This window comes from Actinophytocola xanthii, from assembly GCF_001921205.1.
Lineage (GTDB): Bacteria > Actinomycetota > Actinomycetes > Mycobacteriales > Pseudonocardiaceae > Actinophytocola > Actinophytocola xanthii.
Genome location: NZ_MSIE01000080.1, coordinates 1 through 43,493 on the forward strand (window position 1 = coordinate 1; position 43,493 = coordinate 43,493).

Sequence of the window (43,493 nt, forward strand, 5' to 3'; positions counted from 1 at the left end):
GGGCGCGAAGACCGCGATCGAGGGCTTTGAGGACGTGCCCTAGCTTGAGTTTTAACCCGTTCGGCGTGGTCGCGGGGTGGTGGACTTGGTTGTTTTGCGTTTGCGGGGTTGATGGGTGTCTGGGCTGGTGACGGTGTGGACGTCGTGGCGTGGGGCTGGTCGTTGGTTGGGGCGGCCGGCCGGGCGTCCGGGGCCTGGCCGGGTGGGTTTCGGTGCAGTGGTTGGGGAGCCGATTGTTGTGCGGATGTGCCGAAAGCCGCGACGGACCCGAGCGGGTGTCAGCCGGTCGGGGCGGGTGGTCTTCTCCCACGGACGACGTAGATCAGCGGCCAGACCGCGAGCGAGGCGGAGTTGGGTGTAGGCGGCCAGGATCAGCCAGGTCCAGCGGTCGCCCTGTTCGGGAGTGCGCAGCTTGGGGCTTGTCCAGCCGAGGGTTTGTTTGAGCATGCGGAAGGTGTGCTCGATGTCGAACCGACGCAGGAACGCCTGCCAGAGTAGGTCGACCATGACGGGGTTGAGGTCGATGCCGGAGTGCCAGAGCCAGACTGGTTTCGGGACCGCTCCGGAGGGCAGCCGACCTACCTCGAGGCGGATGACGGTTCCTTCGATGATCGGCAGTTTCTCGATGTGAGTTGCCCAGGTGGTGCGGCGAGTCAGACGGGGGTGTAGCCGGTTCCAGGCCCGAGCCAGGGCTGGGCCGTAGAGACGGGTGTCGGTGCGGGTGGTGACATCGGGTTGTCCCCAGGTGGCGGGGTCACCGAAGACGAACTCGTCGCCGTGGCGGCGGGGTCGTCCTCTGGTGCCGGGTAGGTGTGCTGGTGCGGGACGGCGGAGCACTCGGTCTGACCGCATCCGAACCAGCACGATCACCGGCAGATCGTGGAGGAGAAACGCCAGTCTGGGACCGTCGTAGCCCGCGTCGGCCACGAGCAGGATCTCGGGGTCGCCGGGCCGCCAGTGGTTGGCCTCGAGCAGGCGGGACACGACCTGGCGCACCTGCTGGGCGGTCACGGTCGCGGCGTCGTCGCCCGGCGCGAGCCGCACCGCGTCCAAGGGGGCGGTCCACGAACTACGTCCGGTCTCCAACGCCACCACGACCGAGTATGGCCAGCCGGGCACCATGATGTGGGTGTCCTTGCCGCGTCCGTAGGTGTGGCACAGGATCCGCTGCGGCGAGGTGTGCGCTTCCGGACGCAGCCAACAGGTGATGTCCACCGCCAGCACCAGACGGCCATCCGCCGCCCGAGGCAACGGCCCCGCAACCAGAGCACCTCGCAGCCGGTCAGCGTCCAACCGACCACGTGCCAGACCGGCATACAGGCCGCCATGGCCACGGCGATGCTCACCCACCAGGGATAACTCCGGCAGCGACCGCACCGGCCCATCCGCGCATAACACCGCGTCGACCAGCTCGAACAACGCGTCTGGTCGCTTCGACAAGGACCGGTGGAACTCCTGGCGGAAGTGGGTGAGGTCCCCGGACACACCGGCAGCGCCGGCGTCGTGCACACTGATCAACTGAAGCCCTTGGTCGTGGTCATCTTTCTGTCGCAAGAAGAATGATCAACCAAGGGCTTCGTTCATGATCAACGGGGGCTGGCCACCAACCCCAAGACGTTAAAACTCAAGCTAGCGCTGCGGCGGCCGCACGGAGTGGTTGTCGAAGGCCGCGGCGGTGTTGAAGACGCGGAGGCCGTTGGCGCCGGTGGGGAAGGTGGCGTCGGTGACGCTGATCTTCGGGGTAGTCAGGTCGTCGACGAACACCCTGATCGACGGGCCGACCGCGGTGACCCGCAGGTGGTAGGACCGCCCCTGGACGACCGGCAGCGCGGCGGAGCGCAGCGGGGTCCACCCGTTGTCCGCCCGCCCGAGGATCACCTGGCCGCGCGGGGTGATGCCGGCGTAGTAGCCGCGGTAGCCGTCGGTGCCCACCGTCGGTGCGGTCACCCGGAACACCAGACCGGCGTCGCCGCCACCCGCGGTGACCGTGACGTCGACGTCCTGGGTGAGGTCACCGAAGTTGGTGTCCAGCAGCGCCTTTCCACCGGGCGAGCTGGCCGCGCGATACTGTCCTGATTGGACTGTCCAGCTCCCGCCGTAGGTCCTCCAGCCCAACGCGTTGCCGTCGGCGAAGTTGTCCCGCACCCGCATCGTGACCGGGGCGATCGTGCCGTCGGCGTTGAACACCATCCGGTCGTAGGCGAGCTGGCGGTGGTTGCCGTCGGTCTCGCTCAGCGGGCGGCGGTGGTAGAGGATGTACCAGATGTCGGTACCCGGAACGTTGATCACCGAGTTGTGCCCCGAGCCCCGCGCGACGGCGGGGTCCTGGGCGAGCACCTTGGCCAGCCTGGTGAACGGCCCGGTCGGCGAGTCGGCCATTCCGTAGGACACCGAGTAGTTCGGCCCGGTCCACCCGCCCTCGGACCACATCAGGTAGTACTTGCCGTTGCGCTTGAACATCTGCGAGCCCTCGACATACTCCGGCGACGGCGTGATCTCCCGGAACGTGCTGCCGTCGGGGAAGGTGCCCAGGCTGGTCATGTCCGGATTGAGCTTGACGACGTTGGCATGGCCCCAGCCGCCGTAGTACATGTACGCCTGACCGTCGTCGTCGATGAAGACGTCCTGGTCGATCGGCTGGGCGCCGTTGTGGAACCGGTCGATCAGCGGGTGGCCGAGCGCGTCGACGTAGGGGCCCTCCGGACGGTCGGCCACCGCGACGCCGATGCCACCGAGCTGCGAGTCGCTCTGGATGTCGTTGGCGGCGAAGTAGAGGTAGTACTTGCCGTTGCGGGCGATCGGGGCCGGCGCCCAGACCGCGTAGTCCGCCCACGACACGCTCGCGGTGGTGAGCACCTTCTCGTGTTTGGTCCAGTTCACCAGGTCCTTGGAGGAGAAGGCGTCGAGGTGGGTTTGCTGGGCGTAGGCCGCGGAGGTCGTCGGGTAGACCCAGTAGGTGTCGCCGTAGATCGCGACGTCGGGGTCGGCGTACCAGCCGTCGACGATCGGGTTGCCCGCCTCCGCCGTGCTGTAGTCGGGAACCGCGGGTGCGGCGGCGACCGGCGTCGCGCACAGGACCAGCGCGGTGCCGACGATCGCGGCGAGCCGGGTGAGGACAGGAGACATGCAGGGCTCCCTCACACAGTCGAACAACTGCGAACACCTGCCGACACCGTCGCACGGCATCTGACATTCCGTCAAGGCCGGGTCACAGTGGGTCAACAGCGTAGGGTCACCGCGTGGATCCGAGGGTGCTGCGCGTGATCGAGGACCTCACCGAGGCCGCCGCCCGGCACGACGCGACCAGGCAGGACCGCCTCGAGCGGTGGCGGGTGCTCGAGCCCGACGCCGGTCGGTTCGTCTGGTTCCTCGCCCAGGCCGTCGCGGCCCGCCGGGTCGTGGAGATTGGCACCTCGCGCGGCGTCTCCACCCTCTGGCTCGCAGACGCGGTCCGCGCCGTCGGCGGACGACTGCTGAGCGTCGACACCGACGCCGACGCGCAGGAGCACGCCGCACGCACGGTCGCCGAGGCCGGGTTGACCGAGCAGGTGTCGTTCCGGACCCAGGACGGCGGAGCGGCCCTCGCGGCGATGGCCGACGGCGAGGTGGACCTGCTGTTCCTCGACGCGGAGCGGACGGAGTACCTGTCCTGGTGGCCGCACCCGCTGCGCGTGCTGCGCCGGGGCGGGGTCCTGGTGGCCGACAACGCACTGTCCCATCCGGACGAGATCGCACCGCTGCGCGACCTGCTCGACGTCGAGGAGGGCCTGGCGGTCACCACCGTGCCGGTGGGCAAGGGGGAACTGGTGGCCGTGCGCCTGGGGGAAATTCCGGGCTCCTGACCGTCCGGAGTTTCTAGATCAATATCGGCCGTCGCGGAATAACGTGTAGTCGGCTTTTAATCACTCTCGAGCGTCCCACCATACGCTCGTGCTCACAAACATCCGATGCGCGAGGGGACGGGAATTTATCATGGCCGAGGAAAAAGCGATCTGGCTCGACGGGGAGCTTGTTCCCTGGGCCGAGGCGAACATTCACGTCACCAGCTACGGCCTCTACTTCGGAATCGGCTTCTTCGAGGCCATCCGGACGTTCGACACTCCGGACGGGCCCGCCTTCTTCCGGCTGGACGACCACCTCCGGCGGCTGGCCGACTCGGCGCACACCTACCTCGCGAAGCTCCCGTACTCCCGGAGCGACATCACCGCCGCGTGCAAGAAGACCGTCAAGGCCAACGGCCTCACCGAATGTCTGGTGCGTCCCATCGTCTTTCTCGGGGACGGCGACCACCCGCTCGCCGCGAAATGGCGGACGACGGTCATCGCGATGTCCCGGGGGCCGTATGTGTCGCTGCCGGACGAGGGCGGCGTGCACACCAAGATCAGCAGTTTCCACCGCATGTCGGCCAACTCGTTCCCGCCGGCGGCCAAGGCGACCGGGCAGTACCTCAACGCCTACCTGGCCCAGTCCGACGCGCTCGGCTCCGGGTACGACGACGCCCTGCTGCTCAACGAGCACGGCCACGTCGTGGACGGCTGGGTGCACAACGTCTTCGTCGTCCGGGACGGGGTCGTGCGGACCCCACCGGTCAGCTCCGGAGCCCTGCCCGGGATCACCCGCGACACGGTTCTCACCCTCGCCCGCGAGCAGGGGCTCACCTGCGCCGAGGAGAACCTCGTGCGGACCGACCTCTACAACGCCGACGAGGTCTTCCTCACCGGCACCTCCGCCGGGCTGGTGCCGGTGATCTCCGTCGACCGCCGAACGATCGGCGACGGCAAGCCGGGCGAGGTCACCCGCACGCTCGCGGACATGTTCGGCGACATCGTCCACGGTCGGGTCGACCTGCACCCCGAGTGGCGGGAGCCGGTCGGATGAGACCCGAACCCGCCACCTCGGGGCAGGCCGCTCCCTGGTGGACGTTGACCGCGGTCTCGGCCGCGGTGTTCATGGTGATGCTCGACCTGACAGTGGTGAACGTCGCGCTCCCCGAGATCCGCAACTCGCTCGGCACCGACTTCTCCGCGATGCAGTGGGTGATCGACGCCTACGCGCTGACGCTGGCCGCGTTCCTCCTGACGGCCGGCTCACTCGCCGACAGCTGGGGTCGGCGTCGGGTGTTCGCCGCCGGCTTCGCCGTGTTCACGCTCGCGTCCTTGGCCTGCGGGATGGCCGACGACATCCTCACGCTCAACCTCGCCCGGGCCGCGCAGGGCGCCGGCGCCGCCGTGCTGTACGCGGTGGGTCCCGCGTTGATCGGCCACGAGTTCCGCGGCCGCGCCCGGGGCATGGCCTTCGGCGTCTTCGGCGGTGTGTCCGGGGTCGCGATCGCGCTCGGGCCGGTGATCGGCGGTGCGCTCACCTCCGGTCCCGGCTGGCGGTGGATCTTCCTGGTCAACATCCCGGTCGGCCTCGCCGGGATCCTGGTGGCGGCGCTGCGGATGCGCGAGTCACGCGCCGTGCGGGCGCACGGCGCGGACTGGCCGGGCCTGGTCTCGTTCTCCGGCGCGCTGGGGCTGCTCGTGCTGGCGCTGCTGCGGGGCAACGAGGAGGGCTGGACCAGCGCCACGATCCTCCTCCTGCTCACCGCGTCGGTGGCGCTGCTCGCGGTGTTCGTGGCCGTGGAGCGGGCACGCGGGCCGCGGGCGATGCTCGACCTGCGCCTGTTCGCCAACCGGACCTTCCTCGGCATCGGCCTGGTCGCCCTGGTCGCCAACGTGGCGGCCATCCCGGCGGTGTTCTTCGAGATCTCGGCCGTGCAGAACCTGCTGCACTTCTCGCCGTGGGAGACCGGGGTCCGGTTCCTGCCGCTGACGCTCACCCTGTTCGTCTTCTCCGCCCTGGCCGGAGCACTCACCGGACGGCTCCCGATGCGGGTGCTGGTGTTCGTCGCGGCGGCGTTCATCAGCGGCGGCCTCGCCCTGGTCGTCCTGGCCGACGAGCACACGGCGTGGACGGTGCTCATCCCGAGCATGGTCGTCGGCGGTATCGGGCTGGGGATGTTCCAGCCGCTGCGGGCCGCCACGTCGATCGGTGTGGTCGCCCCCGAGCGGTCCGGCATGGCCTCAGGGGTCAACGAGACCTTCCAGCAGGTCGGCGTCGTCATCGGGATCGCGGCTCTGGGCGCGCTCTTCGAGAGCCGGATCACCTCCGCGCTCGCCACCGACCCCCGTGCCGCCGGCCTGGACCCGGCGACGGGCGGCGACCTCGTGGCGGCCGGCCGGATCGACACGGTCGGCTCGGCCGGGCCGGAGGCTCTCGCCGCGGCGCGGGCGGCGTTCGTGTCCGGGTTCCACCAGACGATGCTGGTGTGCGCGGCGCTCGCCGCGGTGGCCGCCGTGCTGGGGCTGCTGCTCATCCGGACCCGCGACTTCCACTCCAGCGCACTGTCGATGATCCCGCCCGAGGTCGGCACCGCGACCGACGAGGACCCGGCCGCGCGGCCGGGCGAGCTGGTGAGGAGGGGCTCCCGATGACCGTTCCGGTCGTGGTGGCGGCCGACCTGTCCTTCGAGAGCACGGTGCCGCGGGCGATGGTGCACCGGCACGCGGTCAGCGAGGTGTTCCTGACCGACTCGGCGCGGCTGTCGGAGAGCGAGTACCTGGTCGCCGCGCACCTGCCGACCACGCACGCCTTCTTCGGCGACCTCGTCCACAACGGACACGCCGACCCGCAGTTCTTCGTCGAGGTGTCCCGGCAGGCGTGCGTGCTGCTCGCCCACCGCTACTACGGGGTGCCGCGCGGGTACGGCTTTGTGTTCCGCCGGTCGACGACCGAGGTGGTCGACCGGGCGGCGCTGCGCCTGTCCCCGTCACCGGCCCGGGTCGTGCTGCGGGTCGAGGTGCGCGACGTCGAGTACCGGCAGGGCACCGCGCACCTGATGGACCTGGCGCTGGTGGCCGAGGTGGACGACCGCCCGGCCATCCGGTTCACCGGGACCCAGCTGATGCTGCCGCGGGAGACCTTCGCCGTCCTGCGCGCCGCCCACACCGCCCGGCTGGTCCCCGGCCGCCAGGACGGCCCGCCGCTGCACCCCGGGCGGGTGGGCCGGACCGACCCGCGCAACGTGGTGCTCTCCCCCGGTCCGGCCGAGGGCGTGTTCGAGCTGGTCGTGGACCAGACCCATCCGGTGTTCTTCGACCACCCCCAGGACCACGTGCCGGGGCTGCTGCTGGTCGAGGCGTTCCAGCAGGCGGCGTTCGCGGCCCTGGGACCGGAGCCCGCGCCCGAGCTGGTGTCGCTGGACCTGGCGTTCGACCGGTTCGTCGAGCTGGGCGTGACCGTGCGAGTCCATACCGAGGTCGCGCCGGGAGCAGGTCCACGGGCCGTCGCGGTCCGGCTGGTCCAGGCCGGCGACACCGCGGCCACGGCGACGGTGCGGGTCCGCTGATGCGCACCGCGACCCGGGTCGCCGCCGTGCTCGTCGACTACGGCGGCGTGCTCACCAACCCCATCGCGGAGTCGCTGGCGACCTTCGCCGCCCGCAACGGCCTGACCGCCCGGCAGATCACCCAGGCAGTCGCCGCGGTGTCGTGGCGGGAGGGCTACCCGCTGATGGGGGCGCTGGAGACCGGGCTGGTGACCGAGGTCGAGGTGGCCCGCAAGGTCAGTGTGGAGCTGACCAGGGCCACCGGCCGCCCGGTCGAGATCGTCGAGTACCGGGAGCAGTGGTTCGGCTGCCGGGTGCCCAACCGGGCCCTGCTCGACTACCTCCCGTCGCTGCGGGCGCGGGGCTACGTCCTGGGCCTGCTCACCAACAACGTGCGCGAGTGGCGCACCTCCTGGCGGGCCGGCGTGCCGGTGTCGCTGTTCGACTGCGTGGTCGACTCCTCGGCCGAGGGGACCCGCAAGCCCGACGCGGGGTTCTACCGCGTCGCGCTCGAGCGGCTGGCCGGGCTCGGCCTGCCCCCGCAGGCCTGCCTCATGGTCGACGACGTCGCCGACAACTGCGCCGCCGCGACCGAGGCGGGCATGCGGGCCGTCCGGTTCACCACCACCGAAGAAGCCATCACCGCCATCGAACGAGAGCTGCGCTCATGACACACCAGATCACCCCCTTACCCGTGCTCGTGGTCGGCGCCGGACCGACCGGCCTGGCCACCGCCGGCCTGCTGCGGCGCTTCGGTGTCGAGGTCCGGATCATCGACCGGGCGGCCGGCACCAGCGACCAGTCCAAGGCCAACCTGCTCTGGTGCCGGACGTTGGAGGTCCTCGACGAGCTCGGGCTCGCCACGGCCGTCCAGGAGAAGGGCGACGCGCTGCGGGAGGGCCGGTACTCGGCCGGCGCGACCCGCCTGGCGACGGTCACCACCAACGCGATCCCGGGGACCAGGTTCCAGCCGACGATCATCCAGCAGAACGTCACCGAGCGGATGCTGGCCGACGGGATCGACGTGCCGGTGGAGTGGCGGACCGAGGCGGTGGAGTACCACCTGGACGGTGACCGCCCGGAGGTCGTGCTGCGGCGCCCGGACGGCGAGCTCGAACGGGTGCGCGCGGAGTACCTGGTGGCCTGTGACGGCATGCGCAGCCCGCTGCGGGCCGCGGCCGGCGTCGAGTTCGAGGGCGAGGCGATCGACGAGGACTTCGTGCTCGGTGACGCCGAGGTGACCACCTCGCTCGAGCGTGGGGTGGCCTACCAGTTCTTCGGCAGCGACGGGTTCCTCATCGCCGCGCAGCTGCCCGGCGGGCTCTGGCGGCTGGCCGGTCCGGTCGGCAAGCCGGTCGAGTCGCCCGGAGCGGCCGACCTGCAGGCGCTGGTCGACCGGTACGCCCCGTCGGGCACGATCAGGGTCACCGGCACCGACTGGGTGGACAGCTTCCGCATCTCCCAGCGGGTGACCCCGCGCTTCCGCGCCGGTCGCGTGCTGCTCGCCGGGGACGCCGCCCACGTGCACAGCCCGGCGGCGGGGCAGGGCCTGAACTCCAGCATCCAGGACGCGCACAACCTCGCCTGGAAGCTCGCCTACGTCGTGCGCGGCCTGAGCGGGGAGGACCTGCTCGACTCCTACGACCACGAGCGGCGCGAGGTCGCCGAGGCGATCCGTCGCGTCACCCGCATGCAGGCGCGGATGTGGTTCATGGCGCGCACACCGCTGGCGCGGCTGCGCCGCAGGCTGATGCTGCGGCTGCTGGACCGCACCGGCGCGTTCGAACGCAAGCTGCTGCCCCGCCTCGCCCAGCTGACCATCGACTACGCCAGCTCCCCGCTGACCGCCGCGGCCGGGGCGAAGAAGGGCGACCCGCTCCGGCCGGGGCTGCGCCTGCCGGACGTCCGGGTGCGGCCGGCCGGGGCCGGCGAGGACGCGTGGACGCTGCGCCTGTGCGCGGACACCCGGCTCACGGTGCTGACCGCGGCCCCGGCGGCGGTCGACGGGCTGGCCGCGCTCGCCGCCCGCCACCCCGCCGCGCTCGCCGTGCACCAGCTCGAGGCGGCCGCCGGACCGCTCGAGGCGCTGACGACCGACCTGGTCGTGGTGCGTCCGGACGGGCACGTCGGCTACCGGGGCCCGGCCACCGACCTCGACGCGCTCGAGCGCTGGCTCGTCGGGCCGCTCGCCCTGACCACCACGACCCCGGTTGGAGCCCACGATGCGACTGCCCACTGACCTCTACCTCGCCGGTGCCGCGGCCTGGCTGCCGCCGGCGGTCTCGGCCAAGCAGGTCGCCGCGAACGGCGGCTACAGCGAGGAGGAGCTGACCGCCAACGGGATCGTGTGCGCCCCCGAGGGCACCGACAGCCCGCCGGAGATGGCCGCCCGCGCCGCCGCGACCGCGCTGTCCCGCTCCCCCGGGGTGACCAGTGAGGACATCGCGCTGGTGCTGCACGCCCACTCCCACCACCAGGGGCAGGCGTTCTGGTCCCCCGCGTCCTATGTGGCGCGTGAAATCGGGGTAACCGGCGCCGTCGCCGTCAACATCGGGCAGATGTCCAACAGCGGCATGGCCGCGCTGGAGCTGGCACTGCCCTACCTCGCCGCGCGGCCGGGGGCGGCGGCGCTGGTCACCGCCGCCGACCGGTTCCGCGCGCCGAGCTTCGACCGGTGGAGCGCGGACCTCGGAATCGTCTACGGCGACGGCGCGGCCGCGCTGGTGGTGTCGGGCGGCGGCGGTTTCGCGAAGGTGCTGTCGATGCGGACCCGGACCGACCCGTCGCTGGAGCGGCTGCACCGGGGGAACGTGCCGTTCACCGACCACGCGGGTGCCGAGCCGGTGAACGTGCGGCGCACCAAGGTGGAGTACGTGACCGAGGTCGGCCTGCCGTCGATCATCGAGCGGTCCACGGCCGGCGTCATGTCGGTGGTGTCCGGCGCGCTGGCCGACGCCGGGCTCGGGATGGACCAGATGGCCGTGGTCGTGCTGCCGAACCTCGGCCGGCACGTGCTCGCCGCGCAGTACCTGCAGCACCTCGAGCTCACCCCGGAGCGGACGCTGATGGACTGGACCGCCCACACCGGACACCTGGGCGGCGGGGACCAGCTGGCGGCGGTGGCGCGGCTGGTCGAGACGAAGCGGGTCTCGGCCGGGCAGCACGTGCTGCTGGTCGGCGCCGGCGGCGGGTTCTCCTGGTCCGCGGCCGTCGTCGAGGTGCTCGAGGTGCCGGACTGGCCGGAGCAGACCGCCATGCCCGAGCTGCCCGCGGACGTCTGAGGAGCCGGCATGAACCCCGTCAGCCTCGTCGGTCTCGGCTCGTACCTGCCCGCCGCCGAGATCGGCCTGGACTTCTTCTTCGGCGATGCCGTGCCCGACGACCCGATGTCGAACAGCCCGCTGTTCCGGCAGCCGACGACACGTCGACACGTCGCGCCCGGGGAACGGGCCGCCGAGATGATCCGGGCGGCGGCGGCGCCGGTGTTCGAGCGCCGCGGCATCTCCCCGGCCGGGAACGTCGAGGTGTTGATCACCAACGTGCTGCTGCCGGACGCGCTGTTCACCGGCTGCGGGGCGGAGGCGGCCGACCTGCTCGGCTGCACCCCGGAGTGGGTCATCGACCTGCACAACGGCGGCTGCGCGTCGTTCCCGTACATGCTCAAGCTGGCCAGGACGCTGATCGGCTCGGGCGAGGCCCGCACGGCGCTGGTGTGCAACGTGCAGAACACCGCCGGGCAGGTGTTCGCCCAGCCGGGAGTGCGCCGGCAGCCGCACGCGGCGGTACCCGGCGACGGCTGCGGGGTGGCCTACCTGACCGCGGGTGGCCACTCCCCCGTGCTCGGCGTGGAGACCCGCAACCTTCCGGAGTTCGCGATGGACCTCGGCCCGGCGACGACCGACGGCCGCAGGTTCTGGGAGCCGGGCGCCGGCGAGCTCGACGTCCGGTTCGCCGAGGACCGGACGGCGGAGATCATCGCCCGGGGCAACGCGCTCGTGCCGGAGGTCGTCGGGGACCTGTGCAAGCGGATCAACGTGAGCCCTGCCGACATCGACGTGCTGATCACCAACCAGCCCAACCGGATCTTCCTGCGGACCTGGCGGGCGGCGCTGGGGCTCGAGCCCCACCGCCACCTCGACACGTTCGACCGGTACGGCAACCTCTACGGCGCCGGAGCACCGGTGACGTTTGCCGACGCGGTGGAGACCGGGGCGGTCAAGGACGGGGACCTGGTCGTGCTGGCCGGCTTCGCCCACGCCGGGGACTTCGCGGCGGCCGCCGCGGTGCGGTGGCACTCCTGACGGATCGCGCCTATCCGGTCGGCACCAGCTCGTTGGGACCGGTCGGAGGCCTGGCGGCGGCATAGACCCAGGTGTCGAACACGGCGTCCAGGGAGCGGCCGGCGACGTGTTCGGCGTAGGCGTGGAAGTCCTCGGTGCTGGCGTTGGCGTTCTTCATCGTGGCGGGCCAGCCGCGCAGGATCGCGAAGAAGACCTCGTCGCCAACCGTGACGCGCAGGTTCTGCAGGGCCATGGCGCCGCGGTGGTAGACGACGGACCCGGCCGGCGGCACGCCAAGCGGCGGCGGCTGGGCGACCGGGAAGGCCCAGGTGGGGTGGTTGGCCGGGTACAGGTCGTAGGACGCCTGGGCCAGCTCGGCCGCGGTGGGCTCGCCGTTGTCCTCCGACCACAGGTACTCCGCGTAGGCGGCGAAGCCCTCGTTCAGCCAGACGTCGCGCCACTGTCGCACTGAGACGGAGTTGCCGAACCACTGGTGGGCCAGCTCGTGCACGACGACGGAGGTGTTGGCGCCGTTGGCGAAGTGCCCGCTGGGCAGGAACGGTCGGGCCGGGACCTCGAGGCCGCCGACGCGGCCGGGATAGGCGAGACCGCCCTGGGCCTCGCCCGGGTAGGGGCCGAGCCGCGTGCTCAGGTAGTCGACCAGCTCGGGGGTCCGTTCGAAGCTCGCCTCGGCGGCGGGTCGGTTGGGCAGATCCCGGTGGTAGGCGGTGACGAGCTGCTGTCCGTTCGGGGCCGGGCGGTGGTTCACGTCGTAGTCACCGATCGCGCCCGCGGCGGCGTAGGTCGGGTGGGGAACCGTGCTGCGCCAGTTCCACCTGTTCCAGCCGTTGGCGAGCGGCTGGGTCGAGAGGTACTGGCCGCCGGAGATGAACTCCAGGTCGGGCGGGAGCGCCAGGGAGATGTCGAAGGTGGCCTTGTCGGAGGGGTGGTCGTTGCTGGGGAACCACCAGGTGGCCATGTGGGGTTCGCCGATGATGACCAGCCCGGTGGGGTTGGGCCGCCACATGTCCTTGCCGTGGCGGGTGTAGTTGTCGGGCCGGTCGCGGTAGGTCACGACGATCAACAGCCGGGTCTCGGCGTCGAGTGGTGAGCGCGGGCGGACGACGAGCTCCCCGTCGGGTTCCGCGGTGAAGTCAGCGGCGGTGTTGTTGACCAGTACCGACGACGGGTGCAGCAGGAAGTCCAGGTTGAACTGGCTGAGGGGCTGGGTGGTGCGGGCGAGGATCGTGGTGGTGCCGCGCAGCTCGTCCGTCGCCGGGGTGTAGGTCAGCCGGAGGTCGTAGTGGTCGACCTGGTAGCCACCGTTGCCGTCCAGGGGGTAGGCCGGGTCGTACAGCCCTGGCGCCCCGATCGTCGTTTCCGCTGTTGTGTCCGCTGTTGTCTCCGCTGGTGCGGTGAGCAGCCCCGCCACCGCCGCGACCACCACACCGACTCCGCGCCCCCACGCCATCGGTTCAGGCTAGTTCGCCCGTGTCGCTTTTCTCCATGCTCACTTGTGTCAGATCTGGTTGTCGATCCAGGTGTCCAGGGCGGCGGCGGTGGTGGCGGCGTCCTGCTCGAGGATGGAGAAGTGGTCGCCGGGAACGTCGGTGGCGTGGTCGGGTGCCTGCCAGGTCGGCCATGGGGTCGGGTCGGCGGGGGTGGCGCGCAGGAGAAGGGTGGGGGCGGCGGCGGGCACCGGGGTCCACTCCTCGAACGCGCGGAGGTAGGCGCCCATGGCGAGCAGGTTGGCGTCGTTGAGCACGACGTAGTCGTGGTCGCGGTCGATGATGGCGCCCATGGCCCAGCCGAAGGTGGCGGCACGCGTCTCGGCGGCGGGCTGGAAGGTGTCGATCATGGCTGTGCCTGCCGGTGGGTGGCCGGCCCTCACCAGGTCGTGGGCGACGGCATGGGCCAGCACTCCGCCGATGGAGTAGCCGACCAGCACGAGGGGGTTGCCGTCGGCCGCCGCCCGGGCCGCGGCGCTCAGCGCGGAGACCGCGGCCGGCCAGCTCGCTGGCAGGGGCTCGTTCGGGCCGAAGCCGGGGAGGGTGAGCGCGCACACCTGGCGGCGACCGGGCATGGCCGCGGCGAGCCGGGCGAACTGGTGCGGACCGGAGCCGGCGAGGAAGGAGGGTAGGCAGACGAGCGTGGGCTCCTGTCGGCCGGTGGAGACGAGGACGCTGGTCGCCACGGCCGCGCCGGGGGTGAACACGGGGCGGAAGCGGGACATCTCGGCCAGCAGCGGGACGACCTCGGACACGGCGCCCCGTTCGTGGGCGGCTCGGACCAGCTGGGTGACGGTGCCGGGGGTCGGCTCGGAAGGCGCGGGGTCGGGTGTGAGCCGGGCGAGTGCCTCGGCCACCGCGGCGGGCGTCGGCTCGTCCAGCAGCAGCGTCGGCGGGAGGTCCAGCCCGGTGACGTCGGCCAGGCGCCGGTGCAGCTCGGCACCACCGATCGAGTCCACCCCGAGGTCGAACAGGGAACGGTCGGGGTCGACGGCGGTGGCGTCGGTGTGCCCGAGTACGACCGCGACCTGGGCGCGGACGGTGTCCAGTAGGGAGGGGGACGACCCGGCTGCCTGGTGGGACCTGGCCGGCACGACGCTGTCGGCCGCGGCGGACGAGGACGCCACGGCACCACGCTCGGAAGCCGCCGACGCCACCAGCTCCGACGACGAGGCGTCGCTACCGGAACCGGCCGGGGTCACGCGTGTGCGAGCGGCAGGCGAGACAGCCCAGTAGCGGTCGCGCTGGAACGGGTAGGTGGGCAGCGACACGGTCGCCCGCCCCGCCGGTACGTCCAGTGCCGCCGCCCAGTCCACGTCGAACCCCCGGGTGTGCAGCACGCCCACCGCCGCCAGCAGGGTCTCCGTCTCGGGCCGCGGGGTGCGCAGCGCCGGTACGACGGCGGCCGAGGAGGGCAGGCCGGCGCGGGCCACCGGGGTCAGCGCGGCCGTCGGTCCCAGCTCCAGGCACGCGCCCACGCCGGCCCGTTCCAGGGAGCGCACGCCCTCGGCGAAGCGGACGGCGCCGCGCACGTGTCGGACCCAGTAGTCCGGCGAGCACAGCTCAGCGCCGGCGGGCTGGCCGGTCACGTTCGACACCACGGGGATCGTCGGTCGTCCATACGTGAGCCCGGCCGCCACCTCGGCGAACTCCGCCAGCATGGGCTCGACGAGCGGCGAGTGGAACGCATGCGACACCGTGAGCCGCTTGGTTCGGCGGCCGGCCTCGCGCCACCGCCGCTCCTCGGCCAGCACCGCGGCCTCCACACCGGACAGGACCAGCGCCCGCGGACCGTTGACGGCCGCCACCGACACCGCCGAGTCGTCCAGCACCAGCTCGGACTCCTCGGCCTCGACAGCGACCATCGCGCCGCCGGGCGGCAGCGCGCCCATCAGCCGCCCGCGCGCCGCCACCAGCGTGCACGCGTCGGCCAGCGAGAACACACCGGACACGTGCGCGGCGGCCAGCTCGCCGACCGAGTGGCCGAGCAGCAGGTCCGGCACCAGCCCCCACGACTCCACCAGCCGGAACAGCGCCACCTCCAGCGCGAACAGCCCGGCCTGGGTGAAGCGGGTCTGGTGCAGCAGCTCGGGGTCGTCGAACAGCACCTCGCGCAGTGGTCGCGGCAGCCGCGGGTCGAGCAGGTCGGCGACCTCGGCCAGCGCCTCGGCGAACACCGGGTACCGCGCGGCCAGCTCCCGCCCGGCACCGACGCGCTGGCTGCCCTGTCCGGTGAACAGCAGCGCCAGCCGGCCAGGGCGCCCCGCCTCGCCTAGGGCACCAGCCGGCGGCACCTCGCCCCCGGCCAGCGCGGCGGCGCCGGAGCGCAGCGCCTCGCCGGAGGACCCGACCACGACCGCCCGGTGCGGCAGGCGCAGCGCACGTCCGGCCGCCAGCGCCCGGGCCACCGCCCCCGGCGGGTCCGCGACCTCGGCCAGGGCCGCCGCCTGTGCTCGCAGCGCGGCGGCCGAGCGGGCCGAGAACACCCAGGCGGTCGCCTGCTCGGCCGGGTCCGGTGGACTCTGCTCGGTGGCCGGCGGGGACTCCACGATCACGTGCGCGTTGGTGCCGCCGATGCCGAACGCCGAGACCGCGGCCCGCCGCGGCCGCTCCCCCGCCGGCCAGGGCACCGACGCGGTCACCAGCTCGACGGCACCGGCCGACCAGTCGACCTTGGGCGTGGGCTCGTCGACGTGCAGGGTCGCCGGCACAAGGCCGTGCCGCATCGCCTGCACCACCTTGATCACGCCGCCGACCCCGGCCGCGGCCTGGGCGTGCCCGATGTTCGACTTCAGCGACCCCAACCACACCGGCGTTGACCGGTCCTGTCCGTAGGTGGCCAGTACGGCCTGCGCCTCGATCGGGTCGCCGAGCACCGTCCCCGTGCCGTGGGCCTCCACGACGTCCACATCGGACGCCTCCAGGCCGGCGTCGGCCAGCGCGGCCCGGATCACCCGCTGCTGGGCCGGCCCGTTCGGCGCGGTCAGACCGTTGGACGCCCCGTCGGAGGCCACCGCGGAGCCGCGCACGAGTGCCAGTACCGGGTAGCCGCGGTCACGCGCCTCGGCCAGCGTGGTGACGGCGAGCATGCCGACCCCCTCCGCCCAGCCCGTCCCGTCCGCGCCGGCAGCGAAGGACTTGCAGCGCCCGTCGGTGGCCAGCCCGCCCTGCCGGGAGAACTCGACGAACATCGTCGGCGTGGCCAGCACCGCGGCCCCGCCGACCAGGGCCAACGAGCACTCCCCGCGCCGCAGTGCCTGGCCGGCGAGGTGCAGCGCCACCAGTGAGGACGAGCACGCCGTGTCCACGGTCAGCGTCGGGCCCTCCAGTCCGAGCTTGTAGGCGATCCGTCCGGACGCGACACTGCCCGCGGTGCCCAGGCCCCAGTAGCCCTCCAGCTCGGGCACGCGCCGGGCGACCCATGCGTAGTCCTGGGTGGACACGCCGACGAAGACGCCGGTCGGCGTGCCGTGCAGCGAGGTGGGGTCGATCCCGGCGTGCTCGAGCGCCTCCCAGGCGGTCTCCAGCAGCAGTCGCTGCTGGGGGTCGGTGGCCACCGCCTCGCGCGGCGAGACACCGAAGAACTCGGCGTCGAAGCCGGCCACGTCGGCCAGGAACCCGGCCGCACGGGCGTGGCTGGTACCCGGCGCGTCCGGGTCCTCGGCGAACAGGCCGCCGAGGTCCCAGCCGCGGTCGGCCGGAAAGGCGGTCACCGCGTCCCGCCCGGCGGCGACCAGCTCCCACAGCTCGTCCGGTGTGGACACCCCGCCCGGGTAGCGGCAGGCCATGCCGACGATGGCGAGCGGCTCGTCCGGCGCCCGGGGCGCCGGCGACGCCGTCGCGGCGGCCGGTGCCGCCACCGCCGGGAGGTCCAGTAGGGACAGGAGGTGGTCGGCTACCGCGGCCGGGGTGGGGTGGTCGAACAGCAGCGTCAGCGGCAGCTCCAGCCCACTCTCGACCGACAGCAGCCGGGTGAGCTCGACGGCGGCCATCGAGTTGTAGCCGTACTCCTGGTACGGCCGGTCGGGGTCCACCGCCGCCGGTTCCCAGCCGAGCAGCTCGGCGGTGGTGGCGCGGACCAGCTCGCGCACCGTCCGGCGCCGGTCACGGTCGGACTGCGCGGCCAGGGTCTCGGTCAGGCGGTTCATCTCAGACCAGCTGCCTCTTGATCAGGTTCGGGTGGCGGTCCTGGAAGGCCAGCAGTGCGGTCAGGCCCTTCGCGCCGACCCAGGACAGCGGCTCGACCGGGAACCGGCGCTCCTTGCGGTTGACGAACAGCAGGTTGCTGTAGGTCGAGTCGCGCTCGAGGATCAGGTCGCGCAGGATCTTGCCGGCGGTGTGGGTGAGGGCGATGCCGTTGCCGCAGTAGCCGTAGGCGTAGTGCACACCGTCCTCGGTGGACCCCACGTGCGGGACGAAGTCCCGGGTCATGCCGACACAGCCGCCGTAGGAGTAGGCGATGCGCAGGTCGCGCCAGGCGGGGAAGTACCGGGCGAGCGCGCCGCGCAGGAACTCGGTCGCCTCGTCGCGGCGCATGTGCCGGCTCTCGGCCATGTCCCGGCCGTAGAAGTAGGGCGCCGGTCCGCCGCCGAACAGCAGCCGGTTGTCCGCCGTGAAGCGGCCGAAGATGATGAAGTTGCGGGCCTCGACGAAGCCCTCCCGGTCCGGCCAGTGCACCTGCGCGAGCTGCTCGTCGGTCAGCGGCTCGGTCACCACCGCGTAGCTCCACACCGGCTTCACCCGGTGCCGGAAGGGGCGGAAGCCGTGCTGGTAGGCATCGGTGCCCAGGACCAGCCGGTCGGCGACGACCCGCCCCCCGGACGTGGTGATCACGTGCTTGCCGTTCTCCTTGGTCACGCTCGTGGCCAGGGTCTGCTCGTGGAGGTGCACGCCCATCCCCCGCACCACCCTGGCCAGACCGCGGGCGAGCCGGTGCGGGTTGAGCAGCGCGCCGCCGACCTTGAACGCCCCGTGGATGGCCGGCGAGCCGATCCGCTCCCTGGCCTGCTCCCGGTCGAGCAGCTGTAGCGAGTTACGGGCGCCGATCCGCTCGGCGAGGTCCACGTCCCGGCGCAGCAACCGCAGCTGCGCCTCGCTGGTGGCGACGGAGAAGTAGCCGTTGGGCTCGAGCTCGGCGTCGACGTCGTGCTTGCGGCAGAACCGGTCCAGCTCCAGCATCGAGCGCCCGACCACCGCGTAGGCGGTCTTGGCGCGCTCGGTGCCGAACCCGTGCACCAGCCCGGCGAGGCTGTGCCCGATCGTCGGGGTGACGAACCCGTCCGCGTGGCCGGACGCGCCGGCGCCCGCGTAGTCCATCTCGACGATGTGGATCGACAGCGACGGGTCGGCCTGCTTGAGGAAGTACGCCGTCCACATGCCGGTGTACCCGCCGCCGACGATGCCGACGTCACAGTGGACGTCCTCGGACAGCGGCGGTCCGGGCTCGACGGCCTCGGTGTCCCGCCAGTAGATCGAGTGCTTGATCCCCGCCTGGACGCTCGGTCCGGTCTGGCTGAGGTTGGCCATGTCAGTCCCTTTCACACACGCTCGAAGACGATCCGGACCAGGCCGAGGTGGCGGTTGCGGAAACCGGCCACCGACGCCCGCAGGTAGCGCTCGTAGTCGGCGACCCGCTCCTCGCCGACCATCTCCACGGCCGCCGCCCGGTTGGCGACGAGCCGGTCGAGCCACTCCTGGCAGGTGCGCGCGTAGTGGTCGGCGTCGTTGCGCGCGGAGACCAGGTCGAACCGCCGCTCGCTCGCCTCGAGGATCTCCGAGGTCCACGGCAGCTCCGACTCGGGGAAGATGTGGTCCACGATGAACAGCAGGTCCTTGACCGTCGTGCGGTCGAGCCGGGTGTTGTTGCCCTTGACGTTGGTCTGCAGCGCGAGCCGCCCGCCCGGCGGCAGCCACTCGTGGCAGCTGTCGAAGAACCGCCGGTACGCGGCGATCCGCGCCGCCCTGGTCATGCCGAAGTCGGCGAAGTGCTCGAACGCGCCGATCGACACGATCGCGTCGTAGGGCGCCGCGCCGGGACGGGGAGTGGGTACGTGGTCGACCCAGTTCTGCACCCGGACGTCGTAGCGGTCGTCGGCGAACGTCTCCACGTGGGCGGCCTGCTCGGTGGCCAGCGTCAGCCCCACGACCTCGGTCACCCGGTGGTGGTCGACCAGCCGGCGCAGCATGCCGCCCCAGCCGCAGCCGACGTCGAGGACCCGTTCGGCACCGCCGGCCCTGGCCCCCTCGGCCAGGTAGTCGAGCTTGCGCTCCTGGGCGGCGCGCAGCGTGTCGTCCGGCCCCGCCCACATCGCGCAGGAGTAGCTGCGGGTCTCGTCGAGCCACAGCGCGTAGAAGTCGTTGCCGCGGTCGTAGTGGCTCCGGATCGCCTCCGCCGAGGCACCCTGGTACTCCAGCTGGCCCGTCATCGCCCTGCCTCCGCCTTCGCCACGACTCGGTTGAGCCGTTCCATCCGGCTGGCCAGCGTGATCCGGCCCTCGAGCCGGAACGCGGGTGGCTGCCGACCGTCCACATCGGTGAAGCCGTACCTGGCGGCGAGGTCGCCCACCGCCAGCCGCTGCCCGGACACCGCCATCACCTCGGGGTCCGCCGCCAGCGACGTGATCGCCCGGCCGACGTACTCCGGGGAGTGCACGACCTGCGCCGGGCCGGCCCCGAGCAGGTCCCACGCGGCCTCGACCCGCTCGGTGCGGACGAAACCCGGATGCAGCGCGACCGCGGCCACGCCGTGCTTGCGCAGCTCGTGGCCCATGCCGAGGGCCAGCCGGTCCGAGGCGGTCTTGCACATGTCGTAGGCGGCCTGGCCGAGGTAGACCTCGCCGTCGGTGAACGAGATGTTGACGATCAGCCCGGCGGAGCGCGGCAGCATCAGCGGCACGGCGAGCCGGCTGGCCACGAACTGGCCGCGCAGCGAGGCGGCGAACAGGTCGTAGCGCCACTGCGGCTGCTGCCAGAACGGCGCGTCGAACCGGTGCTCGTCGCTGCGCTCGTAACCCGCCCAGGCGTTGTTCACCAGCAGGTCGAGCCGTCCGCTCTCGGCAGCGATGCGGTCGAACACCGCCTCGACGTCCCCGTCGACCGTGTGGTCGCACCGCACCGCGACCCCGGTCCCGCCCCGCGCGGTGACCTCCTCGGCGGTGTCCTGGACGGTGCCCGGCAGGTCCTCGGTGGTGGCCCCGCCCCGGACGCTGCGGCCGGTCACGTACACCGTCGCGCCCGCCTCGCCCAGCGCCAGGGCGATGCCCTTGCCCACCCCCCGGCTCGCGCCGGTGACCAGGGCGACCGCACCCGACAGGTCGGGCGTCGTCCACTCCAGGTTGTGAGTCATGCGATCTCCTTCACCGCGCGCGCGGTCTCCCGCACGGACGTCCAGTAGTTGAGGCTGTGCCGGTAGGCGTCCCGGTCGCAGGGCATCGGCACGCCGAACCGCTCGCCGAGGTCGCGCAGGGAGCTGGGCAGTACACCGCCGGAGGCGTGGGTCACCTCGCTGACGTCGATCAGCACCTTCAGGAAGGTGCGCGAGGTGGCCGGGACCCGGTCGAGCGGCACCGGCAGCGGCAGCCGGGGGTCCACGACCCGGACCTCGGGGATCTCCCGTCCGGTCCGGGCCGCGTGCTCGCGCAGGATCGTCTGCGCCTCGGCGACGCTCATCGCGTCAGCCCCGTAGGTGAGCCAGTGGGTGTGGCCGAGGTCGTCGGCCAGCACCCCACGCGCGATCGCGACGGCGGTGACGTCCAGGGGTATGACGTCGACCAGGTTTCCTTCGTGTGCGGGGAAGAACGGTGCCTTCCCCCGGCAGAACCAGTCCGACATGGCCTGCACGATCTGGGGCTGGCTGCTCGCGCCCGTGAGCGAGTCGCCGACCAGGTTGGTCGGCCGGTAGACGGTGTGCGGAACGTCGCTGGCGCCAAGCAGGTGCTCGGCGGCCAGCTTCGACCTGATGTAGGGGCGGACCACGTTGTCCCGTCCCAGCTCGTCGAGCCGACCGAGCTCGATGGCCCGCACGAAGCACGTGCTCACCAGGTGCACCGGGGCACCCGACCGGGTGGCCAGCTCGATGACGTGGCGCGTCCCGTCGATGTTGACCGACTCGTAGCGCGGCCACGGCTGGCCCCAGGTAGTGAGCGCTCCGGAGTGGACGATCACGTCCACCTCACCGGACAGCCGGTCCCACGTGGACCGGTCCAGGCCGAACCGCGGCAGGGCCAGGTCACCGCGGAGCACCTCGTCCACATCGGGCAGGTCGGAGTCGCTGTGCACCAGACCGATGACCCGGTGTCCCGGCAGGTACCGGGGCAGCGCCCGGCCGATCACCCCGGACGCCCCGGTGAGCAGGATCGTGCGTGCTGTCGTGCTGGCCATCTCGTGTCTCCCTAGCCGAGCCGTACCGTGGCCAGCGGCTCGAACCTGCCGGCGTCGAGCATCTGCCGGCAGCGGTGCCGCTGGATCTTGCCGCTGGGCGTCTTGGGCAGGCTGTTGCGCGTGAGGAACACGCACTCGGACAGCGCCACCGCCGCCTTGGCCATGGCGACCGAGGCCACCGCCTCGGCGAGCGGCCGGTAGTCCTCGAGCCGCCGTCTCACCTCGACGAACAGGGTCAGCTCGCGACCGGAGCCGTCGGTCGCGATCAGCGTTGTGCACCCGCGCCGGACCCCGGCCAACGCGTCGACCGCCTGCTCGACCTCCCGGGCGTAGACCTTGCGCCCGGCCACCGAGATCACGTCGTCGACCCGGCCGACCGGGTACAGGTAGCCGTCCCGGACGAACCCGAGGTCGGACGTGCGCACGGTGTCGCCGACGAACCGATCCGCCGTGCGGGCCGGGTCGCCGAAGTACCCGGAGGCCAGCGCCGGCGACCGGACGCTGATCTCGCCGAGCCGGTCACCCGGAGCACCGAGCACCTCGACCCCCGCACACGGCACGCCTGCCGCCACGACCGCCGTCGCCGACTCCGCGCCCGCGTCCACCTCGACGAGCTCGCCGTCGGCCAGCGCTATCGAGTCGACCACCAGGTGGCGCGGCGCCTCGTCGACCGGTGTCGCGGTCACCGCGAGCGTCGCCTCGGCCAGGCCGTAGGCCGGCATCAGCGACTCCGGCCGGAACCCGTACGGGCCGAGCGACTCCACGACCTGGGCGAGCGTGCGGGCCTCGGTCCGCTCGGCGCCCACGATGCACGCCCGCACGTCCAGCCCGCCGGCCAGCCGCGTGGAGCGGCCGATCCGCGAACCGAGGTGCAGCGCGGTGTTCGTGCCGGCCGTCATCGTCGCGCCGAACTCGGCCATGTCGCCGAACCAGGTCCGCGGGGCGAAGGTGAACCGCTCCGGTGTGGACAGGTGCAGCGTCCAGTCGTTCACCCAGGGGGTGAGCAGCGTGCCGAAGATGCCCATGTCGTGCGAGAGCGGGAGCCAGGACACGGTGGTCTCCGCGCCGGGCCGCCCGTCGAGCATCGCGGTCACCATGCCCAGCTGGGCCTGGATGGCCGCCGTGGTGAGCACGCATCCCTTGGGGGCGCTGGTGGAGCCCGACGAGTACTGGATGAACGCCGGCTCGTCAGGACCGGGCGGGGTGGCGTCGACCACCCCGGTGCCGGCCATCGACTCCCAGGTGCGGACCCGCAGCGCGCTGCGCAGGTCCTCGTCGAGCAACCCGGCCATGCGTTCCTCGAGCAGGAACAGCTCCGGCTGGAGCTGGGCGCAGATCGAGCTCAGCTGCCGGGTGTACTCCGCGCCGTCCATCCCGCGGGCGGGGACCGGGAGGGAGGCGACGGTGCCACCGGCGAGCCACACCCCGAGCAGCCCGCGCACGGTGTGCGGGCCGTTGGTGAGCACCGTCGCGACCCGGGTGCCGGGTCGCACCCCGCACCGCCGCAGCCCCGCCGTCATGCGCTCGGCGTCGGCGACCACGTCGGTCCACGTGGTCCCCTCCCACCGGTCGCCGACCCAGCAGTGCAGCGAGGAGCGGAACGGGGTGCGACCGGCGCCGGTCAACGCATCCCAGAGGGTGTCACTCGACATCGACGATCCCGACCGCGGCGGCGCGGGGACGGTGGGCGAGCGGCTTGTCCGGGGTGGCCCGTGCGTGCCGGCCACCGCCGAGCTTCTCCCACGCCACGGCCTTCTGCTCCTGGCGCTCCCGGTCGATGCGGATCACGTTGGTCGCCAGGCCCAGCTTCTCCAACCCACCGATGACCATCGCGCTGATGTCGATCTCGTACCAGCGCATGCCGTGGCTGGCCGACCGGGGGAAGGCGTGGTGGTTGTTGTGCCACGCCTCCCCGAAGGAGAACAGCGCGAGCCACCCCACGTTGCGGGACTCGTCCGGGGTGGCGAACCGCCGCCGGCCGAAGTAGTGGCCGATGGAGTTCACCGCGTAGGTGATGTGGTTGGCGAAGAAGAACCGCACCAGCCCACCCCAGAGCGCTCCGGTGAACGCGCCGAACAGAGTTCCGGTGAACGCGAACCCGAGCACTCCCGGCAGCACGACACCGGCGGTCACGAACCAGACGAAGTGCTTCGAGATGAAGCGCATGTCTTTGTCCCGCAGGATGTCCGGGCAGTACCGCATCGGGTCCGAGGACAGTCCGCGGTCGAACAGCCAACCCATGTGGGCGTGCCAGAGGCCTTTCAGCGCACCCTTCAGGCCCGGCTCCTCGTCGTGGTACGGGCTGTGCGGGTCGCCCGGCTTGTCCGCCACCCGGTGGTGGCGGCGGTGGTGGGCGACCCAGATCACCGGGGGACCCTGACCGGCCATCGCGCCCGCGGCGGTGAAGAAGATCCGCAGCGGACGGGTCGTCCGGAACGAACGGTGCGCCAGCAGCCGGTGGTAACCGGTGGACACCCCGAGGCCCGCGATGACGTACATGATCGCGAAAATGACCAGGTCCGCCGGTCCGACAAGCTGGTTCCACAACAGAACGACGGCGGCGGCCACACCGAACAGCGGCAGCAGCGCCGAGAGAAGGATGAAGGTGTAGTGCTCGCGCCCATCCATGGCTGACTCCTTGCTCTGTCTGATCGACCGACCGGGTCAGCCGACTTCCAGGACCTCGTTGGTCAGCGCCAACAGGTCCCCCAGGGTCTGCGCGTCGGCCGCCTTCGCCGGGTCGAACTCGACGCCGTGCTCGTCCTCGAGGGTGAACACGATCTCGGACACCTGGAGGCTCGACAGGCCCAGCTCGTCCAGGCGGGTGGTCTCGTCGATCTGAACGTCGGCGGGCAGCTTGCCCCGCATCTCGCGCCGGATCAGGTCGGACAGCGTCTCAATAGTGATCATTTCCGATACCTCACGAATTCCTGTCGGGAATGTCGATCGAGCATCAGGAACGTAGCCGCAAAAATCCCGTCCAGGAAGCACCGAGAAGCCCGAAACGGCTGGTCAGCGCGGATAATTGAGTTGCTTTCAAGCGACTACCGATACCGCCCGAGAAATCCCACTGAGATCACTCGAGGAATGCTGGAGAACTCAGACGAATCTTTCCGATAACCATCGAGCAATTGATCTATCACTAACCCGCCGGGGCAGCCAGTCCACATCGTCTGGACACTGAGGACGAAAGGTCCCTCACGTCGCAGGTTCGGAAGCGATGTCAGGGCCACCCACGCCGGCGCCGGCCGGCCGAACCGAAGGATGCGTCCGCCATGAACCCCTGGCTCCTCGCCGCCGGCGTGATCGCCGCGGTCACCGCGGTGGTCCACGTCGTCGCCGGGCACCGCGACCCGGTCGTGCCACTGCTGTCGGACGGCGGCCTCGGCGAGACGACGAAGTGGACGTTGTACGCCGTGTGGCACATGGTCAGCATCGACCTCGTGCTGGCCGCCGCGGCGCTGTGCTACTGGGCACTGGCCCAGCCCGACGGCTACCGGTTGGGTGCCGTGTTCGTCGCGGCGCACTTCGGGTGCTACGCCGCCGTCTTCGTGCTGATCGCGGCGGCACGGGGGTGGTCGCACTGGTTGCTGCGCCTGCCGCAGTGGACCCTGCTGCTGCCGGTCGCGGTCCTCGCGTTCGTCGGCGCGCGGTGACCGGCTGGAACCGCGGAATACCGGAACGGGTGGAGCGCTTGCCCGGACGAGGGCTGTCTGTGGATGTGAACCACCGAATGGAGGTATCACCGATGGTGAGTGGATCCCTACGTTGGGTTCACTCGGGTCGAGGGCCCCGAGCCAAAGTTAGGGAGATGGATTGATGAGAGCACGATCCCTGCTCGTGAGCGTCGTCGTCGCAGCCGCTACCGCGGTCTCCGGCTTCGCGCTGCCCGCTACCGCGGGAGCAACCACATCGGACGACGTCACCCCGTTCATCGTCGGAGGCTCGAACGCGACCGAGACCTACTCGTTCATGGCGTCGCTGCAGAGCAGCTCCGGCGGACACTCCTGCGGCGGCTCGCTGATCAAGGCGAACTGGGTGGTCACGGCGAAGCACTGCGGTACCCCGTACCAGGTCCGCGTCGGAACGACCAACCGGACCAGCGGTGGCTCCGTCGCCCGGGTGTCCCGGCGGGTCGCTCATCCCTCGGCCGACCTGGCCCTGCTCCAGCTCTCGACGTCGGTCAGCCAGCAGCCGGTCGCGCTCGCGTCGAGCTCCGGCTCGGTGGGCACCCAGACGCGGATCATCGGCTGGGGCCAGACCTGTCCCACGCCCAGCTGCGGTTCGGCTCCGATCACCCTGCAGCAGTTGGACACCTCGATCGTGAGCGACAGCGAGTGCTCCGGCGGCGGCATCAGCGCGGCCAGCGAGATCTGCACGGACAATCCGGGCAACTCCCGCGGCGCCTGCTACGGCGACTCGGGTGGCCCGGAGATCAAGCGGGTCAACAACGCCTGGCAGCTGATCGGCGCGACCAGCCGGTCCGGCGGCAGCTCGACCTGTGCCCGTGAGCCGTCGATCTACGTCGACGTGCCGTACTTCCGCAGCTGGATCACGCAGTACACCGGGGCGCTGTAGTCGTTCCGCGCGGCGCGGGCCCCGGCCGGGGCCCGCGCCGCGGCCGTGTCCTGGTCAGGTCAGCTCGCTGTCGAGCAGGGAGAACATCTCCTCGTCGCTGGCGGTCGCCAGGTCGATCGGGGTGTCCCCTCCCTCCGGCAAGGTCGTCGCGCAGGCGGCCAGCAGGACCTCCAGCCGGCCGGCGACCTGGCGCCGGGTGCGGTCGTCCACGGCGGGGCCGGTGAGGACGAGCCGGAGCCGGTCGAGGTCGGCCAGGAGATCGGGTGCCTGGTCGGGGACCAGCTGGGGTGTCAGGTGGGCGGCCAGGTCCGCGGGCGTGGGGTGGTCGAACAGCAGCGACACCGGCAGCCGCAACCCGGTGGCGGCGGTCAGCCGGTTGCGTAGCTCCACCGCCAGCAGCGAGTCGAAGCCGAGCTCGGCAAAGCGGCGGTCGGGCCCGAGCACGTCCCCGTCGGGGTGGTTCAGCACGGCCGCGGCCTCGGCCCGGACCAGTGCCAGCACCGCGGGCTCCCGCTGGTCCGCGGGCAGCGCGGCCAGCCGGGCGGTGAGCGCGTCGACTGGTTCGGCGGCGGGCCGGCGGGCCGGGACGCGGATGAGGGCACGCAGCAGGTGCGGGATCTCGGGCAGGGCCCGCAACGCCGGCAGGTCCAGCCGAACCGGTACCGCGACCGGCTCGTCCGCGGCGACCGCGGCGTCGAACAGAGCGAGGCCCTCGGCCTCGGTGAGCGGAACGGTCCCGGCCCGCCGGAGCCGGTCCAGGTCGACCCCGGCGGTCATCCCGGCGGCGGTGGGCGAGCTCCAGGGGCCCCAGGCCAGGGAGACGGCCGGCAGGCCGGAGGCCCGGCGGTGGGCGGCCAGGGCGTCGGTGAAGCCGTTCGCGGCGGCGTAGTTGGCTTGGCCGGCCGACCCGAGGACGCCGGCGACCGAGGAGAACAGGACGAACGCGGTCAGGTCCAGGTCCGCGGTCAGCTCGTGCAGGTGCCAGGCGGCGTGGGCCTTGGGACGCAGGACGGTGTCCAGGCGGGACGGCGTCATCGCGGTCAGCACGCCGTCGTCGAGGACGCCCGCGGTGTGCACGACGGCACGTACCGGGCGGGCCGGTGGCACCGCGCCGAGGGCCTCGGCCAGGCGCTGCCGGTCGGTCACGTCGCAGGCGAGCACGGTGACCTCCGCACCCAGCGCGGACAGGGCGGCTCGCAGGTCCGCCGCCCCCTCGGCGGCGGGGCCGCGACGGCTGAGCAGGAGCAGGTGGCGCACGCCGTGCTCGGCGACGAGGTGGCGGGCGAGCACCGCGCCCAGGCCGCCGGTGCCGCCGGTGACCACCACTGTGCCCTCGGGGTCCCAGGCCGCGGCCTCCGCGGGGGAAAGCCGGTCCAGGCGGGCGGCCAGCAGCCGGCCGCCGCGCAGGGCCAGCTGCGGTTCACCCGTGGCGAGCGGGACGGTGGCCGGCTCGGGTTCGGTCGGGTCGAGGTCGAGCAGCCCGAACCGGCCGGGGTGCTCGGCCTGGGCGGAGCGGACCAGGCCCCAGACCGCGGCCCCGGCCAGGTCGGTCGGCTTCTCGCCGGTGGCACCCCGGGTGAGGAACACCAGCCGGGAGGCGGCATACCGCTCCTCGGACAGCCAGCGGTGCATGAGGTCCAGTGCCGCGGCGGTCTGGTCCTGCGCCGCGTCGGGCGGCGTGTTCGATGCCGCCGCGAGGCGGACGAGCAGGTCGGGTGGCACGGGGTCCGGACCGTCGAGCGAACCTGGTGACAGCTCGGCGTCCGGCCGGACGGGTACCCAGGTGAGCCGGAAGAGGGCGTCGCGGTCACCGCCGGCGGAGAGCTGCTCGGGGGACACGGCCCGGACGTGCAGCGCGTCGGCGGTGAAGACGGGGCGGCCGGTGGGGTCGGCGGCATGGATCGTCAGGGCGTCGCCGGTTCCACGCAGGCGGACCCGCAGCGCGCTCGCCCCGGCGGCGTGCAGCGACACGCCCTCCCAGGCGTAGGGCAGGCGCACGCCGGCCGGCTCGCCGGCCAGCAGGGTGGCATGCAGCGCGGCGTCGAGCAGCGCCGGGTGCAGACCGAAGCCGCCGGCCTGGTCGGGCAGGCGCACCTCGGCGAACACCTCCTCGCCGCGGCGCCACGCCGCGCGCAGGCCCTGGAACACCGGGCCGTAGCCGAACCCGCCGGCGGCCAACCGCTCGTAGCAACCGTCGACGTCGAGCGGCTCGGCGTCGGCCGGCGGCCACTCGGCGAGGTCGGGCTCGGCGGGGTAGGTGCCGGCCTCGAGGGTTCCGCTGGCGTGCATCGTCCAGTCGGCGGAGTCCCGGGAGTGGATGGTCACCGGTCGGCGCCCGTCGGTCTCGGCGCCGACCCTGACCTGGACCGCCACCGCGCCGGTCGCGGGCAGCGGCAGCGGGGCGGCGATGGTGAGCTCGGTCAGCCGGTCGCAGCCGAGCTGCTCGCCGGCCCGCAGCGCCAGCTCGACGAATCCCGTGCCCGGAAACAGCACCCGGCCGAGGACGGCGTGGTCGGCGAGCCAGGGGTGCGTGCGTAGCGACAGACGGCTGGTGAACAGCGCTCCGTCCTCACCGGCGAGTTCGGCGACCGCACCGAGCAGCGGGTGGGCAGGCGAGGCGAGGCCGGCGGCGGTCACGTCCCCGGCCTCCGCCGACACCGTCGGCCAGTAGCGCTCGTGCTGGAACGGGTAGGTCGGCAGGTCCACCACCGTGGCGCCGGCGAACAGCGCGGGCCAGTCGACGCCGCGCCCGGCGCAGTGCAGGCTGGACAGGGCGGTGAGAACCGCCGTGGGCTCGTCGCGGCCGCCGCGCAGGGTGGGCAGGACGAGTGCCGCGTCGTCCTCGAGCGTCTCGTGCACGCTCGAGCCGAGCACGCCGTCCGGGCCCAGCTCGAGGAACACCGTGGCCCCCGCCTCGTGCAGTGCGCGGATGGCGTCGGCGAAGCGCACGGTCCGGCGGACCTGGGTCACCCAGTAGTCCGGCTCGGCCAGCAGGCCCGCGTCGGCGCGGGCCCCGGTCACCGTGGACACGATCGGGATGGTGGGCTCGGCGAACGACAGTCCGGCGGCGACCTCGGCGAGCTCGTCGAGCATCGGGTCCATCAGGTGCGAGTGGAACGCGTGGCTGACCGCCAGCCGGGTGGTGTCCCGCCCGTCGGCGGCGAACCGGCGGGCGAGCGCGGCCACCGCCTCCTCGTCGCCGGCGAGTACGACGGAGCCGGGGGCGTTGACCGCGGCGACCGAGACGCGCCCGTCGAGCAGCGGCAGCACCTCTGCCTCGGTGGCCCGCACCGCGAGCATGGCCCCGCCCCGCGGCAGCGACTGCATGAGCCGGGCCCGGGCGGACACGAGCGTGCAGGCGTCCGGGAGCGACAGCACACCGCCTACGTGGGCCGCGGCCAACTCACCGACCGAGTGCCCGACCAGGTAGTCCGGGCGCACGCCCCAGGACTCGAGCAGCCGGAACAACGCCACCTCGACCGCGAACAGCGCCGGCTGCGCCCACCCGGTCTCGGCCAGCGGGCCGTCCTCCCACATCACCTCGCGCAGTCCCGGGAACTCCGCCACCACCTCGTCGAACACCGCGGCGAACACCGGGAACCGGGCGTGCAGCCCGCGGCCCATGCCCACCCGCTGCGAACCCTGCCCGGAGAACAGGAACGCGGTCCGCCCCGCCACCGGTTCGCCGCGCACGACTCCCGGATGGGGCGAGCCGGCGGCGAGCGCGGCCAGGGCGTCGGTGTCCCCGGTCGGCAGTGCGGCGCGGTGCCGGAACGCCGGCCGCGCCGTCGCGAGCGTGCACCCGACGTCGGCGGGGTGGAGGTCGGCCGTCCGCACCCGGTCGAGCAGCCGGGCGGCCTGGTCGCGGAGCGCGGCCTCGGTGCGTCCGGACAGGACCCAAGGCACCGGCTCGGCGGCGGGACGGGTGGGCTCGGGTGCCGCCGGTGCCTGTTCGAGGATCAGGTGCGCGTTGGTCCCGCTGATCCCGAACGAGGACACCCCCGCCCGACGCACCGAACCCGGCCACTCCCGAGCCGAGGTCACCAACTCCACCGACCCGGTCGACCAGTCCACATGCGACGACGGGTGGTCGGCATGCAACGTCCGCGGAACCACACCATGCCGCATGGCCAACACCATCTTGATCACACCCACGACACCGGCGGCGGCCTGGGTGTGCCCCAGGTTCGACTTCACCGAACCCAACAACAACGGCGCCTCCCGATCCTGCCCATAGGTCGCCAGCAACGCCTGCGCCTCGATCGGATCACCCAGCGTCGTACCCGTCCCATGGCCCTCGACCACGGCGACCTCCGAGGTGGACAGTCCGGCGTTGGCCAGCGCCTGGCGGATCACCCGCTGCTGGGACGGGCCGTTCGGGGCGGTCAACCCGTTGGACGCGCCGTCGGAGTTGGTCGCCGACCCCCGCACCACGGCGAGGACCGGGTGGCCGTTGCGGACCGCGTCGGACAGCCGCTCGAGCACGACCATGCCCACGCCCTCGGACCAGGCGACGCCGTCGGCGCTGTCGGAGTAGGCCTTGCACCGGCCGTCGGGCGAGAGGCCGCCCTGACGGGAGAACTCGACCAGTGCGGTCGGGGTCGCCATCACGGCGACACCGCCGGCCAGCGCCAGCGAGCACTCGCCGGAGCGCAGTGCCTGGGCCGCCCAGTGCATGGCGACGAGCGACGAGGAGCAGGCGGTGTCCACTGTGACCGCCGGGCCCTCGAGCCCGAGGACGTAGGCGACCCGGCCGGAGGCGACGCTGCCGGCGTTGCCGTTCCCGCGCAGGCCCTCGAACTCCGGCCGGTCGAGGAGCCCGGCGTAGTCCCCGTACATGACGCCGGCGAACACGCCGGTGGGGCTGCCGCGCAGGGTCGACGGGTCGATGCCGGCGCGCTCGAGCGCCTCCCAGGATGCCTCGAGCAGCAGCCGCTGCTGGGCGTCGGTGGCCATGGCCTCGCGTGGGGACATGCCGAAGAACTCGGCGTCGAACTCCCCCGCGTCGTGCAGGAACCCACCCCGGTTGGTGCTCGCCGAGCCGGGCCGGCCGGTGGCGGCGAGCGCCTCGAGGTCCCAGCCGCGGTCGCCGGGGAACTCGGTCGTGGCGTCGACCCCGTCGGCCACGAGCCGCCACAGGTCCTCCGGCGAGGCGACGCCGCCGGGGTAGCGGCAGCTCATGCCGACGATCGCGATGGGCTCCCCGGAGGTGACGGCGGTCGCGGCGGGTGCGGTGGGTGCGTCGGTGCCGACCAGCTCGGCGAGCAGATAGGTGGTCAGCGCGGAGGCGGACGGGTGGTCGAACACCAGCGTCGCGGGCAGCGACAGGCCGGTCTCCCGGGCCAGCTGGTTGCGCAGCTCGACGGCGGTCAGCGAGTCGAAGCCCAGGTCGGAGAAGGCGCGGTCGGAGGCCAGGGCGGCCGGGTCGTCGTGGCCGAGCACGGCGGCGACCCTGGCGCGCACCAGCTCGTCGACCAGCGCGACCCGCTCCGCGGGAGCCATCGCGGTGAGCCGGTCGGCGAGGCCGGTCGCGGCCTGGCTGCGGTGGGCGACGGGGCGGCGGGTGGTGGTAGGAACCAGGCCACGCAGCAGGTGCGGCACGGCTCCGGCGGCCCGGACGGCGGGGAGGTCTAGACGGACCGGCAGCACCACCGGCTCCTCCGACCCGACCGCCGCGTCGAACAGGGCCAGGCCCTGCTCGGTCGTCAACGCCGGCATCCCGAGCCGGGCCATCCGCCGCCGTTCGGCTGCCCCGGCCATACCGCTGGTCCAGGGACCCCAGGCCAACGAGACCGCGGGCAGGCCGAGCGCACGTCGGTGGCGGGCGAGCGCGTCGAGACAGGCGTTGGCCGCCGCGTAGTTGGCCTGCCCCGCGGCGCCGACCGTCCCGGCGACCGAGGAGAACAGCACGAACGCCCGCAGCGGGAGGTCACGGGTGGCCTCGTGCAGGTACCAGGCCCCGTCGGCCTTGGGGGCCAGCACGGTCGCCAGCCGCTCGGCGGTGAGCTGCTCGACCACACCGTCGTCCAGCACCCCGGCCGCATGCACCACGGCGGTCAGGTCCGGAATCCCGGCGACAAGCGCGTGCACGGCGTCCCGATCGGACACATCACAGGCCACCACCCGGACCTCGGCCTCGCCGAGGTCCACGTCGGGGGCGACCCCGCGCCGGCTCGCCAGCACCAACCGCCGGACACCCCGCCCCACCAGATGCCGCGCGACCGCCAACCCCAACCCACCAGTGCCGCCCGTGACCAGAACCGTGCCATCCCACGCCGGAGGCTCGGCCCCGGGAAGGCGCACCAGCCGCGCGGCCAGCACCTCTCCCCAACGCACCACCAACTGCGGCTCGTCCGCCGACAACACCACCGCCGGCAACTCACCACCATCCAGATCCACCAACGTGAACCGCCCCGGATGCTCCGCCTGCGCCGACCGCACCAGCCCCCACACCGCGGACTGAGCGGGATCGGAGGCGGCGCCCCGGGTCGCGATCAGCAGCCGGCGACCGCCGGACAGCCGCTCCCGCACGGCCGCCAGCACGGTCGCGGTCAGCTCGTGCACGGAGCCCGCGTCGACCTCGAGGACGTCGGGTGTGTCGTCCAGGGTGGACAGTGGGACCGGACGCCACTCGACACCGAACAGGGAGTCGCTGCCCCGGTGCTCGGGCGGGGGCTCGCGCAGGACCAGCCCGTCGACGGACAGCACGGGGGTGCCCTCGGCGTCGACCGCGGTGATCGCGAGGGTGTCGGCGCCGGCGGGGGTGAGCCGCACCCGCAGCTCGGTCGCGCCGGCGGTGAGCAACCGGACCCCGGTCCAGGAGAACGGCAGGCGCGGCGTCGCGGTGCCAGCACCGAGGAAGCAGGCGTGCAGGGCGGCGTCGAGCAGCGCGGGGTGCAGGCCGAACCGGTCGGCCTCACCGGGCAGCCGGACCTCGGCGAACAGCTCCTCGCCTCGGCGCCACACCGCCCGCAGCCCGTGGAAGGCCGGGCCGTAGGCGAACCCGGCCGCGGCGATGTCGTCGTAGCAGCCGTCCACGGGAACGGGCTCGGCGTCAGGCGGCGGCCAGGCGTGGTCGGTGTCGCCGGGCAGCGGGCCGCCGGTGGTGAGCACGCCGGTGGCGTGTTCGGTCCACGGCAGGTCCTCGGCATTCTCGGGTCGGGAGTAGACGGTGAGCGGCCGCCGGTCGCGGTGGTCGGGCGGGCCGAGGACGACCTGTAGCCGCAGCGCGCCGTCCGCGGGCATGACCACGGGCGCGGCCATCGTCAGCTCCTCGACCCGGTCGTACCCGACCTCGTCGCCGGCGCGGACGGCGAGCTCGAGGACGGCGCTGCCGGGTACGAGGGTTCGGCCGGCGACGACGTGGTCGGCGAGCCAGGGCTGGGCGGCGAGCGAGAGCCGCCCGGTGAACAGCAGGCCGCCGTCGTCGGCGGTCTGGGTGACCGCGCCGAGCAGCGGGTGCCGGGTGCTGGCCAGTCCGAGCGCGGCGGCGTCGCCGGAACCGGCGGGGGTGGGCCAGTAGCGGCGGTGTTGGAACGGGTAGGTCGGGAGCTCCACCGTGGCGCCGGTCGGGAGGACGGCCGCCCAGTCCACGGGAACGCCGGCCACGTGGAGGGTGGCCAGCGCGCTCAGCACGGCGTGCTCCTCGCTGTCGTCGCGCAGCAGCGGAACGGCGAGGGCGTCCGGGAGCGTCTCGGCCACGGCGGCGGTCAGTGCCCGGCCCGGTCCCAGCTCGAGGAACCGGGTGACGCCGGTCAGGGACTCGACGGCGGCGGCGAACCGGACCGGTTCGCGGACCTGACGGACCCAGTACTCGGTGTCGAACCGGGCCCCGGCGGGCAGCAGCGGGATGGTGGGTTCGGCGGGGGTGATCCCGTCGACGGCCCGGCCGAACTCCTCGAGCATCGGGTCCATCAGCGGCGAGTGGAACGCGTGGGAGGTGCGCAGCCGCGTCGTGCGCTCGAACCGGGCGGCGACCGCCAGCACCGCCTCCTCGACGCCGGAGACCACCACCGAGGAGGGCCCGTTGACCGCCGCGATCGACACGCCGTCCACGAGGTGCGTCCGTACGTCGGCCTCGGTGGCCCGCACCGCGACCATCGCCCCACCGCGGGGCAGCGCCTGCATGAGCCGGGCGCGGGCCGAGACGACGGCGCAGGCGTCGGACAGCGACAGCACGCCGGCGACGTGGGCGGCGGCCAGCTCGCCGACGGAGTGCCCGACGAGGTGGTCGGGGCGGACGCCCCAGGACTCGAGCAGGCGGAACAACGCGACCTCGACCGCGAACAGCGCCGGCTGGGCCCAGCCGGTCTCGTCCAGCGGGCCGTCCTCCCACATGACCTCCCGCAGCCCGGGGAACTCGGCCGCGACCTCGTCGAAGGCCGCGGCGAACGCCGGGAACCGGGCGTGCAGCCCGCGGCCCATGCCCACCCGCTGGCCACCCTGCCCGGAGAAGACGAACGCGAGCCGGCCAGGGCCGGCGACGCCGCGAGCGACCTCGATCCCGTCGAGCAGCACCGCGCGGTGCTCGAAGGACGGCCGGGTGGTCGCCAGCGCGACGCCGATGTCGACCGGGTGCGCGTCCAGCGCCCCCACCCGGGCGAGCTGCTCGTCGAGTGCGGCCGGGGACCTGGCGGAGAGCACCCAGGGAACGGTCCCGGCCGCGGGCCGGGGAGGTGCCGGGGTGACCGGCGGGGCCTGTTCGAGGATCAGGTGGGCGTTGGTGCCGCTGATCCCGAACGAGGAAACGCCGACCCGCCGCATGCCGTCGGGCCACTCGCGGGCCGAGGTCACCAGCTCCACCGCGCCGGCCTCCCAGTCCACGTGGGAGGAGGGCGCGGCGACGTGCAGCGTCGGGGGAACGACACCGTGCCGCATGGCGAGCACCATCTTGATCACCCCTGCCACGCCGGCGGCGGCCTGGGTGTGCCCGAGGTTGGACTTCACCGACCCGAGCAGCAGCGGCGTCTCCCGCTCCTGCCCGTAGGTGGCCAGCAGGGCCTGCGCCTCGATCGGGTCACCGAGGGTGGTGCCTGTCCCGTGCGCCTCGACTACGCCGACGTCTCGTGTGGACAGCCCGGCGTCGGCCAGGGCGGCGCGGATCACCCGCTGCTGGGAGGGGCCGTTGGGGGCGGTCAGCCCGTTGGAGGCGCCGTCGGAGTTCACCGCGGAGCCGCGCAGCACCGCCAGCACCCGGTGTCCGTTGCCGACCGCGTCGGACAGCCGCTCCAGCACGACCATCCCGACGCCCTCCGCCCAGCCGACGCCGTCCGCGTCGTCGGAGAACGAGCGGCAACGGCCGTCCGGGGAGAGCCCGCCCTGCCGGGAGAACTCGACGAACGTGCTCGGGGTGGCCATCACCGTCACGCCGCCGGCGAGCGCCAGCGTGCACTCGCCGGAGCGCAGGGCCCGGGCCGCGAGGTGCATGGCCACCAGTGAGGACGAGCAGGCGGTGTCCACCGTGACCGCCGGGCCCTCCAGTCCGAGGACGTAGGCGACCCGGCCGGAGGCGACGCTGCCCGCGCTGCCGTTGCCGCGGAAGCCCTCGTACTCGGGCCGGTCGAGCAGCGTCGCGTAGTCGCCGTACATGACACCGGCGAACACCCCGGTCCGGCTGCCGCGCAGCGTCGTCGGGTCGATCCCGGCGCGTTCGAGCGCCTCCCAGGAGGTCTCCAGCAGCAGCCGCTGCTGGGCGTCGGTGGCCACGGCCTCACGGGGGGACATGCCGAAGAACTCGGCGTCGAACTCGCCGGCGTCGTGCAGGAACCCGCCGTGCCGGGTGTAGGTCGTGCCGGGGTGGTCGCGGTCGGGGTGGTAGAGCCGGTCGACGTCCCAGCCGCGACCAGCGGGGAACTCGGTGACCGCGTCGACCCCGTCGGCCACGAGCCGCCACAGGTCCTCCGGCGAGGCGACGCCGCCGGGGTAGCGGCAGCTCATGCCGACGATCGCGATCGGCTCGTCCGAGGCGGACACCCGCGGGGCGGTGGCCGTGGGTGCGTCGGCGCCGACCAGCTCGGCGAGGAGGTAGGTGGTCAGGGCGGTGGCCGAGGGGTGGTCGAAGACCAGCGTCGTGGGCAGCCGCAGCCCGGTGGCGGCGGCGAGCTGGTTGCGCAGCTCGACGGCGGTCAGCGAGTCGAACCCGAGGTCCTGCAACGCCTTGTCCGGGTCGATCGCGGCGGCGCCGTCGTGGCCGAGGACGGCGGCGATCCAGCCGCGCACCAGCTCGTCGACCAGCTCGGTCCGCGCGGCCGGGGCGAGCGCGGTGAGCCGGTCGGCGAGGCCGGTGGCGGCCTGGGTGCGGTGCGCGGCAGGGCGCCGGGTGGTGGTGGGGACCAGGCCACGCAGCAGGTGCGGCACGGCTCCGGCGGCCCGGACGGCGGCGAGGTCGAGACGGACCGGCAGCACCACCGGCTCCTCGGACCCGACCGCCGCGTCGAACAGGGCCAGGCCCTGCTCGGTCGTCAACGCCGGCATCCCGAGCCGGGCCATGCGTTCCCGGTCGGCGTCGGTGAGCGCGGCGGCCATGCCGGTGGATGCCCAGCCGCCCCAGGCGAGCGACTGGCCGGGCAGGCCGAGCGCGCGCCGGTGGCGGGCGAGCGCGTCGAGGTAGGCGTTGGCTGCCGCGTAGTTGGCCTGCCCGGCGGCGCCGGTGGTCCCGGCCGCGGAGGAGAAGAGGACGAAGGCGGTGAGGTCGAGGTCGCGGGTGGCCTCGTGCAGGTACCAGGCCCCGTCGGCCTTGGGGGCCAGCACGGTCGCCAGCCGCTCGGCGGTGAGCTGCTCGACCACACCGTCGTCCAGCACCCCGGCCGCATGCACCACGGCGGTCAGGTCCGGAATCCCGGCGACGAGCGCGTGCACGGCGTCCCGGTTGGACACGTCACAGGCCACCACCTCCACCTCGGCGTCCAGCACCAGGTCCGGAGCCACGCCGCGCCGGCTCGCCAGCACCAACCGCCGGACACCCCGCCCCACCAGGTCCCGCGCGACCGCCAACCCCAACCCACCGGTACCCCCGGTGACCAGGACGGTGCCGCTCCAGGCAACCGGCTCGCCCGGGGCGAGCCGCACCAGCCGCGCGGCCAGCACCTCTCCCCCACGCACCACCAACTGCGGCTCGTCCGCCGACAACACCACCGCCGGCAACTCACCACCATCCAGATCCACCAACGTGAACCGCCCCGGATGCTCCGCCTGCGCCGACCGCACCAGCCCCCACACCGCCGCCGCGGCCGGATCGCTCCCGTCGACCGCGCCGCGGGTGACCACGACCAGCCGGCGACCGCCGGACAACCGCTCCCGCACCGCCGCCAGCACGGTCGCGGCCAGCGCGTGGACCGCCGCCGGTCCCGGGTCGTGCGGTGCGGTCAGGTCGAGGACGTCCGCGGTGTCGTCCCTGGCGTCGTCTCTTGTGGACAGCGTGACCGGGCGCCACTCGAGGCCGTACGGGGAGTCGTCGCGTGGGCGCTCGGCCGGCAGCGACCGGACAACCAGGGTGTCCACCGTGGCGACCGGCGCACCGGTGGGGTCGGCCGCATTGAGCGCGATGCCGTCGGCGCCGACCGGCTCCAGCCGGACCCGCAGCTCGCTCGCACCGGCGGCGTGCAGCCGCACACCGGTCCAGGACAGCGGCACGCGTGCGGGTCCGTCGGCGCGGACAAGGCAGGCGTGCAGCGCGGCGTCGAGCAGCGCGGGGTGCAGGCCGTAGCCGTCGGGCTCGGTGGGCAGGGCCACCTCGGCGAACAGGGTGTCGTCCCGCCGCCACGCCGCGCGCAGCCCCTGGAACGCGGGCCCGTAGCCGAACCCGCGTTCGGCGAACTCGTCGTAGCAGTCGGCCAGGTCGAGGGGCTCCGCGCCAGGCGGGGGCCACTCGGTGGCGTCGAAGCCGCGCTCCTCGGCGCCGGGGCCGGCGGTGAGGATGCCGGTGGCATGGGCGGTCCACGGTAGGTCGTCCGCGCCCTCCGGTCGGGAGTGGACGGACACCCGGCGCTGGTCGCCGTCCGGCGGGCCGAGGAGCACCTGGACCCGCACGGCGCCGCGTTCGGGCAGCACCAGCGGGTCGGTCAGGGTCAGCTCGTGGAGCCGGTCGCAGCCCACCTCGTCGCCGGCGCGCACGGCCAGCTCGACGAACCCGGTGCCGGGGAACAGGGTCCGCCCGGCGACGGTGTGGTCGGCGAGCCACGGGTGGCTGGCGGTGGACAGGTGCCCGGTGAGCACGACCTCCCCGCCCTCGGCCAGTTCGATGGCGCCGTCGAGCAGCGGGTGCCGGGTGGGGCGCAGGCCGAGCGAGGCGGCGCCGCCGACCCCGGGCGCCGGCGGCGGCCAGTACCGGGTCCGGTCGAAGGCGTAGGTGGGCAGGTCGGCCCGGCGCGCGCCGGGGAAGCACCGGCTCCAGTCCACGGGCACGCCGACGACGTACAGCTCGGCGAGCGAGCGCAGCAGCCGGTCGCGGCCGCCGTCGTCGCGGCGCAGGGTTCCGGTGGTGACCACGTCCGCGGTGTCGGCGATGCTCGCGGTCAGCACGGGGTGCGGGCTCACCTCCGCGAACACGGTGAACCCCTGCCCGGCCAGGGTCCGCACGGCGGTCTCCAGCAGGACCGGCTCACGCATGTTGGCATACCAGTAGGCGGCGTCCATGGTCGTCGGGTCGAGCCAGTCCCCGGTCACCGTCGAGAGGAACGGCACGTCGCCGGCCCGCGGACGCACCTGGGCGAAGGCGGTGAGCACCCGCTCTCGCACCCGCTCGAACCGCGCGGAGTGGGCGGGGAAGTCCCCGGCGACCGGTCTGGTCCGGACGCCGTCCGCCGCGCAGGCGGCGGTCAGCTCGTCGAGCGCGTCGTAGTCACCGGACACCACCACCGCCGCGGGCCCGTTGACGGCGGCGACCGAGAGCCGGTCACCGAAGGGCGCCACCCGCTCCAGCGCGTCCTGGTGGGACAGCGCGACCGAGACCATGCCGCCCCGTCCGCACAGCTCCTCGGCGATCGCCCTGCTGCGCTCGGCGACGATCCGCGCACCGTCCTCGAGCGACAGCGCGCCGGCGACGCAGGCAGCCGCGACCTCTCCCTGGGAGTGACCGAGCACCGCGGTGGGCCGGACGCCGTGGGCGCGCCACACGTCGGCGAGCGCCACCATCACCGCCCACAGTGCGGGCTGGGCGACGTCCAGCCGGTCCAGTGGAGGTGCCCCGTCGGCGCCGAGCAGCACCGCACGCAGCGACCAGTCCACGAACGGCGCCAGCGCGGCCTCGCAGCGAGCGGCGGTCTCGGCGAACACCGGGTCCCCGAGCAACTCGGCGCCCATGCCGGTCCAGTAGGAGCCCTGGCCGGGGAAGGCGAACACCACGCCGCGCCCGGTGTCCCGGGCCTGCCCGGTGACCACCGCGCCGGAGGGTCGCCCGTCGGCGAGCGAGCGCAGCCCGGCGACCAGCTCCCCGCCCTCGGCGCCGACGACGACCGCCCGGTGGGTGAGCGCGGCCCGGCCGGTGGCGAGCGTGTGACCGACGTCCCCTGCGTCGGTCTGGGGCTCGCTGGCGGCGAGCGCGGCCGCCTGGGCGGCGAGCGCGGCCGGTGTGTGTCCGCTCAGGACCCACGGAACCGTCCCGGTAGCCGGCCTCGCGGCGGGTGCGGATGCGGCGGGGGCCTGTTCGAGGATCGCGTGGACGTTGGTGCCGCTCACCCCGAACGAGGACACGCCGGCTCGTCGCGGCCGGCCCACGTCGGGCCACTCGGCGGAGGCGGTCAGCAGCTCGATGTCCCCCGCCGCCCAGTCCACGTGGGAGGACGGGGTCTCGGCGTGCAGGGTGCGCGGCAGGACCCCGTGCCGCATGGCCACGACCATCTTGATCACGCCGGCGACGCCGGCGGCGGCCTGGGTGTGTCCGAGGTTCGACTTGACCGACCCGAGCAGCAGCGGCCGGTCCCGGTCCTGGCCGTAGGTGGCGAGCAGGGCCTGCGCCTCGATCGGGTCGCCGAGCGTCGTCCCGGTGCCGTGCCCCTCCACCACGTCGACGTCCCGGGTGGACAGTCCGGCGGCGGCGAGCGCGGCGCGGATCACGCGTTGCTGGGAGGGCCCGTTGGGCGCGGTGAGGCCGTTGGAGGCGCCGTCGGAGTTGACCGCGGTGCCGCGGACCAGCGCGAGCACGGGATGGCCGTTGCGGCGGGCGTCGGAGAGCCGTTCGAGCACGAGCATGCCGACGCCCTCGGCCCAGGCGACGCCGTCGGCGCCGTCGCCGTAGGACTTGCTGCGTCCGTCGGCAGCCATGCCGCGCTGGCGGGAGAACTCGACGAACACGCCGGGGGTGGACATCACGGTCACGCCGCCGGCCAGCGCGAGCGTGCACTCGCCGGCGCGCAGGGCCTGTCCGGCGAGGTGCAGGGCGACCAGCGAGGAGGAGCAGGCGGTGTCGACGGTGACCGTGGGTCCCTCGAGGCCGAAGGCGTAGGCGATCCGGCCGGAGGCGATGCTCGGCGCGCTGCCGTTGCCGCGCAAGCCCTCGAACTCCTCGCCGTGGAGCAGGGAGCTGTAGTCGTTGTACATGATGCCGGCGAACACGCCGGTCCCGCTGCCGCGCAGCGAGGTCGGGTCGATCCCGGCGCGCTCGAACGCCTCCCACGACGCCTCCAGCAGCAGCCGCTGCTGGACGTCGGTGGACAGCGCCTCGCGGGGGCTCATCCGGAACAGCTCGGCGTCGAACTCCCCCGCCTCGTGCAGGAATCCGCCGTGGCGGGTGTAGCTGGTGCCGGGGTGCGCCGGGTCGGGGTGGTACAGCGCGTCGAGGTCCCAGCCGCGGTTGTCCGGGAACGGGGTGATCGCGTCGACGCCGTCCGCCACGAGCCGCCACAGGTCCTCCGGGCTCCGCACCCCGCCGGGGTAGCGGCAGCTCATGCCGACGATCGCGATCGGCTCATCGGTGGCGGTGGCGGTGGCGGGGCCGCGGGGCGCGGCCGCGGTGTCCGCGCCGGTCAGCTCGGTGAGCAGGAACTCGGTGAGCGCGGCCGCGGTGGGGTGGTCGAAGACGAGGGTGGCGGGCAGCCGCAGGCCGGTCGCCGCGGCGAGCCGGTTGCGCAGCTCGACTGCTGTCAGCGAGTCGAAGCCCAGTTCGGCGAAGGTGCGGGTGGGGTCGACGGTGGCGCTGTCGGCGTGGCCGAGCACGGCGGCGACGGCACCTCGGGCGAGGTCGAGCAGGGCGGCGGAACGCTCCTCGTCGGCCAGGCCGGCGAGGCGCCGCGCGAGGTCGGCGGCGCTGCCGGTCCGTGCGGCCGCGGCCCGGCGGGGCACCCGGACCAGGCCGCGGAGCAGGTGCGGTGGCGTCCCCAGCGAGCGCAGGGCGGCCAGGTCGAGCCGGACCGGGTGCAGGACGGGACGGCCGGTGGCGAGCGCGGCGTCGAACAGGGCCAGGCCGTGCTCGGCGGTCAGCGGTGGCAGACCGGCGTGCGTCCTGGCGCCGGACATGCCGGCCGCCCAGGTACCCCAGGCCAGCGCCACGGCCGGTAGGCCGAGCGCGTGGCGGTGTCGGGCGAGGCCGTCGAGGTAGGCGTTGGCCGCCGCGTAGTTGCCCTGGCCGGGGCCGCCGAAGGTGCCGGCGACCGAGGAGAACAGCACGAACGCCCGCAGTGGACGGTCGCGGGTCGCCTCGTGCAGGTACCAGGCCGCGTCGGCCTTGGCGCGCAGGGCGGTGGCGAGCCGGTCGGGCGTCATCGACTCGAGCACGCCGTCGTCGAGGACGCCGGCCGCGTGGACGACGGCGGTCAGGCCGGGGATGCCGGCGACCAGCGCGTGCACCGCGTCCCGGTCCCCGACGTCGCAGGCGAGCACCTGGACGGTGGCCGGGGCGAGGTCCAGGTCGGGCGCGGCGCCGGTGCGGTTGACGAGCACGAGGTGGCGGACGCCGTGCTCGGTGACGAGGTGGCGGGCGAGCAGCCGACCGAGCCCGCCGGTGCCGCCGGTGATCAGGACGGTGCCGTCGGGGTCCCAGTCGAACGGCTCGTCCGGGGTCGCGAGGCGGGCCAGCCGGGGGGCGAGCACCGCGCCGTCGCGCACGGCGACCTCGGGCTCGTCGGTGGTGAGGGCGGCCGGTGGGATGGCGGCGTCGCGGTCGGCGAGGTCGACGAGGGTGAACCGGCCGGGGTGCTCGGTCTGGGCGGTGCGGACCAGGCCCCAGGCCGCGGCGGCGGCGAGGTCGTCGCCGGTGAGGGCGCCGCTGGTGCGGAACGCGAGCCGGCCGCTCGGCGCGTCGGGGGTGAGGCGGGTCAGGAGGTGGTCGAGCGTGGTGGCCGTGAGCCGGTGGACGTCTTCGGGGGTGTTGCCGCCGGTGAGCTCGACGACCTCGGGCGGCTCGGCCGTGCCGGGGGCGGCCGGGGTCCACTCGAGGGCGAACAGGGAGTCCGCGGCGGATGGTGCCGGCCGGTCGGTGGGCAGGGGCCGGACGACGAGGCCGTCGACGGTCACGACGGGGGCGCCGTCGGGGTCGGTGGCGTGGACGGACACGGTGTCGCCGGTCGCGCGGGCGAGGTGGACCCGCAGTGCCGTCGCGCCGGCGGCGTGCAGGGTCACGCCCTGCCAGGAGAACGGCAGCCGTCCGGGCCCCTCGGGATCGGCGGCGGCGACGGGGGCCTGGACGGCGGCGTCGAGGAGCGCGGGGTGCAGTCCGAACCGGCCGGTGTCGGCGGTCCCGTCGGGCAGGGCGACCTCGGCGAACACGTCGTCGCCGCGGCGCCAGACCGCCTGGACGCCCTGGAAGGTCGGCCCGTAGTCGAACCCGCGTGCGGCGAACCGGTCGTAGAGGTCGGCCACGTCGACGGGTTCGGCGTCCGGTGGGGGCCAGGGCAGGGCGGCGACCGCGGGGGTGCCGGTGCCGAGGACGCCGCTGGCGTGCTGGGTCCAGGCGGTGTCCTGCGCGCCCTCGGGACGGGAGTGGATGGTGACCGACCGCGGGGTGCCCGGGTCGCCGGGTCCGACCGAGACCCGCACCTGGACCGCGCCCTGTTCGGGCAGGACGAGCGGCGTGGCGAGGGTGAGCTCGTCGACCCGGTCGCAGCCGACCTCGTCCCCGGCTCGGATCGCGAGCTCGAGGAAGCCGGTGCCGGGCAGCAGGATCCGGCCGCCGATGACGTGCTCGGCGAGCCAGGGGTGGGTGGTGAGCGAGAGCCGTCCGGTGAACAGCACGCCGGCGGAGTCGGCCATGGTGACGGTCGCGCCGAGCAGCGGGTGGCCCGCGCGTTCGAGCCCGAGTCCGGTGGGGTCGCCGGTTCCGGGCCCGCCGGCGAGCCAGAAGCGCTCGTGCTGGAAGGGGTAGGTGGGGAGGTCCACAAGGGATGTGGCGGGCACGAACGCGGCCCAGTCGACGGCGGCTCCGGTGACGTGCAGTGCGGCAAGAGCCCG

The 43,493-nt window shown here is 73.5% G+C and carries 20 protein-coding genes and 2 pseudogenes; 10 read left to right on the forward strand and 12 right to left on the reverse strand.

The window, feature by feature from the left end; all coding sequences use genetic code 11:
* Positions 1 to 51: 51 nt before the first annotated feature.
* Together BU204_RS32230 and BU204_RS32235 are read right to left on the reverse strand one after the other, a co-directional pair.
* Positions 52 to 1,509, reverse strand: coding sequence for an NF041680 family putative transposase (locus BU204_RS32230; RefSeq protein WP_233160849.1), 1,458 nt, complete (start codon positions 1,507 to 1,509; stop codon positions 52 to 54).
* Positions 1,510 to 1,629: 120 nt separating this feature from the next.
* A complete protein-coding gene (locus BU204_RS32235) occupies positions 1,630 to 3,126 on the reverse strand; it encodes a glycoside hydrolase family 43 protein (RefSeq protein ID WP_075129581.1) in 1,497 nt (498 codons plus the stop codon).
* A gap of 113 nt (positions 3,127 to 3,239) precedes the next feature.
* Between BU204_RS32235 and BU204_RS32240 the strand changes: the two genes are divergently transcribed.
* From BU204_RS32240 to BU204_RS32275, 8 genes are all read left to right on the forward strand, one after another.
* The gene (locus BU204_RS32240; protein ID WP_083661821.1) at positions 3,240 to 3,842 is read left to right on the forward strand and encodes an O-methyltransferase; all 603 of its coding nucleotides are present in this window, start codon (positions 3,240 to 3,242) and stop codon (positions 3,840 to 3,842) included.
* A gap of 130 nt (positions 3,843 to 3,972) precedes the next feature.
* Positions 3,973 to 4,878 (forward strand): branched-chain amino acid transaminase, encoded by a 906-nt coding sequence (locus BU204_RS32245; RefSeq protein ID WP_075129583.1) that lies wholly within the window; start codon positions 3,973 to 3,975, stop codon positions 4,876 to 4,878.
* Positions 4,875 to 6,476: an MFS transporter gene (locus tag BU204_RS32250; protein ID WP_075129599.1), complete on the forward strand. Its 1,602-nt coding sequence runs from the start codon at positions 4,875 to 4,877 to the stop codon at positions 6,474 to 6,476. Before BU204_RS32245 ends, BU204_RS32250 begins: the two co-directional genes overlap by 4 nt.
* Positions 6,473 to 7,390, forward strand: a complete 918-nt coding sequence (locus BU204_RS32255) for a ScbA/BarX family gamma-butyrolactone biosynthesis protein (RefSeq protein ID WP_075129584.1) — start codon at positions 6,473 to 6,475, stop codon at positions 7,388 to 7,390. The genes BU204_RS32250 and BU204_RS32255 overlap by 4 nt, the downstream gene beginning before the upstream one ends.
* A complete protein-coding gene (locus BU204_RS32260) occupies positions 7,390 to 8,040 on the forward strand; it encodes an HAD family hydrolase (protein WP_075129585.1) in 651 nt (216 codons plus the stop codon). The genes BU204_RS32255 and BU204_RS32260 overlap by 1 nt, the downstream gene beginning before the upstream one ends.
* Positions 8,037 to 9,608 carry an FAD-dependent monooxygenase gene (locus BU204_RS32265; protein WP_075129586.1) on the forward strand — a complete coding sequence of 524 codons (1,572 nt, stop codon included), beginning with the start codon at positions 8,037 to 8,039 and terminating at the stop codon, positions 9,606 to 9,608. Before BU204_RS32260 ends, BU204_RS32265 begins: the two co-directional genes overlap by 4 nt.
* Positions 9,592 to 10,650, forward strand: coding sequence for a ketoacyl-ACP synthase III family protein (locus BU204_RS32270; RefSeq protein ID WP_083661822.1), 1,059 nt, complete (start codon positions 9,592 to 9,594; stop codon positions 10,648 to 10,650). The genes BU204_RS32265 and BU204_RS32270 overlap by 17 nt, the downstream gene beginning before the upstream one ends.
* Positions 10,651 to 10,659: 9 nt before the next feature.
* Positions 10,660 to 11,670 carry a 3-oxoacyl-[acyl-carrier-protein] synthase III C-terminal domain-containing protein gene (locus BU204_RS32275; RefSeq protein ID WP_075129587.1) on the forward strand — a complete coding sequence of 337 codons (1,011 nt, stop codon included), beginning with the start codon at positions 10,660 to 10,662 and terminating at the stop codon, positions 11,668 to 11,670.
* 10 nt (positions 11,671 to 11,680) lie between these two features.
* On the opposite strand, the gene BU204_RS32280 is transcribed toward BU204_RS32275, so the two are convergent.
* The 9 genes and pseudogenes from BU204_RS32280 to BU204_RS32320 form a co-directional block, all read right to left on the reverse strand.
* Positions 11,681 to 13,120, reverse strand: a complete 1,440-nt coding sequence (locus BU204_RS32280; protein ID WP_083661823.1) for a M1 family metallopeptidase — start codon at positions 13,118 to 13,120, stop codon at positions 11,681 to 11,683.
* A gap of 48 nt (positions 13,121 to 13,168) precedes the next feature.
* Positions 13,169 to 17,242, reverse strand: a pseudogene (locus BU204_RS39550) (type I polyketide synthase); the annotation flags it as partial.
* A gap of 64 nt (positions 17,243 to 17,306) precedes the next feature.
* Positions 17,307 to 18,683, reverse strand: a complete 1,377-nt coding sequence (locus tag BU204_RS32290) for an NAD(P)/FAD-dependent oxidoreductase (protein ID WP_075129590.1) — start codon at positions 18,681 to 18,683, stop codon at positions 17,307 to 17,309.
* A gap of 11 nt (positions 18,684 to 18,694) precedes the next feature.
* Positions 18,695 to 19,582, reverse strand: coding sequence for an SAM-dependent methyltransferase (locus BU204_RS32295; RefSeq protein ID WP_075129591.1), 888 nt, complete (start codon positions 19,580 to 19,582; stop codon positions 18,695 to 18,697).
* Positions 19,579 to 20,502: an SDR family NAD(P)-dependent oxidoreductase gene (locus BU204_RS32300; RefSeq protein ID WP_075129592.1), complete on the reverse strand. Its 924-nt coding sequence runs from the start codon at positions 20,500 to 20,502 to the stop codon at positions 19,579 to 19,581. The genes BU204_RS32295 and BU204_RS32300 overlap by 4 nt, the downstream gene beginning before the upstream one ends.
* The gene (locus tag BU204_RS32305; RefSeq protein ID WP_075129593.1) at positions 20,499 to 21,536 is read right to left on the reverse strand and encodes an SDR family oxidoreductase; all 1,038 of its coding nucleotides are present in this window, start codon (positions 21,534 to 21,536) and stop codon (positions 20,499 to 20,501) included. Before BU204_RS32305 ends, BU204_RS32300 begins: the two co-directional genes overlap by 4 nt.
* An 11-nt stretch (positions 21,537 to 21,547) precedes the next feature.
* On the reverse strand, positions 21,548 to 23,188 hold the full coding sequence (locus BU204_RS32310) for an AMP-binding protein (protein WP_075129594.1): 1,641 nt from the start codon (positions 23,186 to 23,188) through the stop codon (positions 21,548 to 21,550).
* Positions 23,178 to 24,164: an acyl-CoA desaturase gene (locus BU204_RS32315; RefSeq protein ID WP_075129595.1), complete on the reverse strand. Its 987-nt coding sequence runs from the start codon at positions 24,162 to 24,164 to the stop codon at positions 23,178 to 23,180. Before BU204_RS32315 ends, BU204_RS32310 begins: the two co-directional genes overlap by 11 nt.
* Before the next feature lie 36 nt (positions 24,165 to 24,200).
* The gene (locus BU204_RS32320) at positions 24,201 to 24,446 is read right to left on the reverse strand and encodes an acyl carrier protein (protein WP_083661825.1); all 246 of its coding nucleotides are present in this window, start codon (positions 24,444 to 24,446) and stop codon (positions 24,201 to 24,203) included.
* A 365-nt stretch (positions 24,447 to 24,811) separates the two neighbouring features.
* Here BU204_RS32320 and BU204_RS32325 point away from each other — a divergent pair, with 365 nt between their 5' ends.
* Positions 24,812 to 25,192 carry a hypothetical protein gene (locus BU204_RS32325; RefSeq protein WP_075129596.1) on the forward strand — a complete coding sequence of 127 codons (381 nt, stop codon included), beginning with the start codon at positions 24,812 to 24,814 and terminating at the stop codon, positions 25,190 to 25,192.
* Positions 25,193 to 25,355: 163 nt separating this feature from the next.
* Positions 25,356 to 26,114 (forward strand): S1 family peptidase, encoded by a 759-nt coding sequence (locus tag BU204_RS32330; RefSeq protein ID WP_075129597.1) that lies wholly within the window; start codon positions 25,356 to 25,358, stop codon positions 26,112 to 26,114.
* A gap of 54 nt (positions 26,115 to 26,168) precedes the next feature.
* Here BU204_RS32330 and BU204_RS42085 read toward each other — a convergent pair.
* Positions 26,169 to 43,439: pseudogene (locus tag BU204_RS42085) on the reverse strand (SDR family NAD(P)-dependent oxidoreductase); the annotation flags it as partial.
* Positions 43,440 to 43,493 lie beyond the last annotated feature (54 nt).

Excerpts from the sequence above, each read along its gene's own strand:
- BU204_RS32295 (WP_075129591.1), bottom strand. The coding sequence starts at position 19,582 with ATGACGGGCCAGCTGGAGTACCAGGGTGCCTCGGCGGAGGCGATCCGG.
- BU204_RS32325 (WP_075129596.1), top strand. The coding sequence starts at position 24,812 with ATGAACCCCTGGCTCCTCGCCGCCGGCGTGATCGCCGCGGTCACCGCG.
- BU204_RS32300 (WP_075129592.1), bottom strand. The coding sequence starts at position 20,502 with ATGACTCACAACCTGGAGTGGACGACGCCCGACCTGTCGGGTGCGGTC.
- BU204_RS32275 (WP_075129587.1), top strand. The coding sequence starts at position 10,660 with ATGAACCCCGTCAGCCTCGTCGGTCTCGGCTCGTACCTGCCCGCCGCC.
- BU204_RS32280 (WP_083661823.1), bottom strand. The coding sequence starts at position 13,120 with ATGGCGTGGGGGCGCGGAGTCGGTGTGGTGGTCGCGGCGGTGGCGGGG.
- BU204_RS32270 (WP_083661822.1), top strand. The coding sequence starts at position 9,592 with ATGCGACTGCCCACTGACCTCTACCTCGCCGGTGCCGCGGCCTGGCTG.
- BU204_RS32310 (WP_075129594.1), bottom strand. The coding sequence starts at position 23,188 with ATGTCGAGTGACACCCTCTGGGATGCGTTGACCGGCGCCGGTCGCACC.
- BU204_RS32320 (WP_083661825.1), bottom strand. The coding sequence starts at position 24,446 with ATGATCACTATTGAGACGCTGTCCGACCTGATCCGGCGCGAGATGCGG.
- BU204_RS32290 (WP_075129590.1), bottom strand. The coding sequence starts at position 18,683 with ATGGCCAACCTCAGCCAGACCGGACCGAGCGTCCAGGCGGGGATCAAG.
- BU204_RS32235 (WP_075129581.1), bottom strand. The coding sequence starts at position 3,126 with ATGTCTCCTGTCCTCACCCGGCTCGCCGCGATCGTCGGCACCGCGCTG.
- BU204_RS32265 (WP_075129586.1), top strand. The coding sequence starts at position 8,037 with ATGACACACCAGATCACCCCCTTACCCGTGCTCGTGGTCGGCGCCGGA.
- BU204_RS32255 (WP_075129584.1), top strand. The coding sequence starts at position 6,473 with ATGACCGTTCCGGTCGTGGTGGCGGCCGACCTGTCCTTCGAGAGCACG.
- BU204_RS32305 (WP_075129593.1), bottom strand. The coding sequence starts at position 21,536 with ATGGCCAGCACGACAGCACGCACGATCCTGCTCACCGGGGCGTCCGGG.
- BU204_RS32260 (WP_075129585.1), top strand. The coding sequence starts at position 7,390 with ATGCGCACCGCGACCCGGGTCGCCGCCGTGCTCGTCGACTACGGCGGC.
- BU204_RS32330 (WP_075129597.1), top strand. The coding sequence starts at position 25,356 with ATGAGAGCACGATCCCTGCTCGTGAGCGTCGTCGTCGCAGCCGCTACC.
- BU204_RS32250 (WP_075129599.1), top strand. The coding sequence starts at position 4,875 with ATGAGACCCGAACCCGCCACCTCGGGGCAGGCCGCTCCCTGGTGGACG.
- BU204_RS32245 (WP_075129583.1), top strand. The coding sequence starts at position 3,973 with ATGGCCGAGGAAAAAGCGATCTGGCTCGACGGGGAGCTTGTTCCCTGG.
- BU204_RS32315 (WP_075129595.1), bottom strand. The coding sequence starts at position 24,164 with ATGGATGGGCGCGAGCACTACACCTTCATCCTTCTCTCGGCGCTGCTG.